51 protein-coding genes (2 of these 51 running past the window's edge) are annotated in these 56,108 nt (G+C 72.6%); 25 read left to right on the top strand and 26 right to left on the bottom strand.

The genetic code is table 11. From position 1 onward, the window contains the following. On the top strand, positions 1-576 hold the 3' portion of the coding sequence (locus ACZ4SW_RS09840) for an SGNH/GDSL hydrolase family protein (RefSeq protein WP_468240260.1). 231 nt of this gene lie to the left of the window's left edge; 576 of the gene's 807 nt are visible here — the last part of the coding sequence; its start codon lies beyond the left edge, outside the window; it ends in the stop codon at positions 574-576. A gap of 11 nt (positions 577-587) precedes the next feature. Here the strand turns inward: ACZ4SW_RS09840 and ACZ4SW_RS09835 are convergent, their stop codons facing one another. From ACZ4SW_RS09835 to ACZ4SW_RS09820, 4 genes are all read right to left on the bottom strand, one after another. Continuing rightward, a complete protein-coding gene (locus tag ACZ4SW_RS09835; RefSeq protein WP_468240258.1) occupies positions 588-2,189 on the bottom strand; it encodes a serine/threonine-protein kinase in 1,602 nt (533 codons plus the stop codon). 72 nt (positions 2,190-2,261) lie between these two features. Continuing rightward, positions 2,262-3,803, bottom strand: coding sequence for a HoxN/HupN/NixA family nickel/cobalt transporter (locus ACZ4SW_RS09830; protein ID WP_468240256.1), 1,542 nt, complete (start codon positions 3,801-3,803; stop codon positions 2,262-2,264). Beyond that, positions 3,800-5,701: a tetratricopeptide repeat protein gene (locus tag ACZ4SW_RS09825; RefSeq protein WP_468240253.1), complete on the bottom strand. Its 1,902-nt coding sequence runs from the start codon at positions 5,699-5,701 to the stop codon at positions 3,800-3,802. The genes ACZ4SW_RS09830 and ACZ4SW_RS09825 overlap by 4 nt, the downstream gene beginning before the upstream one ends. 102 nt (positions 5,702-5,803) lie before the next feature. Further along, positions 5,804-7,330: a DUF4331 domain-containing protein gene (locus tag ACZ4SW_RS09820; RefSeq protein ID WP_468240251.1), complete on the bottom strand. Its 1,527-nt coding sequence runs from the start codon at positions 7,328-7,330 to the stop codon at positions 5,804-5,806. A 203-nt stretch (positions 7,331-7,533) separates the two neighbouring features. Here ACZ4SW_RS09820 and ACZ4SW_RS09815 point away from each other — a divergent pair, with 203 nt between their 5' ends. The 3 genes from ACZ4SW_RS09815 (at position 7,534) to ACZ4SW_RS09805 (ending at position 9,293) form a co-directional block, all read left to right on the top strand. Continuing rightward, positions 7,534-8,076 carry a sigma-70 family RNA polymerase sigma factor gene (locus tag ACZ4SW_RS09815; RefSeq protein ID WP_468240350.1) on the top strand — a complete coding sequence of 181 codons (543 nt, stop codon included), beginning with the start codon at positions 7,534-7,536 and terminating at the stop codon, positions 8,074-8,076. Continuing rightward, the gene (locus tag ACZ4SW_RS09810; protein ID WP_468240249.1) at positions 8,073-8,897 is read left to right on the top strand and encodes an anti-sigma factor; all 825 of its coding nucleotides are present in this window, start codon (positions 8,073-8,075) and stop codon (positions 8,895-8,897) included. The genes ACZ4SW_RS09815 and ACZ4SW_RS09810 overlap by 4 nt, the downstream gene beginning before the upstream one ends. A 126-nt stretch (positions 8,898-9,023) precedes the next feature. Further along, positions 9,024-9,293, top strand: coding sequence for a hypothetical protein (locus tag ACZ4SW_RS09805; protein WP_468240246.1), 270 nt, complete (start codon positions 9,024-9,026; stop codon positions 9,291-9,293). 30 nt (positions 9,294-9,323) lie between these two features. Here ACZ4SW_RS09805 and ACZ4SW_RS09800 read toward each other — a convergent pair whose 3' ends face one another. Genes ACZ4SW_RS09800 through ACZ4SW_RS09790 form a run of 3 tightly spaced genes read right to left on the bottom strand, consistent with a single transcriptional unit; the run spans position 9,324 to position 12,285 of the window. After that, positions 9,324-10,520, bottom strand: a complete 1,197-nt coding sequence (locus tag ACZ4SW_RS09800) for a CaiB/BaiF CoA transferase family protein (protein ID WP_468240244.1) — start codon at positions 10,518-10,520, stop codon at positions 9,324-9,326. Positions 10,521-10,564: 44 nt separating this feature from the next. Next, complete coding sequence (locus ACZ4SW_RS09795; RefSeq protein ID WP_468240242.1) at positions 10,565-11,344, bottom strand: ABC transporter permease; 780 nt, start codon at positions 11,342-11,344, stop codon at positions 10,565-10,567. Continuing rightward, entirely contained in the window at positions 11,341-12,285 is a 945-nt protein-coding gene (locus ACZ4SW_RS09790) for an ATP-binding cassette domain-containing protein (RefSeq protein ID WP_468240239.1), read from the bottom strand. Before ACZ4SW_RS09790 ends, ACZ4SW_RS09795 begins: the two co-directional genes overlap by 4 nt. Positions 12,286-12,348: 63 nt before the next feature. Between ACZ4SW_RS09790 and ACZ4SW_RS09785 the strand changes: the two genes are divergently transcribed. Then, positions 12,349-13,065 (top strand): TetR/AcrR family transcriptional regulator C-terminal domain-containing protein, encoded by a 717-nt coding sequence (locus ACZ4SW_RS09785; protein WP_468240236.1) that lies wholly within the window; start codon positions 12,349-12,351, stop codon positions 13,063-13,065. A 230-nt stretch (positions 13,066-13,295) separates the two neighbouring features. Here ACZ4SW_RS09785 and ACZ4SW_RS09780 read toward each other — a convergent pair whose 3' ends face one another. The 3 genes from ACZ4SW_RS09780 to hmgA are packed head-to-tail and all read right to left on the bottom strand — an operon-like array spanning position 13,296 to position 16,564. Then, a complete protein-coding gene (locus tag ACZ4SW_RS09780; protein ID WP_468240233.1) occupies positions 13,296-14,456 on the bottom strand; it encodes a type ISP restriction/modification enzyme in 1,161 nt (386 codons plus the stop codon). 12 nt (positions 14,457-14,468) lie between these two features. Then, on the bottom strand, positions 14,469-15,218 hold the full coding sequence (locus ACZ4SW_RS09775) for a GntR family transcriptional regulator (RefSeq protein ID WP_468240230.1): 750 nt from the start codon (positions 15,216-15,218) through the stop codon (positions 14,469-14,471). A gap of 26 nt (positions 15,219-15,244) precedes the next feature. Next, on the bottom strand, positions 15,245-16,564 hold the full coding sequence (gene hmgA / locus ACZ4SW_RS09770; RefSeq protein ID WP_468240228.1) for a homogentisate 1,2-dioxygenase: 1,320 nt from the start codon (positions 16,562-16,564) through the stop codon (positions 15,245-15,247). A 180-nt stretch (positions 16,565-16,744) separates the two neighbouring features. Between hmgA and ACZ4SW_RS09765 the strand changes: the two genes are divergently transcribed. From ACZ4SW_RS09765 to ACZ4SW_RS09730, 8 genes are all read left to right on the top strand, one after another. Beyond that, complete coding sequence (locus ACZ4SW_RS09765; RefSeq protein WP_468240225.1) at positions 16,745-17,455, top strand: nuclear transport factor 2 family protein; 711 nt, start codon at positions 16,745-16,747, stop codon at positions 17,453-17,455. An 84-nt stretch (positions 17,456-17,539) separates the two neighbouring features. Beyond that, positions 17,540-18,160, top strand: coding sequence for a TetR/AcrR family transcriptional regulator (locus ACZ4SW_RS09760; protein ID WP_468240348.1), 621 nt, complete (start codon positions 17,540-17,542; stop codon positions 18,158-18,160). Positions 18,161-18,285: 125 nt separating this feature from the next. Next, positions 18,286-20,565: a molybdopterin oxidoreductase family protein gene (locus tag ACZ4SW_RS09755; protein WP_468240223.1), complete on the top strand. Its 2,280-nt coding sequence runs from the start codon at positions 18,286-18,288 to the stop codon at positions 20,563-20,565. Between the two features lie 123 nt (positions 20,566-20,688). Beyond that, entirely contained in the window at positions 20,689-22,101 is a 1,413-nt protein-coding gene (locus tag ACZ4SW_RS09750; protein WP_468240221.1) for a CitMHS family transporter, read from the top strand. A gap of 124 nt (positions 22,102-22,225) precedes the next feature. Beyond that, entirely contained in the window at positions 22,226-23,467 is a 1,242-nt protein-coding gene (locus tag ACZ4SW_RS09745; RefSeq protein ID WP_468240218.1) for an MFS transporter, read from the top strand. Between the two features lie 178 nt (positions 23,468-23,645). Beyond that, positions 23,646-24,992: an ABC transporter ATP-binding protein gene (locus tag ACZ4SW_RS09740; protein ID WP_468240216.1), complete on the top strand. Its 1,347-nt coding sequence runs from the start codon at positions 23,646-23,648 to the stop codon at positions 24,990-24,992. A 126-nt stretch (positions 24,993-25,118) separates the two neighbouring features. After that, entirely contained in the window at positions 25,119-26,516 is a 1,398-nt protein-coding gene (locus ACZ4SW_RS09735) for an aldehyde dehydrogenase family protein (protein WP_468240213.1), read from the top strand. A 5-nt stretch (positions 26,517-26,521) separates the two neighbouring features. Then, positions 26,522-27,604: a Zn-dependent alcohol dehydrogenase gene (locus ACZ4SW_RS09730; RefSeq protein WP_468240210.1), complete on the top strand. Its 1,083-nt coding sequence runs from the start codon at positions 26,522-26,524 to the stop codon at positions 27,602-27,604. A 233-nt stretch (positions 27,605-27,837) separates the two neighbouring features. Here the strand turns inward: ACZ4SW_RS09730 and ACZ4SW_RS09725 are convergent, their stop codons facing one another. From ACZ4SW_RS09725 to ACZ4SW_RS09715, 3 genes are all read right to left on the bottom strand, one after another. Continuing rightward, positions 27,838-28,770 carry a DMT family transporter gene (locus ACZ4SW_RS09725; RefSeq protein ID WP_468240345.1) on the bottom strand — a complete coding sequence of 311 codons (933 nt, stop codon included), beginning with the start codon at positions 28,768-28,770 and terminating at the stop codon, positions 27,838-27,840. A gap of 66 nt (positions 28,771-28,836) precedes the next feature. Continuing rightward, positions 28,837-29,553 carry an ArsR/SmtB family transcription factor gene (locus ACZ4SW_RS09720; protein ID WP_468240208.1) on the bottom strand — a complete coding sequence of 239 codons (717 nt, stop codon included), beginning with the start codon at positions 29,551-29,553 and terminating at the stop codon, positions 28,837-28,839. 55 nt (positions 29,554-29,608) lie between these two features. After that, positions 29,609-30,250 (bottom strand): TetR/AcrR family transcriptional regulator, encoded by a 642-nt coding sequence (locus ACZ4SW_RS09715; RefSeq protein WP_468240205.1) that lies wholly within the window; start codon positions 30,248-30,250, stop codon positions 29,609-29,611. Between the two features lie 87 nt (positions 30,251-30,337). On the opposite strand from ACZ4SW_RS09715, the gene ACZ4SW_RS09710 reads away from it, so the two are divergent. From ACZ4SW_RS09710 to ACZ4SW_RS09700, 3 genes are all read left to right on the top strand, one after another. After that, positions 30,338-31,489, top strand: coding sequence for an acyl-CoA dehydrogenase family protein (locus tag ACZ4SW_RS09710; protein WP_468240202.1), 1,152 nt, complete (start codon positions 30,338-30,340; stop codon positions 31,487-31,489). A gap of 60 nt (positions 31,490-31,549) precedes the next feature. Beyond that, on the top strand, positions 31,550-31,837 hold the full coding sequence (locus ACZ4SW_RS09705; protein ID WP_468240199.1) for a YiaA/YiaB family inner membrane protein: 288 nt from the start codon (positions 31,550-31,552) through the stop codon (positions 31,835-31,837). Positions 31,838-31,906: 69 nt separating this feature from the next. Next, positions 31,907-32,560, top strand: coding sequence for a TetR/AcrR family transcriptional regulator (locus tag ACZ4SW_RS09700; protein WP_468240197.1), 654 nt, complete (start codon positions 31,907-31,909; stop codon positions 32,558-32,560). Here ACZ4SW_RS09700 and ACZ4SW_RS09695 read toward each other — a convergent pair. Beyond that, on the bottom strand, positions 32,551-33,012 hold the full coding sequence (locus tag ACZ4SW_RS09695; RefSeq protein WP_468240195.1) for a MaoC family dehydratase: 462 nt from the start codon (positions 33,010-33,012) through the stop codon (positions 32,551-32,553). The genes ACZ4SW_RS09700 and ACZ4SW_RS09695 overlap by 10 nt on opposite strands. A 166-nt stretch (positions 33,013-33,178) precedes the next feature. Continuing rightward, on the bottom strand, positions 33,179-33,781 hold the full coding sequence (locus tag ACZ4SW_RS09690; RefSeq protein WP_468240192.1) for a hypothetical protein: 603 nt from the start codon (positions 33,779-33,781) through the stop codon (positions 33,179-33,181). Positions 33,782-34,046: 265 nt separating this feature from the next. Between ACZ4SW_RS09690 and ACZ4SW_RS09685 the strand changes: the two genes are divergently transcribed. Then, a complete protein-coding gene (locus ACZ4SW_RS09685; protein WP_468240189.1) occupies positions 34,047-36,848 on the top strand; it encodes a penicillin acylase family protein in 2,802 nt (933 codons plus the stop codon). A gap of 27 nt (positions 36,849-36,875) precedes the next feature. Here ACZ4SW_RS09685 and ACZ4SW_RS09680 read toward each other — a convergent pair whose 3' ends face one another. Continuing rightward, on the bottom strand, positions 36,876-38,219 hold the full coding sequence (locus ACZ4SW_RS09680; RefSeq protein WP_468240186.1) for a serine-threonine protein kinase: 1,344 nt from the start codon (positions 38,217-38,219) through the stop codon (positions 36,876-36,878). 333 nt (positions 38,220-38,552) lie between these two features. On the opposite strand from ACZ4SW_RS09680, the gene ACZ4SW_RS09675 reads away from it, so the two are divergent. The 3 genes from ACZ4SW_RS09675 to ACZ4SW_RS09665 all read left to right on the top strand — a co-directional run bounded on the left by ACZ4SW_RS09675 (position 38,553) and on the right by ACZ4SW_RS09665 (position 41,725). Further along, positions 38,553-39,317, top strand: coding sequence for an SDR family oxidoreductase (locus tag ACZ4SW_RS09675; protein WP_468240183.1), 765 nt, complete (start codon positions 38,553-38,555; stop codon positions 39,315-39,317). Further along, positions 39,314-40,963: a class I adenylate-forming enzyme family protein gene (locus tag ACZ4SW_RS09670; RefSeq protein WP_468240180.1), complete on the top strand. Its 1,650-nt coding sequence runs from the start codon at positions 39,314-39,316 to the stop codon at positions 40,961-40,963. Before ACZ4SW_RS09675 ends, ACZ4SW_RS09670 begins: the two co-directional genes overlap by 4 nt. Positions 40,964-41,131: 168 nt before the next feature. Continuing rightward, positions 41,132-41,725, top strand: a complete 594-nt coding sequence (locus tag ACZ4SW_RS09665) for a TetR/AcrR family transcriptional regulator (RefSeq protein ID WP_468240177.1) — start codon at positions 41,132-41,134, stop codon at positions 41,723-41,725. Between the two features lie 54 nt (positions 41,726-41,779). On the opposite strand, the gene ACZ4SW_RS09660 is transcribed toward ACZ4SW_RS09665, so the two are convergent. The 7 genes from ACZ4SW_RS09660 to ACZ4SW_RS09630 form a co-directional block, all read right to left on the bottom strand. Further along, complete coding sequence (locus ACZ4SW_RS09660; protein WP_468240174.1) at positions 41,780-42,994, bottom strand: acyl-CoA dehydrogenase; 1,215 nt, start codon at positions 42,992-42,994, stop codon at positions 41,780-41,782. Between the two features lie 6 nt (positions 42,995-43,000). Further along, complete coding sequence (locus ACZ4SW_RS09655) at positions 43,001-44,023, bottom strand: phosphotransferase family protein (RefSeq protein ID WP_468240171.1); 1,023 nt, start codon at positions 44,021-44,023, stop codon at positions 43,001-43,003. Between the two features lie 175 nt (positions 44,024-44,198). Beyond that, positions 44,199-45,110: an MBL fold metallo-hydrolase gene (locus ACZ4SW_RS09650; protein WP_468240169.1), complete on the bottom strand. Its 912-nt coding sequence runs from the start codon at positions 45,108-45,110 to the stop codon at positions 44,199-44,201. An 83-nt stretch (positions 45,111-45,193) separates the two neighbouring features. Continuing rightward, entirely contained in the window at positions 45,194-45,517 is a 324-nt protein-coding gene (locus ACZ4SW_RS09645) for a DUF202 domain-containing protein (protein WP_468240166.1), read from the bottom strand. Next, a complete protein-coding gene (locus ACZ4SW_RS09640; protein ID WP_468240164.1) occupies positions 45,514-45,906 on the bottom strand; it encodes a YidH family protein in 393 nt (130 codons plus the stop codon). The genes ACZ4SW_RS09645 and ACZ4SW_RS09640 overlap by 4 nt, the downstream gene beginning before the upstream one ends. A gap of 38 nt (positions 45,907-45,944) precedes the next feature. Beyond that, positions 45,945-46,463 carry an NUDIX hydrolase gene (locus ACZ4SW_RS09635; protein ID WP_468240161.1) on the bottom strand — a complete coding sequence of 173 codons (519 nt, stop codon included), beginning with the start codon at positions 46,461-46,463 and terminating at the stop codon, positions 45,945-45,947. Between the two features lie 81 nt (positions 46,464-46,544). Next, positions 46,545-47,438: a DMT family transporter gene (locus ACZ4SW_RS09630; RefSeq protein WP_468240158.1), complete on the bottom strand. Its 894-nt coding sequence runs from the start codon at positions 47,436-47,438 to the stop codon at positions 46,545-46,547. A 367-nt stretch (positions 47,439-47,805) separates the two neighbouring features. Here ACZ4SW_RS09630 and ACZ4SW_RS09625 point away from each other — a divergent pair, with 367 nt between their 5' ends. From ACZ4SW_RS09625 to ACZ4SW_RS09605, 5 genes are all read left to right on the top strand, one after another. Beyond that, positions 47,806-49,461, top strand: coding sequence for an FAD-binding dehydrogenase (locus ACZ4SW_RS09625; RefSeq protein ID WP_468240156.1), 1,656 nt, complete (start codon positions 47,806-47,808; stop codon positions 49,459-49,461). A 203-nt stretch (positions 49,462-49,664) separates the two neighbouring features. Next, positions 49,665-50,618, top strand: coding sequence for a hypothetical protein (locus ACZ4SW_RS09620; protein WP_468240153.1), 954 nt, complete (start codon positions 49,665-49,667; stop codon positions 50,616-50,618). A 127-nt stretch (positions 50,619-50,745) separates the two neighbouring features. Continuing rightward, positions 50,746-52,296 (top strand): APC family permease, encoded by a 1,551-nt coding sequence (locus ACZ4SW_RS09615; RefSeq protein ID WP_468240151.1) that lies wholly within the window; start codon positions 50,746-50,748, stop codon positions 52,294-52,296. 114 nt (positions 52,297-52,410) lie between these two features. Next, positions 52,411-53,169 carry a molybdopterin-dependent oxidoreductase gene (locus ACZ4SW_RS09610; protein ID WP_468240148.1) on the top strand — a complete coding sequence of 253 codons (759 nt, stop codon included), beginning with the start codon at positions 52,411-52,413 and terminating at the stop codon, positions 53,167-53,169. Further along, entirely contained in the window at positions 53,153-53,788 is a 636-nt protein-coding gene (locus ACZ4SW_RS09605; protein WP_468240145.1) for a cytochrome b/b6 domain-containing protein, read from the top strand. Before ACZ4SW_RS09610 ends, ACZ4SW_RS09605 begins: the two co-directional genes overlap by 17 nt. A 248-nt stretch (positions 53,789-54,036) precedes the next feature. On the opposite strand, the gene ACZ4SW_RS09600 is transcribed toward ACZ4SW_RS09605, so the two are convergent. The 3 genes in view from ACZ4SW_RS09600 to ACZ4SW_RS09590 are tightly spaced (at most 14 nt apart) and all read right to left on the bottom strand, a layout consistent with a single transcriptional unit that may run on beyond the window. Beyond that, positions 54,037-55,077: an L-idonate 5-dehydrogenase gene (locus ACZ4SW_RS09600; RefSeq protein ID WP_468240142.1), complete on the bottom strand. Its 1,041-nt coding sequence runs from the start codon at positions 55,075-55,077 to the stop codon at positions 54,037-54,039. Between the two features lie 14 nt (positions 55,078-55,091). Further along, on the bottom strand, positions 55,092-55,853 hold the full coding sequence (locus ACZ4SW_RS09595) for a glucose 1-dehydrogenase (protein ID WP_468240140.1): 762 nt from the start codon (positions 55,851-55,853) through the stop codon (positions 55,092-55,094). A gap of 13 nt (positions 55,854-55,866) precedes the next feature. Continuing rightward, positions 55,867-56,108: the 3' portion of a GntP family permease gene (locus ACZ4SW_RS09590; RefSeq protein WP_468240137.1), read on the bottom strand. Its footprint extends 1,156 nt past the window's final position; only the last 242 of its 1,398 coding nucleotides appear in the window; its start codon lies off the right edge, out of view — the gene reads right to left on this strand; the stop codon is at positions 55,867-55,869.

The raw sequence follows: 56,108 nt of genomic DNA, 5'->3' as shown, positions 1-56,108 counted from the left end.
CCCGCCTCGTTCAGCTTCCTGGCCTGCTCCGGCGCCAAGACCACCGATGTGCTCAACAGTCAGCTCGGCACGCTCAGCGCCTCCACCGGGCTCGTGTCGATCACCATCGGCGGCAACGACGCGGGCTTCTCCGACGTCATGACGACCTGTGTGCTCCAGTCCGACAGCGCCTGCCTCTCCCGGATCGCCACGGCCAAGGCGTACGTCGACTCGACCCTGCCCGGCCAACTCGACAGCGTCTACTCGGCGATCCGGTCCAAAGCACCCTCGGCCCATGTGGTCGTGCTGGGCTACCCCCGCTTCTACCAGCTCGGCACCACCTGTCTCGGGCTGTCCGAGACCAAGCGGTCCGCGATCAACGGCGCCGCCGACTACATCGACGCCGCGATCGCCAAGCGCGCCGCCGACCACGGCTTCACCTTCGGCGACGTCCGCACCACCTTCAGCGGCCACGAGATCTGCTCGGGCGACTCCTGGCTGCACAGCGTCAACTGGCTGGACATCGGCGAGTCCTACCACCCGACCGCGGCCGGCCAGTCCGGCGGCTATCTGCCGGTGCTGACCAGCGCGGCCTGACGGTCAGAACGTCATGAAGAAGAGGGGGAGGCCCCGCCCGACGGGGTCTCCGCCTCACAGGTCACCGAGAACGGCACCGTCTCGGACGTGACGTGGACCGGGCTGCGCACCTCCACCCCGATCGCGTTCCGCACGGAACCGCCCTCCTCGTACGTGGTGACGATGACCTGCCGCTGCTTGGTCTTTCCGTCGCCCGCCGCGAACGACAGCGTCTTCCAGCCCGGGTCCGAGACCTGTCCCGTCCTGGTGACCCAGCGGTAGGACACATCGACCGGAACGCTGCCCACGGTGAACGTCGCCGTGAACGTCGGCGCCTGCGCGTCCGGCGGCGGACAGGACCCCGAGTAGTCGGTGTGCGTGCCCGTGACCGTCACATGGACCGACTGGGCGGGCGGGCTCGTCGTACGGCCGCCCCCGGTGCCGCCGCCCGCCGACGTCGTCCCGGTGGGGGAAGCGGCCCGGGACGTGCTCTTCTCCGGGCTGCTCGAGGGCGCGCCGCTGACGGTGCTCCCGTGCGTGGCCCCGTTGTTCCCGCCGTCCGTGCCGTTCCGGTTCATCAGCGCGTACGTCAGCCCCGCCACCGCGAGGACGAGCGCGGCCAGGCCCGCGACCAGCACGACGGTGGCCCGCCGGTTGCGGGGTGGCGGCTCGGACGCGGCGGAGTACGCGGGTGCGGGCGCGGGCCGGGTGGCGGCCGGCGGCGGAAGCGGGGCGGTGCGCGGCTCCGCGGGAGGCGGGAAGGCCGCGACCGTCGGCGTGTACGCGGCGGTGCCCGCGCGTGGGGTGCCGCCCGCCGCGACGATCCGCAGCTCCTGCTCGGCCCGCTCGGCCGGAATCCGCTCGGCCGGATCCTTGCGCAGCAGCCCCTCGATCACCGGGGCCAGCGGGCCCGCCCGGCGCGGCGGCGGCAACTCCTCGTCGACGACCGCCCGGAGCGTGCTCAGCGGAGTGTCGTGCCGGAACGGCGAGTTGCCCTCGACCGCCGCGTACAGCAGCACGCCGAGCGACCACAGGTCGGACTCCGGCCCCGGCGTACGCCCGAGCGCCCGCTCCGGCGCGAGGAACTCGGGGGAGCCGATGACCTCGCCGGTCATGGTCAGCGCGGAGCTGCCCTCGACCATGGCGATCCCGAAGTCGGTGAGGACCACCCGGCCGTCGTTCGCCAGCAGCACGTTGGCCGGTTTCACATCGCGGTGCAGCACCCCGGCGGCGTGCGCGGCGCGCAGGGCGGCCAGCACCTCGGCGCCGATGTGCGCGGTCTGCTGCGGAGAGAGGGGGCCCTCCGCGTCCAGCCGGTCCGACAGGGCGATGCCGCGCACCAGTTCCATCACGATCCAGGGGCGGCCGTCCTGGTGGGCCACGTCGTAGACCGTCACCACGTTCCGGTTCGCCACCCGGGCCGCCGCCCAGGCCTCCCGCTCCAGCCGGGTGTACATCCGCTGGACCTCGGGCGTGGGAAGCCCGGCCGGGGCCCGCACCTCCTTCACGGCCACCTCGCGGTGCAGGACCTCGTCACGGGCACGCCAGACCGTCCCCATGCCGCCCTGACCGAGGGGGGACAGCAGACGGTAGCGCCCGGCGATCACACGTTCACTGCCCGGTTCTTCGGACACGGGCCGTCCCCCATTCGCATCCGTGCGACGAATCCACGAATCCACTCCCCGTCATATCTCCCCAAAAGTAGCTCAACCGAGTGCGGATGCCGCCCCCTTGAACACCAGTCCGGCGCCCAGAGCGAGGACCACGAAGGCGGATCCGAGGGGTGCGGTCCTGCGCACCAGGGCGGCCGCCGGGTTCTGGGTCCAGCGCGGGCGCCGGTCCAGGAGGCGGTTCATCCCGCTGCCCAGCTTGACCACGGCGACACCGGCCGCGGTCAGCGTCAGGGCGAGCCCGACGCCGTACGCGACGACGAGCAGCAGCCCGAACCAGGCCTGGCCGAGCGCGGCGGCACCGACGAGGACGACCACGGCGGAGGGACTGGGCACCAGCCCGCCGGCGAAGCCGAGGAGGATCGTGCCGCGGACGGTGGGGGCGGTGGGGTGGGTGTGGGGGACGCCGCCGTGGGTGTGGGTGTGTTCGTGACCGTGGGCGTGATGTTCGTGCTCGTGCTCGTGCTCGTGCGGGTGGTCGTGGCCGTGCGCATGCGGCTGCCCATGGCCGTGCGGGTGGCCGTGCCCGTGCCCGTGGGTATGGCCTCGGTTGCGCCAGGCGCGGCGTACGAGGGACGCGCCCGCGAACGTGACGAGTACGCCGCTCGCCATGCCCAGCCAGGCGATCACCGACGGTGTCGCGGCCGAGCCGGCCGTGACCAGCAGACCCAGGGCGACCACGCCCAGGGTGTGGGTGACCGTCACCGACGCGGCCAGGGGAAGCACGTCCCGGAGCCTGGCCCGGCCCCCGCGGGCGGCCGCCGTCGCCGCCATCAGGGTCTTGCCGTGGCCCGGAGCGAGGGCGTGCATCGCGCCGAGGCCGATGGCGACGACCAGGGCGAGCGCGGCGAAACCGAGCGTGAGGTGGTGACGGGCGACCAGGTTGTCCAGCGCCCGGGTCCAGCGGTCGGCGCCGCGCGGCAGGATGGAGGCGGCGGGCGCGTCCCCTCGGTCGTCGGCCAGGGCGGGGCCTCCGGGGCGCACCCGGAGCGAGGCCTTGACGGTGTCGGCCGGCGAGGAGAGCAACTCCTTGGGATAGCTGGTCAGTTCGTGGGACACGGACGTCTTCGGCACGTCGGACCCGGTCAGCGTCATACGGTCGCCGCGTGCGGTGATCTCCCGCCAGCCGGGCCCGGTCGTGTCGCCCGCGCTGTGGAAAACGACCGTGAGGCTGTCGCCCGCGGGCAGCGGTGCGGTCAGCCGGCACTCCACGCGCAGGGTGTCGAGCCCCGCCTGCCCGGGCCGCGGTTGCGCACGGCTGGTGCGGACGGTCAGCGGCACCGGGTGCCCGCCGACGGTGAGCCTGCTGCCCTCGGCGGCCTTCGCGCAGCGCTGACGGGCCCATGCGGTGAGGCCGAGCCGGGTGATGTCGGGCTTGGCCTGGGTGGCGGGGATCTCGGCGAGGTCCTCGACGTGGTCGACGCGTAGCCGGCCGGGCGCGGCGACCAGGCCGTCGTAGCGGTTGACGGTGAAGTTGCCGAGCGGGTGGGCGCTCGCGGCGGTGGCGGGGCCGAGGACGAGCGCGCAGAGGGCCGTGAGGACGGCGGCGCCCGAGGCGGCGATGCGACGGGTGTTCACCGCATCGCCTCCAGGGCCTTGCGGGCCTCGCGGGCGCCCAGCGGGGAGAAGCCGGGGTTGAGCTTCAGCGCGGCCGTGAGCAGGTCGCGGGCCTGGTCGGTGTGGCCGGTGGCACGCTCGATCATGCCGCGGTGGTAGAGGAAGGCCGCGTTGCGGTAGCCGGTGGCCGTCGCCTGGCGGGCGTAGGGGAGGGCTTCCTGGTCGCGGCCGTTGACGTGCAGTGCCCAGGCGAGGGCGTCGGCGGTGTGCACGGTGTGGCGGCGCGCCCACTCGGCGCGGGCCGCCTTCAGCGCGGCCGTGCGGTCGCCATGGTCGGCGGCGGCGAGAGCGGTGTCGAGGTCGGCGTTGACGCCGTTGGCGCGGGCCAGGGAGACCCAGGCGTCGACGAGGGCGTACTGGTCGCGGGCCTTGGCCGGGTCGCCGGACCCGCCGCGCGCCTCGTACAGCTCTCCCAGCTCCACGAGGGGCTGGGGCAGCGGATACCGCTCGACCACCTGCTCCATGCCGCGGACGGCGTCGGCGGTGTCGCCCTGGGCGGCCTGGGCGCGGGCGCGGCCCTCGAGGGCGGGGAGGTAGGTGTCGTCGGCGGCGAGGGCGCGGGCGTAGAAGTCGAGGGCGGTCGGGTACTGGCCCTGGTTCCAGGCGAGCTGACCGAGCGCGGTGGCGACGTACGCGATGTCGCCGCGGGAGGTGGCCGTGGCCAGGGCCTGCTCCAGGACGCGGCGGGCGGTGCCCACGTCGCCGCGCAGTTCGTGCACGTAGGCGTAGCGGGTGAAGACGGGAACGCCCGGGTGGCGGGAGTCGGCCAGGTCGGCGGCCTCGGAGGCGTCGGCGTAGCGACCGAGTTCGACGAGGGCGTCGATGCGGGAGCACAGGGCGCGTTCGCTGTACGGGTTCTGCTTCAGGGCCTGGTCCGCGTAGTCCAGGGCACCGGCGAAGTCGTGGCGGGCGGCGGCGAGTGCGGCGCGTCCGGCGAGTGCGGCGTCGTTGCCGGGACGGACCCGCAGCGAACGCTCCAGCACGCGTTGGGCCTGCGGATAGCGGGAGGGGTCGCCCTTGGTCCGGGCCTGTTCGACGTAGGCGAGGCCGAGGGTGGCCCAGCTTCCGTAGTCCCGGGGCTGGGCGCGGAGGTGAGCCTGCAGCGCCCGGATGCTGCTGTCGAGGTCGCCGCCGGCCAGGAGTTCGGGCGACACCCCGCCGGGCGTCGAGGCGACGGGCGCCGCACCGCTGTCCCGCAGGGCCCCGACGACCACGGCCCCGGCGGTGAGCGCGACGGCCAGGGAGGCGGCACAGACGGCGAGCTGCACGCCCCGCCACCGCCGCCCGGCCGCGGAGACCCGCCGCAGGGCGGCGACCCGCTCGTCGGCGGCCCCGGGGGACGGCAAAGCCCGCGTCTCGGACGTCTGCGGTCCGCCGGCCGGTCGGGGAGGCGTTGCCCGCCCCTCGTCGCGCGTCTCGGCGGACGCGGGCTCCTCCGGTGTCGGCTCCGTCGCGGGGTCCCCGCGGTCCGCTGTGCCGGTCGGGGTGTCGCCGGGGCCGGAGCCGTCCTCCGTCGCCGGCACCGTGCCCGGTGTGGCCGCCCGCTCGCCGGAGGCCTCGTCGTCTCCGGGGTCGGACACGCGCCCCTCGCGCGCCGTCGGAGCCCCGCAGGCCGCCTCGTCGGACTCCGGCGCGCCCGGCGCGGTGTCCGGAGCGTCGTCGTCCCGGGCGGAGCCGGCCGCCGGGACCGGAGCCCCGCCCGTGTCGTCGGCCTCCGCGCCGAAGGCGCGCTCCCAGGCCTCCCGGACGGCCTTCTCGGGCCCGGTCTCCGCGGCGCGGAGCGCCGGACTCCCGGGGGCGTCCCGCTCGGGGTCGCCGTGGCCGGTATCCGGCGCGTTGTCGTTCGTACGCGGGGACATGCCCTCTCCTCGATCTGCTGGGCGGAAAACGGGGTGGCGCGGCCCGTGCCGTGGGGGACGGGGAAGGACGGGCCGCGCCGGTTCGGGGACGGCCGGGGGCCGTCAGTACGCGCGGTAGCGGGTGCGGCGGCGCCACCACATCACGGCCGTGCCGATCAGCAGGACGCCCGCGACACCGCCGGCGGCGGACGCCGCGATGAGGGTGGTGTCCGAGCCGCTCGAGCCCGTCGGCATCAGCCCGTCGGCCAGTTGGCTGCGCACGTCGTTGCCGTTGCCCTTCGCCAGTGGACCGCGCGACCCGGAGTTCGGCTCGGCCAGGTACGGGAAGGAGGCCCCGAATTTCCCGTCGCTCGCGTCGACCCCGTCGCTCAGGCCCGTCTTCTGGCCGACCAGGAAGCCCTCCACGACCTGCAGTGCCTCGTCGATCACGTCGTCGGTGAGCCGACGCCCGTTCGGGAAGCCCGCGTTGTCGCCGTCCAGCACGCCCAGCCGCTTCGGGTGGGCGCTCGGCTTGATCGAGGTGTTCAGGCGCAGCTCCTCCGACGGCCGCACGTACGGCGGCTGGTTGAGGCCCTTCACGCCCTTCAGGAACACGTCCACCAGGTCGTTGCGCGGCTCCGACGGCGCCTTGATCTTGTAGATCTGCTCGATCAGCTTCGGCAGCTCAGGGTTCGTGACGTTCTTCAGGAACTGGGCGTCGTCGTAGGGCGAGGAGGCGTTGAACTTGTCCTTGTCCTTCTGCGGGTTGACGACCTCGTTCACCAGGGGGTTGCCCAGCCGGGAGACCTGCGTGTAGTAGCCCCGCGCGTCCCTGCGCTGGACCGTCGACCAGATGCCGACGATCGGCTGGTGCTTCGACTCGGTGATCAGGTCGTTGGGCACCTGCAGGGCGAGGGAGTTGACGTTGTATCCCTTGAGCGTGTTGTTGCCGACCTCCGAGAGGTTCCCGCCGTACAACAGGTCGAACACCCGCAGGTCGGCGAAGAACGGGTCGGCCGCCTGCCCGGCGAACGTGGTCGCGCCGCCCGCGAGCTTGTGCACCGCCTGGTCGCGCAGCTTGCCGTAGTCCGGCATCGACGCCTTGCCGACGTTCGACGGGGCCGCCGGAACGTCGTCCGCGATCCTCGTCCGGTAGACGACCTTCTGCTTGCGCAGCTTGAGCAGGTCGATGTCGTACGTCTGCGTGATGTTCAGGTTCGGGTCGTCGAGGCTCTTCACCGGACCCGTGTTGTACAGGAAGGTGTTGCCGTTCTTCCGATGGGTCTTGAAGGTGTAACGGAAGACCAGGTCGTCCTGCGCGTCACCGTTGGTGTCGATGTGGAGGTCGTACTGCGCGTCGTCCGCGAACGTGTAGAAGTTCGGGCCGCCCGCCGGCTCCTCGAACGGGACGAAGTTCGCGATGATCGTCGTCGTGTCCGGCTTGTCCGGGCTGACGAACGCGTACAGGTCGGTGTTGTCGTACTGCGGCTGCCCCGAGATCAGGGGGGCCTCCCGGTGGGAGGAGGCGGAGGCCGCCCCCGGTTCCAGCGCGGTCACGCCGGCGGCCGCGAGTCCGCCCGCGGCCAGCGCACCACAGATGAGACTCGCGATGCCCCTGCGACTCACGCCGCTCCTGGAGATAGGTGTCATGCCGTCCGTCCTCAGTGCCAACTTGCCTGACGCAGAGGGATACGGAGCGGTCGGCCGAGTGTCTTGGTCGAACCTGAAAAAACTTTTTCCGCCTGCTCGACCCGCGTTTCGGCCTCTCTGATCCGTATCCCATCTGAAGGCGTGAGCAGCGAATGCCCAGTGGAGCGAACATGCCGTGCACGGCGTCGGTGAGGGGGGTACCGGTGGAGGCGGACCAGCTTCTGGTGCTCGTGGCAGAAGGCGACCAGAAGGCCTTCGAGGACCTGTACGGGCTGGTGTCCGGGCCGGTGTTCGGCCTGGTCCGCAGGGTCGTACGGGATCCGGCGCAGTCGGAGGAGGTGGCGCAGGAGGTGCTGCTCGAACTCTGGCGCTCGGCCCCCAGGTTCGACCCTCGCCGCGGTAGCGCCCTGTCCTGGATCCTCACTCTCGCCCACCGCCGCGCCGTCGACCGGGTGCGCAGCGCCCGCGCGGCCGGCGAACGCGAGCAGCGCGAGGCCCGGCGCGCCCACCACCCCGCCTTCGACCAGGTCGCCGAGGAGGTGGAGGCCGGCCTGGAGCGCGAATGGGTGCGCCGCTGCCTGGGCCGCCTCACCGCCCTGCAACGCCAGTCGGTCACGCTCGCCTACTACGACGGTTACACGTACCGTGAGGTGGCCGAGCGGCTCTCGCTGCCGCTCGGCACGGTCAAGACGCGGATGCGCGACGGACTCACCCGGCTGCGCCAGTGCCTGGGAGGGGTCGCATGAGCATCCTCGGCCGACTGCTGCGCCGCGAGGACCTGCACTCCCTGGCCGCGCCCTATGCCCTGGACGCCCTCGAGCCCGCCGAACGCGTCCGCTTCGAGAGGCATCTGAAGGGCTGTGACCGCTGCGCCGCCGAGGTGCGGGACCTGTCCGAGGACGCGGTGCGGCTCGCCTGGTCGACCACGGCCCTGGCCCCGCCCGGTCTGCGCGACCGGGTGCTGACCGCCGTACGGAACACCCCGCAGGACCCCGCGCCCGCGCAGGGGGCGTCCCGCGCCCACGAACCCCATCTGCCGCCGCACGTCTGGGGCGTGGCGCCACCGCCGCCGCGCACCCGTGCGCCTCGGGTGCGCCCCCTGTTCGCCCCGCTGGCCACCGCCACGGCCGCGGCGGCCCTCGTCGTCGCCGCGCTCTTCGCCGTGCAGGCCACGCGGACCCAGGACCGGCTCGACGCCGAGCGCGCCCAGGCACGTGAGATCGCCCACGTTCTCGCCGCCCCGGACGCGCGTGCGACCAGCGACCGGGACTCCGGCGGGCGAGGAATCGGAGTGATTGCCTCCGCATCCGAGGGGCGCGCCGTCGTCACCCTCCGCGGACTGGGCGCACCGCCGAGCGGCCGCGTGCACCAGCTCTGGCTGATGCGCCCGGGCGTGCCACCGCGCTCGCTCGGGCTCTTCCGCGGCGACACGCCCCTGGTCGCAAGCGGTCTGACCCGCTCGACGACGTCACTCGCCGTGACCGTCGAACCCGACGGGGGATCGCCTCAGCCGACCACCCGGCCCGTCGCCCAACTCGCCCTGCACTCCATCGGTTTCGGAGAGTAGCCGTCAACGATTCGTCAACGCCCTTACGGGGAAGGTGAATCCTGTGGTCGCGATACACGAGTGCCACGAGAGAGCGATAGGGTTACTCTGCCCGGGCCGGGTGGACTCGTACGGGTGGGGAGTGACATGGAACAGATAACAGTGCGCAGCAGGGCCAGGGTCCCTGCGATCACCTGCGGGAGCAGCGCGACCAGTTCGCGCCTCGACCGCCATCTCTCGGTGCTGGCCGGCCCCGCCGTCCCGCAGCGCGAGACGGCCGAGGCGACCTCGCTGATGCGTGAGCTCACCGCGCGTGACGCCGCGCACGGCCGGAGCAGCAGGGGCGGACGCATGAGCGGTGTCTCGCTCTTCGCGCCACTGCGCCGGCTGCGTCGCTCGCTGTTCGGCGGGCGCTGAGCGTCACCCGCGTTCCTCCAGGGCCCGCGCTCAGGCCGCCACACCGTCCCGGCGCAGCGCTGCGATCTCGGCGTCCGTCATCCCCACGGCACGCAGCAGCGCCTCGGTGTGTTCCCCGAGCGCGGGCACGCCCCCCATCCGCGCCTCCGCACCGCCCGGCAGCGTGATCGGCGGCAGCAGTGCCCGCAGTGGCCCCACCGGCGTCCCCACCTCCCGCCACCGCTCCCGGGCCGCCAACTGCGGGTGCTCCGCGACCTCGTACACGTCCCTCAGACGAGCGCAGGCGATGCCCGCGTCCTCCAGCCGGGCCATCGCCTCGTCGGCGTCCAGCGTGCCCAGCGCCTTGCCGACGAGCGCGTCCGTGCGGTCCCGGTGGGCGACCCGCGCCGCGTTCGTGGCGTACGCCGGATCGTCCGCCAGTTCCGGCTGTCCGAGCACCTGTTCGGCGAGTCGTCGCCACTCCCGGTCGTTCTGCACGGACAGCAGCACGCGCCCGCCGTCGGCCGTCGGGTAGGCGTCGTAGGGTGCGATGACGGCGTGCGCGAGGCCGGTACGCGCCGGGGGAGTGCCGTCGTGCATCGCGTGGTGCAGCGGATGCCCCATCCACTCCGCCAGCGCCTCCAGCATCGAGACCTCCACCGGCCCGCCGCGCCCGGTGGCGCCCCGCCGCACGAGTGCCGCGAGCACCCCCGAGAACGCGTACATGGCCGCCGCGATGTCGGCCGCCGGGATCCCCGCCTTGACCGGCTGCTCCGGCGTCCCGGTCACCGACACCAGTCCCGCCTCGCACTGGACCAGCATGTCGTAGGCCCGCTTGTCCGCGTACGGCCCCGACGCCCCGTACCCCGAGATGTCCACGGCGACCAGCCGCGGATGCGCGGCGCACAGCGTGGCCGCGTCCAGGCCGAGCCGGGCCGCGGCCCCGTTCGCGAGGTTCTGCACGAACACGTCCGCGTCCGCGATCAGCCGCCGTACGACCTCCAGCCCGCGCGGGTCCTTCAGGTCGAGCGCGATCGACTCCTTGCCGCGGTTGCACCACACGAAGTGCGAGGCGAGGCCACGTGCCGCGGTGTCGTAGCCGCGCGCGAAGTCGCCGCCGTCGACCCGCTCGACCTTGACGACCCGAGCCCCCAGATCGGCGAGCTGGCGGGTCGCGAAAGGCGCCGAGACGGCCTGTTCGACGGCGACGACGGTGATGCCCTCCAGGGGCAGCGGGAGCTGATCCATGAGCCGGATCATGACCCCTGAGCGGCCGCCTTGTCAGCAGGCCGTCACCGGGGCCGCGCGTACCGGCGGACGGCGAGCGGGGCGAACACCGCGATGAGCACCGCGCACCAGGCCAGCGCTCCGGCGACGGGATGCGCCACCGGCCAGGCGGCGCCGTGCGGGACGGGGGCGTTCCCGAAGAGGTCCCGCAGGGCGGTGGTCACCGCGCTGATCGGGTTCCATTCGGCGAGGGTGCGCAGCCAGCCGGTCAGGTTGTCCGTGGGGATGTAGGCGTTGGACAGCAGCGGCAGGACGAAGGTCGCGCCGCCGAGCTGCCCGGCCGCCTCCTCGCTCCGGGTGAGCAGCCCCAGGAAGATCCCGACCCAGGTCGACGCGAAGCGGAAGAGCAGCAGCAGGCCCACTCCGCCCAGCGCCTGCGCCGCCGACCCCTCGATCCGCCAGCCCACGGCGAGCCCCACCAGCAGCAGCGGAACCGTCCCGGCGGCCGTGACGACGAGGTCGGCCACCGCCTGCGCGACCGGCACGGCGGCCCGGCTGACCGGCAGCGTGCGGAAGCGGTCCATCACGCCCCGGTGGGAGTCGTGGGCCGCCTGGAACATCCCGGTCATGACCCCGCCCGCGGCGGTCGCCACCAGCAGCCCGGGCACCAGGAAGCTCCGGTACCGCGCGCCGGGCATCGCCAGGGCGCTGCCGAAGACGTACCCGAAGAACAGCAGCATCGTGATCGGCATCGTCTGGGTGAGGATCGCGAGCCCCGGGTTGTTCCGCACACGGCGGAGCTGCCTGCCCACCATCGCGGTGCCGTCGTACACCATCGCGGTCATGCCACCAGCTCCTTGCCGGCCGTGAGACGGAGGAAGACGTCGTCCAGAGTCGGCGGGCGCAGACTCGCGTCGAGCAGCGGCACGCCCGCCGCGTCGAGTTCGCGCACGAGGCGCGGAAGGGTGAGGGTGGGGTCGGTGGTGACCGCGCCGACGGCGCCCCGGTCGTGGTCGAACGACGGCTCCCCGCCGGTGAGATGGTCGAGGACGCCGGCGGCCTTCGTCAGGTCGTCCCCGTGGGCGACGACCACCTCGGCGTAGGAGCCGATGAGCGCCTTGAGGTGGGCGGGCGAGCCGGTGTGCGCGATCCGGCCCCGGTCCACCAGGGCGATGTCGTCGGCCAGTCGGTCGGCCTCCTCCAGGTACTGGGTGGTCAGCAGCACGGTCGTGCCCTGCTCCTTCAGGGCGCGCACGGCCTCCCAGATCCGGTTGCGGCCTGCGGGGTCGAGCCCGGTGGTGGGCTCGTCGAGGAACAGCACGTCGGGGCGGTGGACCAGGCTCGCGGCCAGGTCGAGGCGGCGCCGCATGCCGCCCGAGTACGTGGACACGGGCCGGTCGGCGGCCTCGGTCAGGCCGAAGCGCTCCAGGAGCTCGCCGGCCCGCTCGGCCGGCCCCCGCACCCGGTGCAGCCGGGCGAAGAGCCGCAGGTTCTGACGCCCGGTGAGGTCGCTGTCCAGCGACGCGTACTGCCCGGTCACGGCGATCCGCCGGCGCACGGCGTCCGGCTCCCGCAGCAGATCGTGGCCCGCGACCCGGGCCGACCCGGCGTCCGGCCGCAGCAGGGTGGTCAGCAGCCGGACGGCCGTGGTCTTGCCCGCGCCGTTGGGGCCGAGCAGCCCGCAGACCGTGCCCTGGGCCACCGCGAGATCCAGTCCGCGCACGGCATGGATCTCACCGAAGCGCTTCTCCAGCCCCTCACTAAGTACAGCGTACGTAGTAGTCATGAGATGACCATAGCGCACTACGTACGCTGTACGTAACTAGGATGGTGGTCGAGGTGATGACCGATGGCGGGCCGAGCGGCCGAACCCGAAGTGATCTGGGCGCGCCCCGAGCGCACGGGCCGAGGGCCCAGGCCGGGGTACACGCGGGCCGACATCGCGGCCGCCGCGGTGCGGATCGCGGACGCCGGGGGGCTGGACGCGGTCTCCATGCGGCATGTCGCCGCGGAGCTGGGCTGCGGAACCATGTCGCTGTACAACTACGTCCCCCGCAAGGAGGACCTGTACGAGCTGATGGTGGACGCCGTGGGCGGTGAGCACGAGCTGTGGGAGCCGTCGGGGGACTGGCGGGCGGACATGCTGCGGGTCGGCCACCAGACCCGTGCGCTGATGCACCGCCACCCCTGGCTGCCGAGCCTGATGTCCCCGGTGTACGGGTTCAGCCCCAACGCCCTGCGCTACCTCGAGCACTGCCTGACCTGCCTGGACCCGGTCGCGGTGTCCCCCGGCACGAAGCTGGAACTGATCGCGATGATCAACGCCGTGGTGACCATGCACGCGGCGACCGAGCTGTCCACCGCCGAACGCACCCGGTCGCTGCCGTGGTCGGCGGAGCAGGAGTACGCGGTGCGGACCGCTTACCTCGGCGCGCAGTTGGCGAGCGGCGCGTACCCGCGGATGGCGGCGGTCTTCGCGGAGGGTTCCGGGCCCGTCGATCTGGAAGCCGCGTTCGAGCGGACGCTGGGGAGGGTCCTCGACGCCTTCGACCCGGCCCGGTCCTAGACCGGCGTCTTCGGCCGGGCAGGGTCCGGGTCGGCGTTTTCGGCCGGTCAGGGCCTGGGGCGGCGTCTTCGGCCGGTCAGGGCCTGGGGTGGCGTTGTCGGCCGGTGAGAGCCTGGATCGGCGCGCCTGCTGCCCGCCCCGGGCCTGGCTCGGAGCCTTTGACCGGGCGGGCCTGGGGCGGCGTCTTCGGCCGGCCGGACCTGGGTCGGCGCCTGCTGCCCGGCCCGGGCCTAGATCAGCGCGAACTGCCCCTCCGGGCCCTCCTCGTGGTGGTCCAGTACGGACGCCGGGCGGCGTGCCGTCTCCGGGACCGGGAGCAGTCCCGCCTCGCGCAGTTCGGTGGCCGTGATGGGGGCCGTCACGCCCGACTGCGCCTGCTGCGGCCCCGCTTCGGCGAGAAGGGCGAGGACCGTGATCAGTTCCAGCAGCTCCGACGTCCAGGTCTGCGGCCAGGTCGCCGGGCGGATCGCGGCCAGGCCGCCGGGCTCGGCCTCCGCCGTACGGACCGTGAACCACTGCTCCAGGATCCGGACCCCGGCCACCTCGAAGTCCCAGGCCTCCGGCGGCACCGGGGAGATGCGGCCCTCGTCGAGGTGGAGGGTCTCCTCGTCGCGGTCGTAGCGGACGGTCAGCGGGCGCGGTGGCAGCGGGGCGCGGACGTAGGGGCGGCGGCCGCCCGGCAGCTTGGGGCGCTCGCCGTCGCGGCGCATCAGCCACAGCATGCGGCGACCCAGTTCGACGCCCCGCGTCCAGAGGTCGGGGTCACTCGTGAGGGGGACGGTGAGGCCGGGCCGCACCGTCGCGAGGATCCAGGCCAGGACGTCCACGGGGGCGGGGGAGAGGCCGAGGCGGGCCGCCAGGTGCTCCAGCAGGCCGGGCGCCAGGTTGGGTTCCTCGGCGCCGGGGCGGCGGTACAGCGGGTGGATGCGGCCCGTGCGGAGCAGCGGCAGCAGCGAGGTCGCCAGCAGGAGGGGGCCGCCGGAGTCCGTGGCCGTCTCCACGACGAAGATCTGGTGGTCGTCCGCCACCCGCCACAGCTCGGGCCGCGCCGTGTCGATCAGGCGGTGGTCGGGGATCAGCCACTGCTCGTCGAACGGGGCGGACAGCACGCGGACCGGCTCCGGGCACGGCCCCGACACCCGCGACAGCTTCTCCGTGCCGCTCGTCTGGCCCGGCAACTGGCCGACCGCCGAGTACAGCGTGCGCGAGCGCGTCGGTTCGAACAACGCCTCCCGGTCGGGGCCCTCGGCCTTCACGAGGGCGTCCCAGCGTGCCCTGAGAGACGCCGCGTCGGGCGCCGAGGGCCAGGCGCGGCCCGGCCGCAGGGGTGCGACGGACCACGGCATGAGGTCCGCGAGCAGCGGAGCGTCGTCGTGCGTCACGCCGGGCATCGTACGACGTGGTCAGGTGGCCTCGAGAGTGACCGTGAAGGAGAAACGGTCCCCCCGGTAGTGGATGACGGCCACGTCCAGCGCGCGCCCGTCCCCGTCGTAGGTCACCCCCGTGTAGTGCAGGATCGGGCTGAGCAGCGGGACTTGCAGGAGCCTGGCCGTCTCCGGGTCCGCGAGCCGGGCCTCCACGGTGTCCGTGATGCGGCTGATGTCCGCGCCCACGACGTCCCGCAGCACCTTGGTCATCGGCCAGCGCACCAGGTCGTCCAGGTCGATACGCTCGGCCAGTTCGGGACGTACGTAGTTGCGGGCGTGGTTGGTCGGCTCACCCGTCTTCTCGTCGCTGCGCAGCCGGTGGTACGTCGCCACCTCGGCCAGATCCGGGAAGTGCTCGGCGAGTTCGCCCGGCACCGGGCGCCCGCCGTGGTCGAGCAGTTCCGTCGTCATACCGGACTGCTGGGCGACGATCGCGTCCACCGAGCCCAGCAGCCGCACCGGGGCGCCCCTTTGCGCGCTGGGCTCGATGAACGTGCCGCGCCGGCGGTGGCGCGTGATGAGGCCCTCGTCCTCCAGTTCCTTCAGCGCCTGCCGCATGGTCAGCACGCTGACCCCGTAGTGCCCCGCCAACTGCTCCTCGGTGGGCAGGCGCAGCGGATCCCCGGGCGCGCGGCCGAGTATCGAGGCACGCAGCGACTGCGACACCTGGTACCAGAGCGGCAGCTTGCGGTTCAGGACGATCGAGTCGGGGGCGAAGGAGGTCACGGGCCATCCGTACCGGTAGGGAGTCCTCAGTGCAAGGGAGGGCGGAAGTGGCGTTCGAGGCCCTGCCACACGTCGTCGTACCCGTGTTGCAGGTGCTCCGCCCGGGCGGCCTGCGGGGTGAGGGTCACCGGCCAGCGCGTCTCGAACATGAACGCCAGTCCGTCGTCGATCTTCTGCGGCCCGAGCTCGGCCGCGCTCGCCCTCTCGAACGTCTCGCGGTCCGGGCCGTGCGCCGACATCATGTTGTGCAGCGAGCCGCCGCCCGGCACGAAGCCCTCCGCTTTCGCGTCGTAGGCGCCCTCGATCAGGCCCATGTACTCGCTCATCACGTTCCGGTGGAAGTACGGCGGCCGGAACGTGTCCTCGCCCACCAGCCAGCGCGGCGCGAAGACCACGAAGTCGACGCCCGCCAGACCGGGAGTGTCGGACGGGGAGGTGAGCACCGTGAAGATGGAGGGGTCCGGGTGGTCGTACGAGATGGTCCCGAGCACATTGAAGCGGCGCAGGTCGTAGATGTACGGCACATGGTTGCCGTGCCAGGCGACGACGTCGAGCGGTGAGTGGTCGTAGGTGGCCGTCCAGAGGTTGCCGCAGAACTTGTTCACCACCTCCACCGGGCCCTCGACGTCCTCGTAGGCGGCGACCGGGGCCCTGAAGTCCCGGGCGTTGGCCAGGCCGTTGGCGCCGATCGGGCCGAGGTCGGGGAGGCGGAAGGGTGCGCCGTAGTTCTCGCACACATAGCCGCGGGCTGACTCATCCAGCAGTTCCACACGGAAACGCACCCCACGCGGAATCAGCGCCACATGTCCCGGCTCGGCGTGCACCATCCCGAACTCGGTGTGCAGCAGCAGCCCGCCGCGCTCCGGGACGATCAGCAGTTCGCCGTCCGCGTCGCTGAAGACCCGCTCCATGGAGGCGTTGGCGTGGTACAGGTGCACGGCCATGCCGGTGCGCTGGGTGGCGTCGCCGTTGCCGCCGAGGGTCCACAGGCCGGCCAGGAAGTCGGTCCCGGACGGCGGCTCGGGCAGCGGGTTCCACCGCAGCCGGTTCGGGTCGGGCACCGTCTCGGTGAAGGGGGCCGTGCGGATCGTGCCGTTGTCCGTGCGGGTGAACGCGGGGTGCGCCGCCGAGGGGCGGATCCGGTAGAGCCACGACCGGCGGTTGTGCGCCCTCGGCTCGGTGAACGCCGTACCGCTCAACTGCTCCGCGTACAGCCCGAGCGGGGCGCGCTGCGGCGAGTTGCGGCCCTCGGGCAGGGCGCCGGGGACCGCCTCCGAGCTGTGTTCGTTGCCGAAACCGGAGAGATAGGACAGCCCCTCCGCGATCTTCCTCGCGTCCCCGCTCATCACCGCTCCCTCGTCGCGATTCCTATGCATCACCGTAGGATTCGATGGACCGGTGCGCAAGGGGGAGGCGGGGTGGAGCGGAGGGGGGGCCGGGTGGAGGTCGCGTGCAACCGGCGGGGGACACGAGAACCCGACTTCAGGGGGATCCGGCCGTCCGGAGGGCGCAATACGCTCTCCGGCATGTCGTGGACGCGTGGACTGCTCGTCGCGCTCGCGGTGGGTGCCCTGCTCGGCGGCTCGGCGGGCTGCGCCTCCGGCGAGGCGCACGGGCGCGAGGGGGAGGTGTCGGCCTCCCCGGTGGGCAAGGTGCTGGACAACACGGACGAGGGAGGGCGGCACTACCGTGAGATCGGCAAGAAGAGCGCGCCCGAGGTGGCGATCGAGGTGCAGCCGGCCTCCGGTGGGACCTGGGATGTGCGGCTGACGTTCCGTCACTTCCGCTTCTCCCCTCCCGGTGCGCCTCTCGTGGCCGTGGCGGGCCGCGGTACCGCCCGGCTCTACCTGGACGGCCACGCCCTCACCTGGCTGCGCACCCCCGACTACCGCCTGCCCGGCCGGCTGGTCCCGCGCGGCACGCACCACGTCACGGCCCGGCTCTACGCCGACGACCGGACGGTGTGGGCGGTGGAGGGCAAGCCGGTGCAGAGCACGGCGGACATCACGGCGTCCGGGACGGAGGGCGCGCCGAGCCCGGCGTCGGGGGCGGAGGGCGCGCCGAGCCCGGCGTCCGCGACCGGCGAGACGGGAAGCCCGGCGTCCGCGACCGGCGAGACGGGAAGCCCGGCGTCCTGGACCGGCGAGACGATCCCGGAGTCCGGCGGGAAGCGGGCACCGGGCCCGGGCCCGTGGCCCACGGTGCGGAAGTCACCGAGCCCCGCGAGCACGGGATGAACGCCGCGCGCCCCCGATGAGTGCAGCGACCACCGATTCCCGTACACAAAGGCGAGGTTCACCCGCACCCGGCGGAAAGGCATGATGAAGCCCGTGCCCCAAGCGACATCGCTGCGCCGCGCGCCCGTTCAACGCCGTAGCGCCGAACGACTGACCAGAATCCTCGACGCGTGCGCCGACCTGCTCGACGAGGTCGGTTACGACGCCCTCAGCACCAGGGCCGTGGCCCTGCGCGCGAGTGTTCCCATAGGCTCCGTCTACCGCTTCTTCGGCAACAAGCGGGCCATGGTCGACGCCCTCGCCGAACGCAACCTGGAGCGCTACACCGAGCGCGTCACCCGCCGCCTGGCCGAGGCGGAGGGCGAGGGCGGCTGGCGCGCCGCCATGGACGCCATGCTCGACGAGTACCTGGACATGAAGCGCACGGCACCCGGGTTCTCCCTCGTCGACTTCGGCAACCAGATCCCGGTCGGCGCCCGCTACGCCGAACCCAACCACCGCGTCGCCGACCGCCTGACCGAGCTGCTGTCCGCCTACCTCGTCCGGGAACCGGACGACGACCTGCGCCGTACGCTGCTGATCGCGGTGGAAACCGCGGACACCCTGGTCCACCTGGCCTTCCGGGTGTCCCCGGGGGGAGACGAGAAGATCATCGCGGAGATGCGGGAGCTGCTGCGGGCCTACCTGGCCAGGGCCCTGGACTAGAGCGTTCGCCCTCGGGCCTGTGGTGGACGTCACCGTGCGGTCGGAGGACTCCCCAGCGTGCATACCGGTCGGTATGCTCACCTCGTCCGTGCGTCATCGCCGTCGCCGTCCCACCGGGAGGACCCGTGTCCCGCACCGCCCTGCGTATCTGCCCCCTCTGCGAGGCCACCTGCGGGCTGACGCTCACCATCGAGGGCACCCGTGTCACCGGCGCGCGCGGCGACCGGGAGGACGTGTTCAGCAAGGGGTTCGTCTGCCCCAAGGGCGCCTCGTTCGGGGCCGCCGACTCCGACCCGGACCGGCTGCGCGGGCCGCTCGTGCGCCGGGACGGGGAGTTGCGGGAAGCCACCTGGGAGGAGGCGTTCGACGCCGTCGCCGCGGGGCTGCGGCCGGTCGTCGAGCGGTACGGGCCGCACGCCGTCGGTGTCGTCCTCGGCAACCCCAATGTGCACACGATGGCCGGCGGCCTCTACCCGCCCGTGCTGCTCGCCGGCCTCGGCACCCACAGCGTCTTCACGGCCTCCACGCTGGACCAGATGCCCAAGCACGTCTCGAGCGGGCTGCTGTACGGCGACGCGAACGCCATCCCCGTCCCCGACCTCGACCGCACCGACCACCTGCTGCTCCTGGGCGCCAACCCCCTGGAGTCCAACGGCAGTCTGTGCACCGCCCCCGACTTCCCCGGCCGGCTCAAGGCGCTCAAGGCCCGCGGCGGCACCCTCACCGTGGTCGACCCGCGCCGCACCCGCACCGCCCGGCTCGCCGACCGGCACGTCGCGATCCGCCCCGGCACCGACGCGCTGCTGCTCGCCGCGATGGCACAGGTCCTGTTCGAGGAGGGTCTGGTCGACCTCAAAGACCTCGCCCCGCACGTCCAGGGGGTCGGCGAACTGGCAGCGGCCCTACGCGACTTCACCCCCGAGGCCGCGGCGGCGGCCTGCGACGTCGACGCCGGCACCATCCGTGCCCTGGCCCGCGAGCTCGCCGCCGCGCCCACCGCCGCCGTCTACGGCCGCATCGGCAGTTGCACCGTCCCGCACGGCACCCTCGCCAGTTGGCTCGTCGACGTCCTCAACGTGCTCACCGGCAACCTCGACCGGCCCGGCGGCGCCCTGTTCCCGCTGTCGGCCACCGACAGGACACCGCGTCCCGCCGGGCCCGGCCGCGGCTTCGCGCTCGGCCGCTGGCACTCACGGGTGCGCCGGCACCCCGAGGCCAAGGGCGAGCTGCCCATCTCCGCGCTCGCCGAGGAGATCGACACCGCCACCGACGAGGGCAGCCCGGTCCGCGCCGTCATCGCGATCGCCGCGAACCCGGTGCTCTCCGCCCCGGACGGCGACCGCCTGGACAAGGCGCTCGGCTCGCTCGACTTCATGGTCAGCGTCGACCCGTACCTCAACGAGACCTCGCGCCACGCGCACGTCGTGCTGCCGCCGCCCCCTCCCTCCCAGGCCCCGCACTTCGACTTCGCCTTCAACACCCTGGCCGTACGCAACCAGGTCCGCTACACCCGCGCCGCCGTCCCCCTGGAACCGGGCCGCATGGCCGAGACCGAGATCCTCGCCCGACTGGTGCTCGCCGCGACGGATTGGGGTCTCCCCTGCTCGAGCGAAGCCGAGAGCTTGGGGAAGCACGGCGCCGACCCGTCCGCCGTCGACGACCTGGTCATCGGCCAGACCCTCGGCAAGGCCGTCACCGAGTCCCACTCACCCGTCCACGCCCGCGACCCGAAGGAGCTCGCCGCGCAGCTCACCGGCGAGAGCGGCCCCGAGCGCCGCCTCGACATGATGCTGCGCCTCGGCCCGTACGGCGACGGGTTCGGCGCCCGGCCCGACGGGCTCGGCCTCCAGAAGCTGCTGGCCCACCCGCACGGCATCGACCTCGGGCCGCTCCGGCCCCGCCTGCCGCAGCCGCTGAAGACCGTCAGCGGCAAGGTGGAGCTGCTCCCGGGACCGATCGCGGGCGACCTTCCGCGCCTGAAGCAGGCCCTGAGCGAGCGCGTCGACGGGCTGGTGCTCGTCGGACGGCGTCATCTGCGGTCCAACAACAGCTGGCTGCACAACGTGCCCGCCCTCACCGGCGGCTCCAACCGCTGCACCCTGCACGGCCACCCGGAGGACGCCGAGCGGCTCGGGCTCGTCGACGGGGCGCCCGTACGGGTCAAGGGGGCCGGAGGAGCGGTCACCGCGCCCGTCGAGATCACCGACAGCATCCGGCCCGGCGTGGTCAGCCTCCCGCACGGCTGGGGCCACGACCGGCCCGGCACCCGGATGAGCCATGCCGCCCTCGACCCCGGCGTCAACGTCAACCAGCTCCTCGACGGCAGTCTGCTCGACCCGCTGTCCGGCAACGCGGTGCTCAACGGGGTGCCCGTCGAGCTGGCGCCGCTCTCCGCACCACGCTGACCTGGAATTTTGCGCTTATTGCTCGCACGTCAACGTCTTGTTAACCGTTCTTGACGCGACTTAACGTCAACGCCACCCCGGCCCCTGCGGGGCAGTTCAAGGGCGAACGTTAGGTATCCACTCATGCTGACCATCCTCGGCTTCGTCATGATCGCGACCTTCCTGGTCCTGATCATGATGAAGAAGATGTCGCCGATCGCGGCGCTCGTGCTGATCCCCGCGCTGTTCTGCGTGTTCGTCGGCAAGGGCGCCAAACTCGGCGACTACGTCATCGACGGCGTAACCAGCCTCGCCCCCACCGCGGCGATGCTGATGTTCGCGATCGTCTACTTCGGTGTGATGATCGACGTCGGTCTCTTCGACCCGATCGTGCGGGGCATCCTGCGCTTCTGCAAGGCCGACCCGCTCCGCATCGTCGTCGGCACGGCGGTCCTCGCCGCGATCGTCTCCCTCGACGGCGACGGCTCGACCACCTTCATGATCACGGTCTCGGCGATGTACCCGCTGTACAAGCGCCTGAAGATGAGCCTGGTCGTGATGACCGGTGTCGCCGCGATGGCCAACGGCGTGATGAACACCCTGCCCTGGGGCGGCCCCACCGCCCGCGCCGCGACCGCGCTGAAGGTGGACGCCGGCGACGTCTTCGTCCCGATGATCCCGGCCCTCGCCGTCGGACTGCTGGGCGTCCTGGCCCTCGCGTACGTCCTCGGCCGCCGCGAGCGCAAGCGGCTCGGCACGCTGACGCTCGACGAGGCGCTGGAGCCGCAGGAGGCCGAGACGGTCCTCGTCGGGGCGGGCGGATCCGGCGGCGCCACCGGCAGCGCACGCACGGCCACGGGCGGTTCCGGCTCCGGCACGGATGCCGACGCCCCCGAGCCCGCCGCCGGCGCGGGCTTCCAGGGCCTCGACCCCGACCGGCCCACCCTGCGCCCCGGGCTGTACTGGTTCAACGCGCTGCTCACGGTGGCCCTGCTCACCGCCATGATCATGGAGTGGCTGCCGATCCCGGTCCTGTTCCTGCTCGGCGCCGCACTCGCGCTCACCGTCAACTTCCCGCACATGCCCGACCAGAAGGCCCGCATCGCCGCGCATGCCGAGAACGTCCTCAACGTCTCCGGCATGGTCTTCGCCGCCGCCGTCTTCACCGGCGTCCTGCAAGGCACCGGCATGGTCGACCACATGGCCGAGTGGCTGGTCGGCAACGTCCCCGACGGCATGGGCCCGCACATGGCCCTCGTCACCGGCGTGCTGAGCATCCCGCTCACGTACTTCATGTCCAACGACGGCTTCTACTTCGGCATCCTGCCGGTGCTCGCCGAGGCGGGCCAGGCGCACGGTGTCTCCACCCTGGAGATCGCCCGCGCCTCGCTGGTCGGCCAGCCGCTGCACATGTCCAGCCCGCTGGTGCCCGCCGTCTACGTCCTCGTCGGCATGGCCAAGGTCGAGTTCGGCGACCACACGCGGTTCGTCGTGAAGTGGGCCGCGCTGACATCCCTCGTGATCCTCGGGGCAGGCATCCTCTTCGGCATCATCTGACACCCCGATCATTCGACATCCAGATCATCGAATCTCTGTATATCCGGATCAACCGACATACGGATTTTTCGACATACAGATTCTTTGACATTCGGATCATCCGACACCACGGGAGGACGCGATCATGAGGCCCGGTGGGAACCGCGGCTGGCTGCTCCGCCTCGTCATCGCCTTCGGCTTCGCGCAGGGGGCGGTGTCGATGGCCCGGCCCGCCGTCTCCTACCGGGCCCTCGCGCTCGGCGCGGACGACCGGGCGGTCGGTGTCATCGCCGCCGTATACGCGCTGCTGCCGCTGTTCGCCGCCGTACCGCTGGGCCGCCGAACGGACCACGGGCGGTGCATGCCCCTGCTGGTGACCGGCGTGGTCCTGATCTCCGGCGGCTGCGCGCTCAGCGGTGCCGCGAGCTCCCTGACGGCGATGGCCGCGTGGAGCGGCGTGATGGGCCTCGGCCACCTGTGCTTCGTCATCGGCGCCCAGTCGATCGTGGCCCGCCGGTCAGAGCCCCGTGAACGGGACCGCAACTTCGGCCACTTCACCATCGGCGCCTCCCTCGGCCAGCTCGTGGGTCCCATCGCCGCCGGCGCCCTGATCCACGGCCCCGACCGGGCGGCCACCAGCGCGCTCGCCCTGCTGGCGGCGGGCGCGGGTGCCGCGGTCGCGTTCACCTCCCTGTGGCGCATCGAACGCCGTACGACCACGCACCGCCGTAACGCGCCGGGCGCCCGCGTCCCCCTGCACCGCATCCTGCGCGCCCGCGGAGTCCCGGCCGGCATCCTCATCAGCCTCGCCGTGCTGTCCGCCACGGACGTCCTCACCGCATACCTGCCGGTCGTCGGCGACCACCACGGCATCGCCCCCTCGGTCGTCGGCCTGCTGCTGAGCCTGCGCGCGGCGGCCACCATCGCCTGCCGTCTCGTCCTCACCCCGCTGCTGCGCCTCCTCGGCAGGACCCTCCTGCTCGCTCTGACCTGCCTCGTCGCGGCGTTGCTGTGCGCCGGGATCGCGCTGCCGGTGCCGGTGTGGGCGCTCGGCGCGATGCTCACCGTCCTCGGGTTCTGCCTGGGCGTCGGGCAGCCGCTGTCCATGACGACCGTCGTCCAGGCGGCGCCCGACGACGCCCGCTCCACCGCCCTCGCCCTGCGGCTGACCGGCAACCGCCTCGGCCAGGTCGCCGCGCCCGCAGCGGCGGGTCTGGTGGCCGGACTGGCGGGCGTGGCCGCGCCGTTCGTGATGCTGGGCGCGCTGCTGCTCCTCTCCGCGGGGGTCGCGCTGCGCTCACCCGCCCGTCCGGAGGAGGACGTGGCGTCCTCCTCCGCGGCCTCCACCGGCCACGGCATCCCCGACCAGCGCCCGCAGCGGCACTGACGGCGGACGGGAACTGAGCAGTCGCTTTCTCACCCGGCGAGACCGGGCGCCGGATCACGTCACGCTTCTTCCCCGAAGTGCATGCGGTCCGTTAACTTCCGTGCCCCGCAGTCCCGTACGACCCGTACGGGACACCAGACCGCGGAGCACCAGCGGTCCCGTGAGCCCGGAAGCTGCCATGACACGTGCCATTGCCCTGCACCAGGTCAGCAAGTCGTACACGCGGGGCGTCCGCGTGGTGGACCGGCTGTCGCTGGACATCCGTCCCGGCGAGTTCCTCGTCCTCCTCGGCCCTTCCGGATGCGGCAAGTCGACCGTCCTGAGGATGATCGCCGGGCTCGAGGAGGCGACGGAAGGAGAGATACGGCTCGACGGCGAGTACGCCAACGACCTGACTCCCTCCGAGCGGAACATCGCGATGGTGTTCCAGAACTTCGCGCTCTACCCGAACATGACCAGCCGCGGCAACATCGGCTTCCCGCTGCGCATCGAGAACCCCGGCGAGGACCCCGGCGTCCGTATCGACGCGACCGCCCGCATGCTCGGCATCGAGGACCTGCTGGACCGCTTTCCCGCCGAACTCTCCGGCGGCGAACGACAGCGCGTCGCCATGGGCCGGGCCATCGCCCGCCACCCGTCCGCCTTCCTGATGGACGAGCCGCTGTCCAACCTCGACGCCAAGCTCCGCAACCACCTGCGCGCCGAGATCTCCCACCTCACCAGGGAGCTGGGTGTCACCACCGTGTACGTCACCCATGACCAGGCCGAGGCCATGTCGCTCGGCGACCGTGTCGCCGTGATGCGCGGCGGGGTCCTGCAGCAGCTCGCCACCCCGCGCGAGGTGTACGGGCTGCCGGAGAACGTCTTCGTCGCCGCCTTCATCGGCACGCCGCGCATCAACCTGCTGCGCGGACTCGTCCGTGCCCCGCTCGGCGGCGCGATGTCGATCAGCCTCGGCCGCCAGTGGCTGACGCTGCCGCACCCTCTCAGCGTCGACCACCAGATGCTGCGGCTGCAGCAGGGGCGCGAGGTGATCGTCGGGCTGCGTTCGGAGGCGGTGCGCATCGCGTCGCCCGCCGCCGCGCGCCCCGGGGAGGTGCCGATCACCGGGCAGGTCAGGCACCTCGAGTTCCAGGGACACGAGGTCCTGGTCCACTTCGACACGGGCTCGAGCCCCGCCGTCGTACCGGAGTTGGAGGCGGCGCGCCCGGACCGGGCCGTCCGGCGCCGCCGTCGCGAGGGAACCGTCCTGGACCGGCTGCGGGAGCGCACCACCGCCCTGCGCTCGGGGCAGCCGGTGGCCGTCCTCGACGACCCGGCGGGCGCGGACTCCGACCCGTTCGCGCCGACGGCCGAGACGGGGCGCCTCTTCGGTGACCTCGTGGTCCGTACGACCCCCGATCTCCGGCTGAGCCACGGCATGCACGTGCCGCTGCTGGTGGATCTCGCCCACCTCTTCGTCTTCGACCAGCACGGTCAGCGAGTGTGCCCGGCGCCGGCGCACCTGCCCGACCTGGAGGAGTGAGCGGGAGCGCGGTGAGCGGGAGCGCACGGCTCCCGGGTCCCCTGGCGCGGCAAAACTAACACCGCTAGTTTGGTGCCGATCGCCAGCGTGGGCGCGCAGGACGCCGCCCGGCCCGGGAGGAAGACCATGAAGCCACATGACGGCATGTACATCGACGGCGCCTGGCGCCCCGCCGTCGGCGCGGACACCATCGAGGTCGTGAATCCGGTCGACGAGCAGGTCATCGGCCGGGTCCCGGCGGGCACCGCCGAGGACGTCGACGCCGCCGTGGGCGCCGCCCGCGTCGCCCTCCCGGCCTGGGCCGCCACCCCGCCGGCCGAACGCGCCGCCCGGCTCGCCGCCCTGCGGGACGTGCTCGTCGCCCGCAAGGACGAGATCGCCGAGACCGTCACGGCCGAACTGGGCTCCCCGCCGTCGCTCGCGCAGAACGTGCACGTGGGCCTGCCGATCCTGGTCGCCGGCTCGTACGCGGAACTCGCCGCGACCCACTCCTTCGAGGAGAAGGTCGGCAATTCCACCGTGTATCAGGAGCCGGTCGGTGTCGTGGGCGCCATCACCCCCTGGAACTACCCCCTCCACCAGATCGTCGCGAAGGTCGCCCCGGCGCTGGCGGCGGGCTGCACGGTCGTCCTGAAGCCCGCCGAGGACACCCCGCTGACCGCCCAGCTCTTCGCGGAGGCCGTCCACGAGGCGGGCCTGCCGGCCGGGGTGTTCAACCTGGTCACCGGCCTCGGCCCGGTCGCGGGTCAGGCGCTCGCCGAGCACCCCGGCGTCGACCTGGTCTCCTTCACCGGCTCCACGGCGGTCGGCCGGCGGATCGGCGCGACGGCGGGAGCGGCCGTGAAGAAGGTCGCCCTCGAACTGGGCGGCAAGTCCGCGAACGTCATCCTGCCGAGCGCCGACCTCGCCAAGGCGGTCAACGTCGGTGTCGCGAACGTCATGTCCAACTCCGGCCAGACGTGCAGCGCGTGGACGCGGATGCTGGTGCACCGGGAGCGGTACGAGGAGGCGGTGGAGCTCGCCGCCGCGGCAGCCGCGAAGTACGGCGACCGCATCGGCCCGGTGGTGAACGCGAAGCAGCAGGCCCGGGTGCGCGGCTACATCGAGAAGGGCGTCGCGGAGGGCGCGCGGCTCGTCGCGGGCGGCCCGGAGGCCCCGCGCGAGCGCGGCTACTTCGTGCGGCCCACCGTCTTCGCCGACGTGACACCCGAGATGACGATCGCGCAGGAGGAGATCTTCGGCCCGGTGCTGGCGATCCTCCCCTACGAGGACGAGGAGGACGCCCTGCGGATCGCGAACGGCACGGTGTACGGGCTCGCCGGCGCCGTGTGGGCGGGCGACGACGCGGAGGCGGTCGCGTTCGCGCGGCGGCTCCAGACCGGACAGGTCGACATCAACGGCGGACGCTTCAACCACCTGGCGCCCTTCGGCGGTTACAAGCAGTCGGGGGTCGGCCGAGAACTCGGCGCGCACGGCCTCGCCGAGTACCTTCAGACCAAGTCCCTCCAGTTCCAGGAGCGTTGAGCCAGATGGTCCGTGCCGCTGTCCTGCCCGCCGTCGGTGCCCCGCTGGAGGTCACCGCGATCGAACTTCCGGAGCCGGGCCCCGGCCGGGTCCGCGTCCGGCTGGCCGCCGCCGGGGTCTGCCACTCCGACCTGTCCCTGTCCAACGGCACCATGCGGGTGCCGGTCCCCGCGGTGCTCGGTCACGAGGGCGCGGGCACGGTGGTGTCGGTGGGGGAGGGCGTCACCCATGTCGCGCCGGGTGACGGCGTCGTCCTCAACTGGGCACCGTCCTGCGGGACGTGCCACGCCTGCGCACGCGGCGAGGTGTGGCTGTGCGCGAACGCGCTCACCGGCGCCGCCGACGTCCACGCCCGCCGCGCCGACGACGGCACGGACCTGCACCCCGGGCTGAACGTGGCCGCGTTCGCGGAGGAGACGGTGGTCGCGGCGTCCTGCGTACTGCCCGCACCGGACGGCGTGCCGCTGACCGACGCCGCCCTGCTGGGCTGCGCCGTCCTCACCGGATACGGGGCCGTGCACCACGCGGCCCGGGTGCGGCCCGGGGAGACGGTCGCCGTGTTCGGTGTCGGCGGGGTGGGCCTCGCGGCGCTCCAGTCGGCGCGGATCGCGGGCGCCGAGCGGATCGTCGCGGTGGACGTGTCCCCCGCGAAGGAGGAACTGGCGCGACGGGCGGGCGCGACGGACTTCCTGCTCGCCTCCGAAACCACACCCCGCGAGATCCGCGGCCTCACGGACAAGCAGGGCGTCGACGTCGCCGTGGAGTGCGTGGGCCGCGCGGCCACCATCCGCGCGGCCTGGGAGTCCACCCGGCGAGGCGGCCGCACGACGGTCGTCGGCATCGGCGGGAAGGACCAGGAGGTCACGTTCAACGCCCTGGAGATCTTCCACTGGGGCCGCACACTCTCCGGCTGCGTCTACGGCAACTCGGACCCGGCGAGGGACCTGCCGGTCCTGGCGGACCACGTCCGGGCGGGCCGCCTGGACCTGGGCGCGCTGGTGACGGAACGGATCGCGCTGGAGGGGATCCCGGCCGCCTTCGAGAACATGCTGGCGGGCAAGGGCGGGCGGGCGCTGGTGGTTTTCTAGTGCCGGCCGGCTCCTAGTGCCGCGGCAGGCGACGTTCGCCCCGTCGCGACGCCCGGCACGCTCCCCCAAGCTCTTCGAGCAGGGGGTGCCCCCACTCGCCGCACCGGCCGAAAACCCAAGTACGTCCAGTACGAGGGCTTCCGGCCGGCACTCCCCCAGCCTCCGGCCGGGGGGACCCCCAGAGCACGCACCGGACGCCGCTCCTTGACGGGCAAACGCTGCCTGCCGCGGCACTAGGATTCGGCGGACGGTACCTGCTCGGGCGCGGTGTGCGGTTCCGGGACCGGGGGCGAGGTGCGGGGACGCGACCGCGACACCGCCACTCCCGCCAGGCACAGCACGCCACCCCCGAGCGTCACCGGTCCCGGCACCTCCTGGAGGAACAGCCAGGACATCACGACGACCAGCGCGGGCACGGCGTACGTGGTCGCGCCCATACGGCTCGCGGTCGTACGCGCCAGGGCGTACGCCCAGGTCGTGAAGGCCAGGGCGGTCGGAAACACGCCCAGGTACACCATGTTGAGGGTGGCGGACACCGGCGCGTGGGCCGCGTCGTGCACCAGCTGACCGGCGAACGGCAGACAGGCCACCGCGCCCACCAGACACCCGAACGTCGTCGCCTGAAGTGCGCTCGCCGCCCCCAGCGCGGGCTTCTGCGCGACGACCCCCGCCGCGTAGGCGGCAGCGGCGAGCAGGCACAGCACCACCCCGAGCACCGAGGAGCCGCCGTCCCCGGACATCGACAGGCCCACGGTGACCGCACCGGCGAACGACACCGCCATCCCCGCGAGAAGCCGCGGCGGCATGGCGTCCCCGAGCAGCCGCGCACTCAGCAGCGCGATCAGTATCGGCCCGACGTTCACCACCAGCGCGGCGGTCCCGGCATCGACCTGCTGCTCGCCCCAGTTGAGCACGACCATGTAGAAGCCGAACCACAGCAGCCCGGATATCGCGATCCCGCGCCACGCCGAACGCGGCGGCAACCCCTCCCTCCGCAGGAGGCAGATCACCCCCAGCGCCAGGGACCCGGCCAGCAGCCGTCCGAGCGCCAGCGCGCCCGGCGCGTATGCGGCACCCGCGCTGCGGATCGAGACGAAGGCGGAGGCCCACAGCAGCACGGTGACGGCGGCCGCGCCGGTGGCCAGACGGGACGGGGAGACGTTCATCATGCTCCAGAGGCTAGGCGGGCAGGGGGACGTGGTGCTGGCGGATTTCGGACGGCGCGGCGCTGGTCAGCGCAGTGCCGCCGCCTCGATCCCCAGCAGTTGCGCCAGGGCGCGTTCGCCCTCGGCCGTGACCTTCACGGCCCGCTCGGAGCCGATGCGCACGCACCAGCCGGCGTCCAGGGCGTGCCGGCACAGCGCCGCGCCCGCGACACCCGCGAGATGGGGGCGACGCTCGGTCCAGTCGAGACAGGCGCGGGCCAGGGGCCGGCGGCCCCTGCGGTCCAGGTGGATGCCGGTGGTGCCGAACCAGGCGAGGCCCGCGTCGGTCAGCGCGAACCCGGTGTCCTGACGAAGCAGCCCCCGCGCGGTCAGCGCGTCGGTGACGGCGATGCCCAGCCGCCCCGCCAGGTGGTCGTAGCAGGTGCGGCCGCGGGCCATCGCGGACCCGGCGCTCGCCTCCCGCAGCGTGCGCGGACGCTCGGCAGTCGTGTCCGGCGCCACCTGCGCCGTGAGCTCCTCGACGATCTGGGCGACCCGCGCGTCGGCGAGCCGCACATACCGGTGCCGTCCCTGCCGTTCCTCGGCGAGCAGCCCGCCCGCGACGAGTTTGCCCAGGTGCTCGCTCAGCGTCGAGGCGGCGACCCCGGCGTGCCGCGCCAGCTCACCGGCGGTCCACGCCCGGCCGTCGAGCAGCGCCAGCAGACATGCGGCTCGCGTCTCGTCGGCGATCAGCCCCGCGAGCCCGGCGAGTGCGGCCGCCGCGCCGTCCTTCCTCGTCGTCATGCGTCCAGCATCGGCCACGGACACTTCGGCGCCCACCGAAGCGTGCGCCGCTGCGCTACGCGGGCCGCTTCACCTGCTCGTACTGCCGCTCCAGTCCGTCCAGCAGAGCCACGAGCCCCGTCTCGAACGCCCGCTCGTCGATCTTCTCCTGCTGCTCGGCGAGGAGGTGGGCCTGACCGAGGTGGGGGTAGTCGGCCGGGTCGTACGCCGTCGCGTCGCCGACGAAACCGGCCGCGAAGGAGCCGAGCGCGGAGCCCATCACGAAGTAGCGCATCAGCGCGCCGATGGAGGTGGCCTGGGCGGGCGGCCACCCCGCGCCGACCATCGCCCCGTACACGGCGTCCGCGAGGCGCAGCGCGGCCGGGCGACGGCCGGGCCCGCGGGCCAGGACCGGAACGATGTTGGGGTGGTCGCGCAGCGCGGCCCGGTAGGAGACCGCCCAGTCGTGCAGCGCGGTCCGCCAGGGCCGGCCGTCCTCGAACATCGACAGATCGACCTGGGCGCTCACCGAGTCGGCGACCGCCTCCAGGATCTCGTCCTTCGTGCGGAAGTGGTTGTACAGGGACGGGCCGCTGACCCCGAGTTCGGCGGCGAGCCGGCGCGTGGAGACGGCGGCGAGGCCCTCCGCGTCCACCAGCGCCCGCGCCGTGGCGACGATGCGGTCGGTGCTGAGGAGGGGCTTGCGCGGTCGGGCCATGGCGCACATAGTAGGGCTGCCAACAGAAACTAGCAGTGCTAATTTAAATGTGTCGCGTTCAAGGATCTGCCCGAGGGGTGATGCGTCGTGAACCTGGAGCTCAGCGAGGAGCAGGTGGCCGTGCGACGGCTGGCCGAGGACTTCGTGACCCGCGAGATCGCCCCGCACGTCGTCGCCTGGGACCGGGCCGAGGAGGTGGACCGCTCGATCGTCGAGAAGCTCGGGGAGGTCGGCTTCCTCGGGCTCACGATCGACGAGGAGTACGGCGGCTCGGGCGGCGACCACCTCGCGTACTGCCTGGTGACCGAGGAACTGGGGCGCGGTGACTCGTCGGTGCGCGGGATCGTGTCCGTCTCGCTCGGCCTGGTCGCCAAGACGATCGCCGCCTGGGGGAGCGAGGAGCAGAAGCGGCGCTGGCTGCCGGGCCTGACGTCCGGGGAGTACGTCGGCTGCTTCGGGCTCACCGAACCGGGCACCGGCTCCGACGCGGGCAACCTCGCCACCAGGGCGGTGCGCGACGGCGACCACTACGTGATCAACGGCGCCAAGATGTTCATCACCAACGGCACCTGGGCCGACGTCGTCCTCCTCTTCGCCCGCTCCACCGAGGCGCCCGGTCACAAGGGCGTCTCCGCCTTCCTCGTCCCCACCGACACCCCCGGCCTGACCCGCCGCCCCGTCCACGGCAAGCTCGGCCTGCGCGGCCAGGCCACCGCCGAACTGGTCCTTGAGGACGTGCGCGTCCCCGCCTCCGCGCTCCTGGCGCCCGAGGGCAAGGGCTTCTCCGTCGCCATGTCCGCCCTCGCCAAGGGCCGGATGTCGGTGGCGGCGGGCTGCGTCGGCATAGCCCGGGCCGCGCTGGACGCGGCGGTGGCGTACGCGGGCGAGCGCGAGCAGTTCGGCCGGACCATCGCCCACCACCAGCTCGTCCAGGAACTCCTCAGCGACATCGCCGTCGACGTGGACGCCGCACGGCTGCTGACCTGGCGGGTCGCCGACCTGATCGACCGCGGCCTGCCCTTCGCCGTCGAGTCCTCCAAGGCCAAGCTGTTCGCCTCCGAGGCCGCCGTCCGCGCCGCGAACAACGCCCTTCAGGTCTTCGGCGGCTACGGCTACATCGACGAGTACCCGGTGGGCAAACTGCTGCGCGACGCCCGTGTGATGACCCTCTACGAGGGCACCAGCCAGATCCAGAAACTGGTCATCGGACGGGCCCTGACGGGGGTTTCGGCGTTCTGAGTACCGCCCTGAGTACGTGTGCGGATGTGCCGGCACAGCCGTGCGCCGACCCTGGTGCGCATGAGTGATACTCCGGTCAGGCAGCAGAGCACGGCCGCCTTCTACGGGCAGGCCGTGGCGTCCTTCGTCATCGCCCTGGTGGCCACCGCCCTGGGGATCTTCAGGCTGCACGCAGACGCCTGGGTGCGGGCCTTCCTCGGGATCGCCGTCCTGTACCTGGTGACCTCCGCCTTCACCCTCGCCAAGGTGATCCGGGACCGGCAGGAGGCCGGTCAGATCGTCAGCCGGGTCGACCAGGCCAGGCTGGAGAAACTGCTCGCGGATCACGATCCCTTCGAAAAGCTCTGAGCGGGCACTCTAAGCGCTCGCTCACCTTGGGAGGTATGGTGTTCGTCCTGCCAGTGGAAGGGGCGAGCGATGAGTACGGCGCAGGAGACTCCCGGGGGCGAGGCGGAGCCGTGGGCCGAGGTGACCCCGGACGCGGCCCGGCGGCTGCTGCTCGCCGCGGTCGAGGCCTTCGCCGAGCGCGGCTACCACGCCACGACGACCCGTGACATCGCGGGACGCGCCGGTATGAGCCCGGCCGCGCTCTACATCCACTACAAGACCAAGGAAGAGCTGCTCCACCGCATCAGCAGGATCGGCCACGACAAGGCCCTGGAGATCCTGCGTACGGCGGCCCGGGGCGAGGGCGGCGCGACCGAGCGGCTCGCCGACGCCGTGAGCTCCTTCGTCCGCTGGCACGCCGGGCGGCGCACCACCGCGCGGGTCGTGCAGTACGAACTGGACGCGCTCGGCCCGGACGCCCGAGCGGAGATCCTGGCACTGCGCCGCCAGGTGGACGCGGAGGTGCGCGGGATCATCGAGGACGGCGTGGCCTCGGGCGAGTTCGACGTGCTGGACGTGAAGGGCACGACGCTGGCCGTCCTCTCCCTGTGCATCGACGTCGCCCGCTGGTTCAACGTCGACGGACCCCGGACGCCCGAGGAGGTCGGCGCGCTCTACGCCGACCTCGTGCTGCGGATGGTGGGGGCGCGGAAGCAGCCGCCCGGTCCGGCGGGTCAGAGGTAGTAGCGCGCCACCGACTCGGCGACGCAGACCGGCTTGTCGCCGCCCTCGCGCTCCACCGTGAAGGCGACGGTCACCTGCACCCCGCCCTGCACCTCCTCGACGCCGGAGATCGTCGCGGTGGCGCGCACCCGGGAGCCGACCGGGACCGGGGCGGGGAAGCGGACCTTGTTGGTGCCGTAGTTGACGCCCATCCGCACGCCCTCGACCTTGATGAGCTGCGGCCCGAACAGCGGGAGCAGCGACAGCGTGAGGTAGCCGTGCGCGATGGTGGTCCCGAACGGGCCCTGGGCCGCCTTCTCCGGATCCACATGGATCCACTGGTGGTCGCCGGTCGCCTCCGCGAACAGGTCGATCCGCTTCTGGTCGATCTCCAGCCAGTCGGTGTACCCGAGCTGCTCACCCACCGCCGCCTTCAGCTCGTCGGCGGATGTGAAGGTCCTCGGCTCTGCCATGTTCCCGGCCTCTCGCGTCACGAAGTCACCATGTCTAAGCAACTGCTTAGCATGGTCGTGCGCGGCGCCGGTGTCAACGGACGTCGCCCGTACCACGGCGGGTGGATTCGGCTCCCCGGCCGACTAGGGGGTGCGGCATTCCCGGCGCACCCCCGCGATCCGGGCCCTAGGCCGACACCAGCAGCCGTGTCCGCCTGGTCCGCGCCAGGGCCTCGGGCGTCAGCACGGGACTCGGCACCAGGATGCCGCAGTCCGTGCAGACCGGGCCCGACGACGGCTCGTGAGCCAGGTCGTATCTCCAGATCAGGCGCTCACCGGCGCACACCGGGCAGGCGGAGCCGGGCTCGCGCTCCAGCGCGGCGATGAGCCGGCGCAGCACCTCCGCCAGCGGCTCATGGGGGTGGACCCGGGGGTCGTCGCACCACGCGACCCCGAAACCGCCCCACGTCAGCCGGTGCCAGTCGTCCACACTGCCGGGCCGTCGCAGCCCGTCGTGCTTCTCCTTCCTGCGGCGCTCCGTGAACCCGGCCTCGTAGGTGAGCCAGACGGACCGGGCCTCCTCCAGCTCCTCCAGTGCGGCCACGAGCCGCACCGGATCGGGGGAGCGGTCCTCCGGGCCGAACCCGGCCCGGGAGCACAGATGGTCCCAGGTCGCCCGATGCCCGTAAGGGGCGAACTTCTCCAGGCACTTGCGCAGTGAGTAGCGCCGTAGTGCCAGATCGCACCTCGGATCACGGACCTGTCTCGCCAGACTCCGGAAACCGGCCATCGCCCTGCACCTCCGTCACAACTGCACCTGTACTTCGGTCACTTCGGCGTCGCCCTGTGGACGTCGCCGAGTAGACGTATCGACACGCGATTCGGCTCCATCGAATTTCCGATGACCTCCATAAGCCGCTTGCCGGACGGTTGAAAAACTGACGCATGTTCATCTTCAATCGCGGGGATACCGGCGGTAACGTCCGCCCGCCCCCTCCCCCAAGCTCTCGGCTTCGCTCGAGCAAGGGGGACCCCCTTCGTCGGGAGGAGCTGCCATGCCACGGCGCACCCCACGCACCGCCCTCGACAGACTGAGAACTCCTCGCAGATCCCCCAAGTTCCTCAAGGCCGCGTCGATATGCGTACTCGTCGCGGGCCTTTTGTCCCCGACCGCCGCGGCCACCGCCCAGGCGGCCACGGCCACCCCCGGGGCAGCCGCGTCCAACGACTACTGCGGCGGCCGGTGTTCGGACATCCTCCCGCCCGGCGAGAACGGCAACGCCACCCTCGCCCAGATCCTGCTCAACCAGGCCTTCGGCACCCAGCCCGACCACGCCGAGGACCAGCTCGGCCCCTACGCCGGCCTGGCCACCGGCTACTCCACGCTCACCGACGCGAAGATCAACAACTTCTTCAACGACGCGTCGTTCGGCGTCCCCTCCGATCAAGTCGCCTCCACCGAGAAACCCGCGGGCCGCGGCGACGTGACGATCGTCCGCGACAAGAAGACGGGCGTCCCGCACATCACCGGTACCACCAGGTACGGCACCGAGTTCGGCGCCGGATATGCCGCGGCTGAGGACCGGCTGTGGCTGATGGACGTCTTCCGGCACGTCGGCCGCGGACAGCTCACCTCCTTCGCGGGCGGCGCCGCCGCCAACCAGGGCCTGGAACAGGAGTTCTGGCGCAACGCCCCGTACACCGAGGCGGACCTCCAGGCGCAGATCGACAACGCGGTGGCCGCCGCCGGCGACCGCGGCAAGCAGGCCCTCGCCGACGTGAACGCCTACCTCGCGGGCATCAACGCCTACATCGACGCCTCCGACAGCGGCCGCTACTTCCCCGGCGAGTACGTCCTGACCGGCCACAAGGACGCCATCACCAACGCCGGCACCATCGACCACTTCAAGGTCACCGACCTGGTCGCGCTCGCCTCCGTCATCGGCGCGCTGTTCGGCTCCGGCGGGGGCGGCGAGGTCAACAACGCGATCTCCCTGCTCGCCGCCCAGTCGAAGTACGGCGTTCAGGAGGGCACCAAGGTCTGGGAGTCCTTCCGCGAACGCAACGACCCCGAGGCCGTCCTCACCGTCCACAACGGCGAGAGCTTCCCCTACGCGACCGCGCCCTCGAACCCCCAGGGCGAGGCACTGCCCGACACCGGCACGGTGAGCCAGGAGCCGCTCGTCTACGACCGCACCGGCAGCGCGGGCACATCGAGCGCCACCAGCGCGTCGAAGACCGCGGCCGCCACCGCCCTGACCTCCGCCAGACGCGGCATGTCCAACGCCCTCGTGGTCAGCGGCAAGTACACCGCGAGCGGTCACCCCATCGCCGTCTTCGGCCCCCAGACCGGCTACTTCGCGCCCCAGCTCCTCATGCTCCAGGAGATCCAGGGGCCCGGCATCAGCGCCCGCGGCGCCTCCTTCGCGGGCCTGAGCATGTACGTCGAACTCGGCCGCGGCCAGGACTACTCGTGGAGCGCCACGACGTCCGGGCAGGACATCATCGACACCTACGCGGTCGAGCTGTGCCAGGACGACTACCACTACCTGTACCACGGCACCTGCACGGCCATGGACAAGGTCGAGCAGAAGAACTCCTGGTCACCGACCACCGCCGACTCGACCCCGGCCGGCTCCTACACCATGCGCGTGTGGCGCACCAAGTACGGGCCGGTGGAGTACCGCGCCACGGTCGGCGGCAAGAAGGTCGCCTACACCACCCTGCGCTCGTCCTACCTGCACGAGGCCGACTCGATCATCGGCTTCCAGATGCTGAACGACCCCGACTACGTCAAGGGCCCGAAGGACTTCCAGAGCGCGGTCCAGCACATCAACTACACCTTCAACTGGTTCTACGCCGACTCCCAGCACACCGCGTACTACAACAGCGGCGACAACCCGGTGCGCGCGAGCGGTGTGGACGCCGAGTTCCCGGTGTGGGCGCAGGCGGCGTACGAGTGGAGGAACTGGGACCCGGCCACCAACACGGCCGAGTACACGCCGCCGTCCCAGCACCCCAACTCCATCGACCAGGACTACTACATCTCCTGGAACAACAAGCAGGCCGAGGACTACACGGCCGCGCCCTGGGGCGAGGGCTCGGTCCACCGCGGCAACCTGCTCGAGGACCGGGTGAAGAAGCTGGTCGCGGCGGGCGGGGTGAGCCGGTCGTCGCTGGTGAAGGCCATGGCCGACGCCGCCCTCGCCGACCTGCGCGCCGAGGACGTGCTGCCGAAGCTGCTGAAGGTCGTGAACAGCTCGCCGGTGACCGACTCCACCGCCGCGGCGGCCGTCAGCAAGCTGCAGACGTGGGTGTCCGCGGGCGCCCGGCGCACCGAGACCTCGGCCGGCTCCAAGACGTACGCCGACGCCGACGCGATCCGCATCCTGGACGCCTGGTGGCCGCTGCTGGTGAAGGCCGAGTTCCAGCCGGGCCTCGGCAGCGACCTGTACACGGCCTTCGGCAACAACCTGCCGGTCGACGAGTCCCCGTCGGCCGCGCACGGCCCGACCGGATCGCACGCCGGAAGCTCCTTCCAGTACGGCTGGTGGAGCTATGTCGACAAGGACGTCCGAGCGGTCCTCGGCGAGTCGGTGCAGGGCCCGCTGGCGCAGAAGTACTGCGGCGGCGGCAGCCTCAGCGCCTGCCGGGACACCCTGATCAGCACGCTGAAGCAGGCGGCCGGGATGACCGCGGCCCAGGTCTACCCGGGCGACGACCAGTGCTCGGCCGGTGACCAGTGGTGCGCCGACTCGATCGTCCAGCGCACCCTGGGCGGCATCAAGCACGGCAAAATCAGTTGGCAGAACCGGCCGACGTTCCAGCAGGTGGTGGAGTACACCTCGCACCGGTAGGCCGGGCGGGTGACGAGCGGCGGCGGGTCAGCTCACCCGGCCCGCCGCCAGCACCACCCGGGCCAGCTCCGGGTGCACGATGTCGCTGTGCGCGCCGGCCGGCGGGCCGCCGTGGCAGACCACCGCGCAGGCGTCGACGTTGACGCAGCCGGACGCCGGCAGCCCGCCGTTCAGCGCGTCGGCGAGGGCCAGGCCCTGGGTGCCGTCCACCGCCTGCACCCCGTCGTGCCCCATCGCCCCCCACCGCGGGCCGAGGAGCCGGCCGATGTCGAAGTCCACCGTGAACTCCCCGGTCAGCGAGCGGTCGTCGTCCGCCATGCGGGACGCCAGCGGGTAGAACGTGCCGAGCGCCGAGTCGAAGTGGGAGTAGCAGCACACCAGGGGGCCGTCGATGCGGTTCTGCTGCCCGTCCAGCACACCGCTCGTGTGCGGGTCCTCCGGCAGCCGGGCCGCGAACGCGTAGTGCGAGAAGGCGCCCTGGAGCAGCGTCACCGACTTCACCGTGCGCACGCCCTGCGGCAGCCCGCGCAGCGCGAACGACACCAGCCGCCCGCCGAAACTGTGCCCGACCAAGTGCACCCGCACCTGCGGGGCCGCCTGCGCCAGTTGCCCGATCACCTGCCCGAGCCCCCGCTCGCCGACCGTTCCCGCGCGCCGCTTCATCGCGTAGTACGTGGCTTGTCTGAGCAACTCGCGCGCCCCGTCCCACACCCCCTTCGGCGTGAACGAGAACCCCTCCGGGACCTCCCCGCCGGCCGACTCGACCTGCTCCAGCGCCCGCGCGAAGCTCCGGCACACCTGCGCCGTGTCACCGGCCAGCATCCCGGGCCCGCTCTCGGGCGCCCCCCGTACCAGGGTGTCCGCGGCGAAGCCGGCCTGCGGCCCCTGCGGCCGCACCTCCACCAGCAGCCGTACCAGCCGCCCGAACTCATCAAGGCGGGCGCCGTCGTCCGGGTGCTGCTCCAGCAGCCGCGTGAGCTGCTCCACCACCGTCGCGCGGCCCGGGAACACCTCGAGCAGCGCGCGCCGGCTGTTCCTGTCCAGCAGGGGAGCCGCCGGCGGCTCCGCCGCGACCGACGCCGGGAAGTGGGGGATCGGTTCGTCCGCGAACATCATCGACGGCCAGATCACGCCCACGTAGCCGAGGCGGGCCCCGGGCGACAGCGAGGGCACCGGCGCGAAGAAGCCGTTGCAGAGCCGGGTGGCGGTGCTGCGCTCGTTGTTCCAGCCGTGCGCGAGGACCAGCAGGTCGCGCACTCCCCGCCGGGTCACCTCCGCGAGCAGCCGGTCCCGCTCCGGCCCGTCCACGTCGCCGTCCGCGTCGAAGGTCAGCTCCCAGTAGGGACTCACGCTCACTGCCGGTTCCGCCATGACGGGCCCCCTTGCCCCAGGTCGAGTGCGCTGTGCGCGCATCGTCCTGCCAACGGGCACGGTTGGCCATACGTCACGACCCATCCCTGCACCGGGTCGCCCCTGCGCGCCCGCCGGAAGCCGGCCCGCTGGTCCTGCCGTCGGCCACCGCCTCGTCGGCCGGGGCCGAAAGCCGATCCCCGCGCTCCCGCGCGGAGCCGGTGTACGGGACTGTGACGGACGTCGCTGTCCGCCCGGCCACCCCTTCCCTCGTTACATACCGACTGGTTAGTCTGACGCTCGCAACAGAGCCGACGGCAGCAGAGCCGGTGCGTGTCGTGTCGAAGGAGACCGATGGTGGAAGCCGTGCAGGATGCGGGAGTGGTCGTCACCGGGGCGGGAGGCGGCATCGGTGCAGCGCTGGCCCGCCGCTTCGCCGCCGAGGGGGCCCGGGTCGTCGTCAACGACCTGGATGCCGGGAAGGCGAAGGCGGTGGCCGACGAGATCGGCGGCATCGCGGTCCCGGGCGACGCGTCCGCGATCGTGCCCGAGGCGCGGGACGCCCTCGGCGGCACGGTCGACGTCTACTGCGCCAACGCGGGCCTCGGCTCGGGCGGCACCGAGGCCGCCGACGAGGACGTCTGGGCCCAGGCCTGGGACGTGAACGTGATGGCCCACGTCCGCGCGGCCCGGGAACTCCTGCCCGCCTGGCTGGAGCGCGGCGCGGGCCGGTTCGTCTCCACGGTCTCCGCCGCCGGACTGCTCACCATGATCGGCGCCGCCCCCTACAGCGTCACCAAGCACGGCGCGTACGCCTTCGCCGAGTGGCTGTCGCTGACGTACCGCCACCGTGGCCTGAAGGTCCACGCGATCTGTCCGCAGGGCGTCCGCACCGACATGCTGACCGCCTCCGGAACCGCCGGCGACCTGGTGCTCGCGCCGACCGCGATCGAGCCCGACGACGTCGCCGACGCGCTGTTCCAGGGCATGGAGGAGGACCGGTTCCTGATCCTGCCGCACCCCGAGGCCGCCGCGTACTACCAGGCGCGGGCCACCGACCCGGACCGCTGGCTGACGAGCATGAACCACATCCAGCAGAAGTGGGAGGCCGGCCGGTGACCGCCTCCCACTACGCCGCCAAGCCCTGGCTGGCCCTGCTCAGCGACGCCCAGCGCGCCCCGGTCAGCCCCGCCGACTCGCTGGTGCACGCCCTGCGCGAGGCCCCCGCGGACCGCACCGCCCTCGCCTACTTCGACGGCCGGATCAGCTACGCGGAACTGGACGCGCTGACCGACTCCGTCGCCGGGCACCTCGCCTCGCGCGGGCTGCAGCGCGGCGACCGGGTCGCGATCCTGCTGCAGAACTCGCCGCACTTCGTGCTCGCCCTGCTCGGCGCGTGGAAGGCCGGCGCCACCGTCGTGCCCGTCAACCCCATGTACAAGTCGGGGGAGGTCGCGCACGTCCTGAAGGACGCCGAGGTGACCGCCCTGGTGTGCTCCGACCGCGCCTGGGAGTCGTACCTGCGGGACACGGCCGCCGTGTCCCCCGTACAGATCGTGCTCACCGCCTGCGAACGGGACCTGCAGACCCGTGACGACGCGCGCGTGCTGACCTTCGAGCGGCTCGAGCAGGCCGCCGACGCCGACGACCTCGTGACCGTCGCCCGGCAGGGCCACAAGGCGCCCGAGGGCCGCGACCCCGGCCCGTCCGACATCGCGCTGATCAGCTACACCTCGGGCACCAGCGGCACCCCGAAGGGCGCCACCAACACGCACGGCAACATCATGTACAACGCCGAGCGGCAGCGCACGGGCCTCGGCCTGCCCGAGGCACCCGTCTACTTCGCGCTGGCGCCGCTGTTCCACATCACCGGGATGGTGTGCGAGCTGGTGGCCTGTCTGACCAGCTCGGGCACGCTGGTGCTGGCGTACCGCTTCGAGCCGGGCGTCGTCCTCGACGCCTTCGCCGAGTACCGCCCGCACTACACCGTCGGCCCCTCCACCGCCTTCATGGCGCTCGCCGCGCACCCGTCCGTCACCCCGGACCACTTCTCCTCCTTCCGGGTCATCTCCTCCGGCGGCGCGCCGCTGCCGCCCGCCCTGGTGGAGAAGTTCCGGACCGGCTTCGGGCCGTACATCCGCAACGGCTACGGCCTGACCGAGTGCACCGCCCCCTGCGCCTCCGTGCCGCCCGGCCAGGAGGCCCCCGTGGACCCGGTCTCCGGGACCCTGGCGGTGGGCGTGCCCGGGCCGGACACGGTCGTCCGCATCGTCGACGAGCGGGGCGAGGAGGTGCCGTTCGGCGAGCCGGGCGAGATCGTCGTCCGCGGCCCCCAGGTCGTGCCCGGCTACTGGCGGCGCCCCGAGGCCACCGCCGAGACCTTCCCGGACGGCGAGCTGCGCACCGGCGACATCGGGTTCATGGACCAGCAGGGCTGGCTCTACGTCGTCGACCGCAAGAAGGACATGATCAACGCGTCCGGCTTCAAGGTGTGGCCGCGGGAGGTCGAGGACGTCCTCTACACCCACCCGGCGGTGCGCGAGGCGGCCGTCGTCGGGGTGCCGGACGGGTACCGGGGTGAGACCGTCAAGGCGTACATCAGCCTGCGCCCGGGCGCCGAAACGGACCCCGCTGCGCTCGCCGCGTACTGCAAGGAGAGACTGGCCGCCTACAAGTACCCGCGCCAGGTGGAGATCCTGCCCGAGCTGCCGAAGACGGCGAGTGGCAAGATCCTGCGTCGGGAACTGCGTTCCCGCCGGGAGTGAGCCGAAGGGGCGCGCCGGTGGGGAGAGCGCGACCGCGTGGAGGCCCGAAGGGCTGAGCACGGTCGGGGTCTCGACACCGGCTTGAGCGCTCCGGAGGTGAACGCCCCGGAAAAGGGCGCAGACGAGCCAGTAGAGATCGTGGTACATCACGGAAGGCAGGTGGCGGCAGTGCCCAGAACGACGGACGGGGACGGAATGCCGGTCCCGCAGCGGCTGCTGGCCGCCGCCACGCGGCTCTTCGCCGAGCAGGGGTACGACCGCACGTCCGTGCAGGAGATCGTGGAGGCGGCCGGCGTCACCAAGGGCGCGCTGTACCACTACTTCGGCTCCAAGGACGATCTGCTGCACGAGGTGTACGCGCGCGTGCTGCGCGTCCAGCAGGAGCGGCTCGACGCCTTCGCGGAAGCCGACGAGCCGGTGGAGAAGCGCCTGCGGGACGCGGCGGCCGACGTCGTCGTCACCACCATCGAGAACCTCGACGACGCGATGATCTTCTTCCGGTCCATGCACCACCTCAGCCCGGAGAAGAACAAGCAGGTACGCGCGGAGCGGCGCCGCTACCACGAGCGGTTCCGCGCGCTGATCGAGGAGGGCCAGAAGGAGGGCGTGTTCTCCACCGCCACGCCCGCCGACCTGGTCGTCGACTACCACTTCGGCTCGGTGCACCACCTGTCGACCTGGTACCGCCCCGACGGCCCGCTCACCCCGCGCGAGGTCGCCGACCACCTGGCGGACCTGCTGCTGAGGGCACTGCGGCCCTGAGCGCATACGCGTGAGGGGCGATCGCCACGGCGATCGCCCCTCACGCGTGCCCTCTTACAGGTACTTCTTCAGCTCCCGCCGCGCCAGCGACCGCTGGTGCACCTCGTCGGGTCCGTCGGCGATCATCAGGGTGCGGGCGCCGGCGTAGAGCTCGGCCAGCGGGAAGTCCTGGCTCACCCCGCCCGCGCCGTGCAACTGGATCGCCCGGTCGATGATGTCGACCACCGCTCGGGGCGTGGCGATCTTGATCGCCTGGATCTCCGTGTGGGCGCCCTTGTTGCCGACGGTGTCCATCAGCCACGCGGTCTTCAGCACGAGCAGCCGCAACTGCTCGACCGTGACCCGGGCGTCCGCGATCCAGTTGTGGACCACGCCCTGCTGGGCCAGCGCCTTGCCGAAGGCCGTGCGGGCCACGGCCCGCCTGCACATCAGCTCGATGGCACGCTCCGCCATGCCGATCAGCCGCATGCAGTGGTGGATACGGCCCGGGCCGAGGCGGGCCTGGGCGATGGCGAATCCGCCGCCCTCCTCGCCGATGAGGTTCGACACCGGCACGCGCACCTGGTCGAAGACCACCTCGGCGTGGCCGCCGTGGTAGTGGTCCTCGTAGCCGAAGACCTGCATGGCGCGCGTGACGGTGAGCCCCGGCGTGTCCCGGGGGACCAGCACCATGGACTGCTGGCGGCGGATGTCGGACCCGTCCGGATCCGTCTTCCCCATCACGATGAAGATCTTGCAGTCCGGGTTCATCGCGCCGGAGATGTACCACTTGCGCCCGCTGATGACGTACTCGTCGCCGTCCCGCTCGATGCGCGTGGTGATGTTGGTGGCGTCCGAGGAGGCCACCTCCGGCTCGGTCATCGCGAACGCCGAGCGGATCTCCCCGGCCAGCAGCGGCTCCAGCCACTGCTTCTTCTGCTGCTCGTCGCCGAACTGCGCGAGCACCTCCATGTTGCCCGTGTCGGGCGCCGCACAGTTCAGCGCGGTGGGCGCGAGCTGCGGGGAACGGCCGGTGATCTCGGCGAGCGGAGCGTACTGGAGGTTGGTGAGCCCCGCGCCGTACTCGGCGTCCGGCAGGAAGAGGTTCCACAGCCCCTGCCGGCGCGCCTCGGCCTTCAGCTCCTCCACGACCGCGGGCGTGTCCCACGGCGAGGCCAGCCGCGCGCGCTGCTCATGGGCGACGGCCTCCGCCGGATAGACGTACTCGTCCATGAAGGCGAGCAGCTTGGCGCGCAGCTCCTCGGTGCGCGCGTCGAACGCGAAGTCCATGACGGATCAGCCTTCCTGCAAAGTGGTCAGGCCGTGCTCGATGAAGACGGGCACCAGCTCGCCGATGCGGTCGAAGCCCCGCCCGACCGTCTGGCCGAGCGTGTAGCGGTAGTGGATGCCCTCGAGGATCACGGCGAGCTTGAACCAGGCGAACGCCGTGTACCAGGAGATGGCGGAGACATCGCGCCCCGACCGGGCCGCGTACCGCTCGATCAGTTCCGCCGGGTCGGGGTGGCCCGGCGCCTCGGCCGTCGTGGAGACGGGGGAGTCGGGCGTGCCGAGCGGAACGCTGTACATCACCAGCAGGCCCAGGTCCGTGAGCGGGTCGCCGAGCGTGGACATCTCCCAGTCCAGGATGGCGGTGATCCTGTCGTCGTCACCGAGGAGAACGTTGTCCAGGCGGTAGTCGCCGTGGATCACGGTGGGCGCCGGGGAGGCGGGCAGGGCCCGGCCGAGCGCCGCGTGCAGCTCCTCGATGCCGGGCAGCTCGCGGTTGCGGGAGGCGTCCAACTGCTTGCCCCAGCGGCGCAGTTGGCGGTCGAGGAAGCCCTCCGGGCGGCCGAAGTCCGCGAGACCCACCGCCTCCGGGTCCACCGCGTGCAGCTCGACCAGGGTGTCCACCAGGCCGAGGACCGCGTTCCGGGTGCGCTCCGGGCCGAGCGGGCCCAACTGCCCGGCGGTGCGGTAGGGGGTGCCCTCGACGAACTCCATCACGTAGAAGGGGGCGCCGAGGACCGACTCGTCCTCGCACAGCACCACCGGACGCGGAACCGGCACCGGCGTCGGGTGCAGCGCGCTGATCACCCGGTGCTCGCGCCTCATGTCGTGCGCGGTGGCCAGGACATGGCCGAGCGGGGGACGGCGTACGACCCACCGCGCCGCTCCGTCGGAGACGGCGTACGTGAGGTTGGACCGCCCGCCCTCGATCAGCCGCCCGGTCAGGGGGCCGTTCACCAGGCCGGGCCGCTCGGCGTCGAGCAGGCCGCGCAGCCGGTCGAGATCGAGACCCGGCGGGTGGTCTGGGCTCATCGTTGCTCCTCACATGCGACGTGGGCGGAAAACACGACCTGCTTCATGATGCCGACCGGTCGGTATGTCGTCCAGTGCGCGGAGCGAACGTGATCGGCGCCACGGTGTCATCCTGGCGCCTGCGGACACCGCTGTCACCGTGGCGCGGCGCCGCCGCCGCGGCCGAGCGCTGCTCTCAGGCGTGGCTGGCCATCATCTCCCCGCCGTTCACGACCGCCATGTCCCGGAAGGCGGGCAGCGGGTCGAGGGGCGCCCCTTCGGGCAGCCCGTCCAGTTCGGCGTAGGCGCGGTGCAGGTTGGCCACCAGCCGCTCGCTCTCCCGCCACTCGGCGAACTCCCCGAGATCCGTGGCCTGCGCCGCCTGGAGCGGCGTACGGCCCGCCGCGTGGTGCTGCTGCGCGACCTCGGCCACGAACCGCAGATAGCGCTCCGTACGGTCGAACGCCGACGGATCGGTGACCGGCCCGTGCCCGGGCACCACCGTCTCGGCGCCGAACGCGCGCAGCCGTTCCAGCGCGCGCAGCGAACCGCTGAGCGAGCCCATCAGGAAGAACGGCGTCCCACCCTCGAACACCAGGTCGCCGGTGAACAGCACGCGCCGGTGCGGCAGCCACACCACCGAATCGCCGACGGTGTGCGCGACGCCGGGGTGGATCACCTCGGCGGCCACCGCGCCCGCGTGCACCGTCGTGTGATCCCGGTACGTCAGGTCAGCACCCTGTACGCGGACGTCCCCGTAGTCGACCGTGGGCCAGATCAGCGGCAGGTTGTGCCCGGCGGCGAGCGCTTCCCGGCGGCAGTCGGCATGCGAGACGATCATCGCGGCCGGCGCGAAGAAGGCGTTGCCGTAGGTGTGGTCGCCGTGGTGGTGGGTGTTGACCACGATCCGCGGCGCGGGTGCGCCGGTCGCCGTGACGGCCGCGCCCAGGGCGCGGGTGCGGCGTTCGGTCGCCGTGGTGTCCACCAGCAGGGTGGCCGTCCCGTCGCTCACGAAGCCGGCGTTGTTCAGGCACCAGCCGCCGTCCGGCTGGACATAGGCGTTGACGTCGTCGGCGAGTGCGACCGTGTACGGCTCCGCCGCGGCCATGGAACCCCCTGGTGCTCGGTCAACTGGTGCGGAACAGCCTGCCAGCCGGCGACGAGTCGGTCGCTACCGGGGGTTCCCGTCACTCACACCACCAGGACAGCCGCGCACACCGCGAGGGCGGCCGTGCACAGGGTCGCGGCGGCGGCGCGGCGGGGCGTCAGGAGCGGGGGGTGGCCGGCCTCGGCGGTCGCCAGGGCCTGGATGCGGCGCGCGGCGAGGAGCAGGAAGCCCAGCCAGAGCAGGCAGCACAGGGCGACGGCCACGAAGCCGCCCGTCGTCCTGCCGTGCAGTGCCGTCCTCGCGGCCAGGACTGCGGCCACGGTGCAGGAGAGGGTCGTGCGGCGCCAGGCGAGCCGGGTGCGCTCCGGCTGGAGCCCCGGGTCGCGTTCGCCCGCCGGGGCGCTCATCCGGCCCAGCCGACGAGGACGACGACGACCATGGCGACCGCGACGACCGCGACGGCGAGGCTGAGCACCGCCGGGAAGCGTGAGGTGGGAAGGTCCTCGCCGCGCCGCATCGCCCGCTCGCAGCGCACCCAGTGGTTGATGGCGCGCAGCGAGCACAGCACTCCGGAGCCGAGCAGCGCGAGGGCGAGCCCGACGCGCCAGGCCCAGCGCAGGTGGGGCAGGAACTGGTCCACGGCGAAGCCGCCGCCGATCAGTGCCAGCGCGGTGCGCAGCCAGGCCAGGAAGGTGCGCTCGTTGGCCAGGGAGAAGCGGTAGTCGGGTGTACGGCCTTCCTCACGGACCTCCTGGGGCGCGAACCACAGCCGGACGTTCCGTACGAATTCGCTCACGGGCAGGACCCTACCGGGGGCGCCGCGCCGCGCCGCGTTCAGCCCGTGGACCTGAGGTGCTCCTGGAGCCGCCGGTACGCGGCGAGCCCGTCCGGTACCCACTCCCACTCCGGCAGCCGCCGTTCCAGCTCGTCCTGCGGCAGGAAGGTGTGCCAGGCGACCTCCTCCGCCTGGGGGTTCACCGGCAGGTCACAGCGGACCTGGTACACCGCGGACCACCAGGTCCGGCCGGCGCCGTCGTCGTACAGGAACTTGAACAGCGGCTCGGGCCGGGGGAGCCCGCTGACACCGAGCTCCTCCTCGGCCTCGCGCAGCGCGGCGTCGTCATAGGTCTCACCCGCGCCGACGACCCCGCCGACGAACATGTCGTAGAGGGAGGGGAACACGAGCTTGGTGGGGGTGCGGCGGTGCACGAACACCCGTCCGTCGCCGTCGCGCGCCAGCACGAACACACACCGGTGGCGCAGCCCCCGCGCATAGGCCTCACCGCGCGGCGACCGCCCGACGACCCGGTCGTCCTCGTCCACGATGTCCAGAAGCTCGTCAGCGGCACTCATGGGGCCATCCAACCAGGCGCTCCCGCCCGCCGGTCGCGAGGTCCCGCCGCGCTGCGCGCCGCGACGGGCAACAGCCCGGCCTCACCTCGGCTGCAGGTCCCTTTCCCGTTCCACTTCCCCCAGCCCCGGCGGCATCGCCGGGTGCATGCCCAGCAGCACGATGCCCAGCACGATCGCCGCGAGACCGGCCGCCTCCCAGGCGAGCGCTCCCGTGTCGGTGCGCAGCCGGTCGCCGAGGAAGCCCACTCCGCACGCGATCCCGGCCAGCGGCTGCGCCGCGGTCAGCGCCGGGAGGGACATCCGCAGCGGCGCCGTCTCGAACGCGCTCTGCACCAGTACCAGTCCGGTCACCCCGAGCACCAGCACCGCGTACGGCTGCCAGCCCGTGACGAACTCCGCCCACCCGCCCGTCGTGAGCCGCTGCCCGCTGACCCGGGTGAGGGCGTCCTGCACTCCGTACAACAGCCCCGCCGCCAGCGCCAGCAGCACCGGTCCGATGATCAGCCGTGACTTCTTCGCATACGTCGTCAGGAGCAGCGCGGCGCCCACCATCACCCCGATGATCACCCAGTGCCGTACCGGATCGGTGACCGCGTCGCCCGCTCTGGGCCGGCCCGCCACGATGAACGCCGTGACACCGCCGGCCAGCAGCAACAGCCCAATCCAGCCCTGGCGCCCGAGCGGCTGCCGGGTCTGCCGGCGGGACAGGGCGAGCGCGAACAGCAGGTTCGTGGCGACCAGCGGCTCGACCAGCGAGACCTCGCCCTGGGACAGCGCGACCGCACTGAGGATCATGCCCGCGACCATCAGGCCGATCCCGCCGAGCCAGCGCGGCACCCTCATCAGGTCCAGCAGCAGCCGGGGCGAGAGGAAGTCGCTGAGCGGCGCCTGCTGAGCGGCGTTCTGTTGCAGGACGAACCCGGTGCCCAGACAGAAGGCCGCGCTCACGGCGAGAGCCAGAACCAGTACCGACACGCTGTGTACCTCAATGATTCAGCGGGGTCACGGGATGCGTATCACGCTGACTGTAGCGCTCCCGGCTGTGACCCGCCCGTGCTTGACAACTTCTCGGCACGCTCCCGCTCGTACGCCACGCCGGGCGGCCCGCGCCCCCGTCCGGCTCCGGGAAGGCCCCAACGACCCTCCCCCGGGACTCCTTCCGCCCCGGGTGCCCGCCCGCTGCCGCACGGCGGCGCACGTGTCCGCGCGGCGGACGACGTGAGTTTGCCGACGGGGGCGAGTACCCGGAAACATCCGGTTGACGCCATCACTCTTCTGCCGAAGGATCTGACCCGTCGGTAACAAGGAAACGGACTGGTCGTCACCTGGAGAGGACGGGCGCATGCCCTACGACGCTGATGTCATCGTGATCGGGGCAGGCCTCGCCGGGCTCACCGCGACCGCCGAACTCGTGGATGCCGGCCGGAAGGTCATCCTCCTCGACCAGGAGCCCGAACAGTCGATGGGCGGCCAGGCGTTCTGGTCCTTCGGCGGCCTCTTCTTCGTGGACTCCCCGGAGCAGCGCCGCCTCAGGATCCGCGACAGCCACGCTCTCGCCCTCCAGGACTGGCTGGGCACGGCCGGATTCGACCGCCCCGAGGACCACTGGCCGCGCAAGTGGGCCGAGGCGTACGTCGACTTCGCGGCCGGCGAGAAGCGGGCGTGGCTGCACGGGCAGGGCGTGCGCTTCTTCCCCGTGGTGGGCTGGGCCGAACGCGGCGGTTACGACGCCAACGGCCACGGCAACTCCGTCCCCCGCTTCCACATCACCTGGGGCACCGGCCCCGGCGTGATCGCCCCGTTCGTGCGGAGGGTACGGGCCGGGGTCGCGCGCGGCCTCGTCGAGCTGAGGTTCCGTCACCGCGTCACCGGCCTCGCGCGCAGCGCGGGCGCCGTCGACACCGTCACCGGCGAGATCCTGGAACCGTCGGACGTGCCGCGGGGCAAGGCCAGCAGCCGCACGGTCACCGGCTCCTTCGAGCTGCGGGCCCAGGCGGTGATCGTCACCTCGGGAGGCATCGGCGGCAACCACGACCTGGTCCGCGCCAACTGGCCGGCGCGCCTCGGCAACCCGCCGGAACGCATGGTCTCCGGCGTGCCCGCGCACGTCGACGGCAGGATGCTCGGCATCGTCGAGGAGGCGGGCGCCCGCCTGATCAACCGCGACCGGATGTGGCACTACACCGAGGGCCTGCACAACTGGGACCCCATCTGGGACAACCACGGCATCCGCGTCCTGCCCGGCCCGTCCTCCCTCTGGCTGGACGCCCGCGGCCGGCGGCTGCCCGTCCCGCTCTTCCCCGGCTTCGACACCCTCGGCACGCTCGAGCACATCATGAAGACCGGGTACGACTACACCTGGTTCGTGCTCGACCAGAAGATCATCGGCAAGGAGTTCGCGCTCTCCGGTTCCGAGCAGAATCCCGACCTCACCGGCAAGTCGGTCCGGGACGTGCTGGTGCGGGCCCGCGCGGACGTGCCGGGTCCGGTCAAGGCGTTCATGGACCACGGGGTGGACTTCGTCGTCGAGAAGGACCTCGGCGCGCTGGTGCGCGGCATGAACGCGCTCACCAAGGAACCGCTCATCGACGAGGCCGAGCTGCGCCGCGAGATCGTGGCGCGCGACCGGGAGATCCTCAATCCCTTCACCAAGGACCTCCAGGTCACCGCGATACGCGGCGCCCGCCGCTTCCTCGGCGACCGGCTGATCCGTACGGCGGCCCCGCACCGCATCCTCGACCCGAAGGCGGGCCCGCTGATCGCGGTGCGCCTGAACATCCTCACCCGCAAGACGCTCGGCGGTCTGGAGACCGACCTGTCCTCGCGCGTGCTGAGCGAGGGCGGCGACCCGCTGCCGGGCGTGTACGCGGCCGGCGAGGCGGCGGGCTTCGGCGGCGGCGGAGTGCACGGCTACCGCTCCTTGGAGGGCACGTTCCTCGGCGGCTGCCTGTTCTCGGGCCGTACGGCGGGACGGGCCGCGGCGAAGGCGGTCGGCTGAGCGCACGCGGGGCGGGAGCGCCGGCACCACGACGACCGCCCCGTCCCGCGTCCTCGCAGCGATTGTGTGGTCAACACCCCCTGCGGCACAGCGCAGTTGACACGTGTATGTGTTTCGATACGCCCTTGACGCACACCGTCGGTGTTGGGTTTGCTGTGCGTGACCGCACTCCGACGAGCCGCGTTCGGTAAGGAATCACCGCGGTGCCACCCCCACCCCCACCGGCGTTCGGCCGTGCCCGCAAGCGCGCGGACCGGCTCTTCGACGCCGCGCTCGACGACACCGAACTCATCGCCGCCCGGGCCTCCCTCGCCCGCGGACGATGGGCGACCGTGCGCGCCCTGCTGGCCGCGACCCGGGACGACTGGGACCGCCGCGGTCACCGCGTCACCGTCCTCGCCCAGGAGCCCACGGCGCTCGCCTGGGCGCGCGACTGGCAGCTCGCCGAACCGGAGTCGCCCTGCGCCGCCGTCCTCGTCGCCCACGCCGTCGTCCACCGCGCGCTGAACGGCAAGGAGAGCCCGGACGCGGCCCGCGAGGCCTGCCGGGCCGCCGCGGCGCTCGCCCCCGAGGATCCGACACCCTGGCTGGGCCTGCTGATCCTGGAGCGGTCGCTCGGCACCGAGGAGGACGTGATCCGCCTCTTCGACGAGGTGCGCGCCCGCTACCCGGACCACCACCACGCGCACCACCTGGTGGTCGCCCGGCTCGCCGAGCGCCGCGCCGACGCCGGCCAGGACCCGCTGCACGAGGTCTACGACTTCGCCAACTGGGCCGCCGAACAGGCCCCCGCCGACTCGCCGCTCGCCATCCTCCCGGTCGTCGCGCACGCCGAGCGCTACCGCGTGCTGGCCGCCACGGGCAGCGAGCCGCCGGACCCCGTCGCCTCCGGACACTGGGTGGGACGGCGGGCCCGCCAGGTGATGAAGGCGGCGTTCGACTGGTGGCTGGAGTGGGAGCGCGACGACCACCCGCGCCGCCATGTCGACCTGAACTTCCTGGCCCACGCCAAGTACTGCGAGGGCCGGGGCGCCGAGGCCGCCGCCCTGTTCCACCGCATCGGCTCGTACGCGACCCCCGCGCCGTGGTCCTACCCCGACCGCGACCCCTACAAGGCGTTCCGTGCGGCGCGGGAGAGGTCGCTGGGTACGGCGTGACGACAGCGACGGTCCGGCAAGGGTCAGGAGCGCCACGAGCACCGAAAGCGCCACGAGACCCGGACAGCCCGAAAAGCCCGAAAGCCCCGACAGTCCCGTTCAAGGTCTCCGAAAGGACAACCGCGCGATGACGACCGGCAGTTCGAGCACGAGCAGACCGGCCGCCGCCGACGGCGGCACCATCCACACCTTCAAGGGGGAGCAACGCGCCCTGCGCGCCGACCGGCTCGGCACCCCGGGCCTGCTGCTGTCCGTGCTGGCGGCGACCGCCCCCCTCATGGTGGTCGCGGGTGTCATGCCCACCACATTCGGGGTGATGGGCATCGTCGGCCAGCCGCTGCTCTTCGTCGTCCTCGGCGTGGTGCTCGCCCTGTTCTCCTTCGGATACGCCGAAATGAGCCGCCACGTCCACAACGCGGGCGCCTTCTACGCGTACATCTCCCGGGGCCTCGGCGGCACCGCGGGCGCGGCCGCGGCGGCGGTGGCCCTCGTCGCCTACAGCGCGCTGCAGTTCGGGATCTACGGCATCTTCGGCTTCGAGGTCTCGGGACTGTTCGCCACCTATCTGGACGTCCAGGTGGCCTGGTGGATCCCGGCACTGGCGGCCGTCCTCGTCGTCGGCACGTTCGGCTGGCTGAAGATCGACGTCAACGCGCGCGTGCTCGGCGTCCTGCTGCTGATCGAGGTCGCGCTCGTCGTCGTCTTCGACGTGGCGGCCGTCGCCGACCCTTCCAAGGAGGGGCTGTCCCTGCACGCCTTCAACCCGGACACCCTCACCGGGGCGGGCGTCGGCACCGCGCTGTGCTTCTGCATCGCCGCCTTCACCGGCTTCGAACAGGCGCCGGTGTACGCGGAGGAGACCAGCCGTCCGCACGTCCTGGTGCCCCGTGTCATGTTCCTCGCGATCGGCTTCGTCGCGACCCTCTTCGCGATCAGCTCCTGGGCCCTGACGGTCGCCGCCGGGCCCTCCCAGATCGTCCCGGCCGCACAGAAGCAGAGCGCAGGGCTGCTGTTCTGGCTGACCGAGTCCCTCCTCGGGCACACCTTCACGGATGTACTGCACGTACTGTTCGTGACCGGCATGTTCGCGGCGCTGCTCAGCTTCCACAACGTGGTCGCCCGGTACGCGTTCGCCATGGGCCGGGAGGGTCTGCTGCCGGCCGCATTCGGACGCACCACCGGCACGAGCGGCGCCCCCGGCACCGGCTCGCTGCTGCAGAGTGCCGTGTCCGCGGTGATCGTCATCGCGTTCGCGGTGACCGACGACAAGCCCGACGGGGACCCGACCGCGCCCGTACTGCACCTGTTCACCTGGTTCGGCAGCGTCGGGGCGCTCGGCGTCACCGTGCTGATGGTGGCCGCCTCCGCCTCCGTGATCGTCTTCTTCGCCCGCCGGGGTTCGGCCCGCGCCCAGGCATGGCGGCTGGCCACCTCGGCGGTGGCGGGAGTCGCCCTGCTGGTGATCGCCGGCTACACGGTCAAGGACTTCGACGACCTGGTCGGCACGGGCCCGGACTCCGCGCTCGGCTGGCTGCTCCCCGCGATCATCGGCGTCGCCCTGGTGCTCGGCCTGGCCCAGGGCCTGCTGCTGCGCTCCCGCAACCCGCAGGCGCACGCCCGCATCGGCCTGGGCAACGAGGCGTTCCGACTGGAGAAGGCGGCGGAGTCGAGCGCGTGACCGGGCCCCAACGGTGATCCACTCGCTGAGAACCCGGTGAGAAGTGGTTACGGAATCCTGACGGGTACCCGGCGCCCCTGGCGTCGAGGGGGTGCCGGGTGCTCGAATCGTTGTGTGAACCCTGAACGACCGGAAGAACCGGAAGAGGGGCAGGCTCCGGAGCCCCCGGCGACCGGTACCCCGATCGGCCGCCGGGTGGTGCTGGGCACCCTGGGTCTCGGCGCGCTCGGCGTGGCCGCCGCGCCCGCCCTCCAGCGGGGCATGGAGTCCTTCCTCGCCGGCGTCTCCGGCAAGGACCCGACGGGCCTGACCGGGCTGCTGCCCAACGGCGGCGGCTTCCGCTACTACTCGGTGACCGCGTCCGTCCCGCACCTCGGCGAGAGCAGCTACCGGCTCAGCGTGAACGGCCTGGTCGACCACCCGAAGACCTACACCCTGGCCGACCTGCGCGCCCTGCCCCAGACCCGGCTCGTGCACGACGTCCAGTGCGTCACGGGCTGGCGGGTGCCGAAGACGCCGTTCGAGGGCGTACGGCTGTCCGCCCTGCTGGACGCCGCGGGCGTGCACTCCTCCGCCGGCGCCGTCCGCTTCACCTGCTTCGACGGGGCGTACACCGAGAGCCTGACCCTGGACCAGGCGCGCCGCGACGACGTCCTGGTCGCCCTGAAGATGCAGGACAAGCCCGTGAGCCACGACCACGGCGGACCGGTCCGGCTGTATGTCGCCCCCATGTACTTCTACAAGTCCGCCAAGTGGCTCTCCGGTATCACCGTCACCCGCGCCGTGCGCCCGGGGTACTGGGAGGAGCGGGGCTATGACGTCGACGCCTGGGTCGGCCGGTCGAACGGACGCGACGATGCCCCCACGAGTTGACGCCCCGCAGCCACCCGTCGCCGCCCCGGCCCGGGTACGCCGCTTCACCCGCGCGGAGCACTGGGTCCACCGCGCGACGGCCGCCCTGATGGGGGTGTGCGTGGTGACGGCGGCCTGCCTCTACATCCCCGCGTTCGCGGAACTGGTGGGACGCCGCGAACTGGTGGTACGCGTCCACGAGGTGGCCGGCGTGCTGCTCCCGGTCCCCGTCCTGCTCGGCCTCGCCTCCCGGGCCTTCCGCGCGGACCTCGGCCACCTCAACCGCTGGGGGCCGCACGACCGGGTCTGGCTCCGTGCGGCCCTGCGGCGCGACCACCGCCGCGCCTCCCGTCCCGCGGGCAAGTTCAACGCGGGGCAGAAGACGTACGCGGCGTGGCTCGCGGGCGCCACCCTGGTGATGCTCGGAACGGGGCTGCTGATGTGGTTCACCCATCTCACCCCGCTGATGTGGCGCACCTCGGCGACGTTCGTCCACGACTGGCTCGCCCTGACGATCGGGGTGGTCCTGGCCGGTCACATCGGCATGGCCCTCGGCGACCCGGAGTCCCGTCGGGGCCTGCGCACCGGCCTGGTCAGCCGCGACTGGGCGGAGCGGGAACACCCGCTGTGGCGCCCGTAGCCGTGACGGCCTCGACCGGCCGCGCGCGCCCGTCCCTGCCGTCACCTGCGGCCACGGCCCGGTCGGCGGTCCGCTCGGCCACGGCCGGCGCCCGGTGCCCAGGCCGTGGGCCGAGGGGCCTCGACGATCCGGGCCGGCGTCGCCGCCGCCGAGGCCAGGGGGAGGAACGCTCCCGCGGGAAGCGGCCCGCCCGGAGCCGTCCGGCCCGCCGCCGGATCAGGGAGTGCAAGGACCCCCTCAGGGGTCCTTCAGACGGACGGCCCGAAGTCCAGCAGCACCTTGCAGGACCGGCTCCGGTCCGCCGCCAGCGCGAACGCCGACTCCGCGTCCCGCACCGGAACCACCTCGCTGATCAGCGCGTCGAACGCCGGGTCGGAGGCGAGCAGGCGGAGCGCGTCGTCGAACTCCGAGTCGAAGCGGAACGCCCCGCGCAGGTCGATCTCCCGGCTCACCAGCAGGTTGCCCGCGAACGGGCTCTGTCCCGGGGGCAGCATGCCGAGCTGCACCACGACACCGCCCCGGCGGACCAGCCGCAGACAGGTGTCGAGCCCGGCGGCGACCCCCGACGCCTCCACCGCCACGTCCACCTCGGCGGGCCACCCCGCATCGTCCGGGTCGTCCGCCCGTACGAGGGTGTCGGCGCCCGCCGCCGCGGCGAACTCCAGCGCCTGAGGCAGCAGGTCCGTGACCGTGATCCGGGCCGCGCCCGCCGCCCGCGCCGCCGCGACCACCAGGCAGCCGATGGGACCCGCGCCGGTCACCAGCACATGCCGGCCGGCCACCTCACCGGCCCGGCGCACCGCGTGCAGCGCCACCGACAGCGGCTCGGCGAGCGCCGCCCGGCGCAGCTCCAGACCGGCCGGGAGCGGCCTGAGCTGCTCGGCCGGGACGGCCAGACGCGCCGCGAAGCCGCCCTGTACATGCGGGAACCGGGCCGCGCTGCCCAGGTAGCGCGTGTCCCGGCACACGTTGCGCCGCCCGCCCGCGCACTCCGGGCACACCCCGCAGGGAGTGGCCGGGTGCACGGCGACGGCCGTACCGGCAGCGGGACCTGAGACGCCGTCACCGTGGCCGACCACCGTCCCCACCACCTCGTGCCCCAGCACCATCGGCTCCCTGAGCCGGAAGTCCCCGACCCCGCCGTGCCGCCAGTAGTGCAGGTCCGAGCCGCACACCCCGCCGAAGCGGACGGCGACCAGCGCCTGCCCGGGGCCCGGTTCCGGGACCGGCAGTTCGTCGACCCGCAGGTCGCCCTGGCCGTGGATGACGCAACCCGGCACCGCCGACATCCTGGTGGCCCCCTTCACAGCACGCTCGTCATGCCGCCGTCGACGTACAGCACCTGCCCGCTGACGAAGTCCGCCGCCGGGGAGGCGAGGAACAGCACCCCGCCCACCAGGTCCTCCGTACGCCCCCAGCGCCCGGCCGGGGTGCGCCTGCGCACCCAGGCGCTGAACTCCTCGTCCTCCACGAGCGGCCGGGTCAGCTCGGTCTCGATGTAGCCGGGGCCGAGCCCGTTGACCTGCACGCCGTGCGGACCCCAGTCCGCGCACATGCCCTTGGTGAGCATCTTCAGCGCGCCCTTGGTCGCCGCGTACGGGGCGATCCCCGGGCGGACCACCTCGCTCTGCAGCGAGCAGATGTTGATGATCTTCCCGTGGCCGCGCTCGGTCATGTGCCGGGCCGCCTCACGGCCGACGAGGAACGCGCTGGTCAGGTTGGTGTCCAGGATCCGGTGCCAGTCGGCGTCGGTGAACTCCAGCAGGGGAGCGCGCAGTTGCATGCCCGCGTTGTTGACCAGGATGTCGAGCGGGCCCACCCGCTCCTCGACCTCGGCGATTCCGGCGGCGACCGAGGCGCCGTCGGTCACGTCGAACGCGGCCGTGTGCACGTCTCCCGGCAGTTCCGCCGCGGCCTTGGTGAGCCGGTCGGTGTCGCGTCCGTTGAGGACCACCGTGCAGCCGGCCTGCGCCAGCCCGCGGGCGAGCGCGAGCCCGATGCCCCGGCTGGAGCCGGTCACCAGCGCCGTACGGCCGCCGATGTCGAAGAGGGGGTGAGCCGTCATCGCCGTACCACTCCTAGATCACGAGCGAGAGCAGGAGGACCAGTCCGCCGGCGACCACGGAGATGATGCACTCCATGATCGACCAGGTCTTCAGGTTCTGGCCGACGCTGAGCCCGAAGTACTCCTTCACCAGCCAGAACCCGGCGTCGTTGACATGGCTCAGGAAGAGGGAGCCGGCGCCGATGGCGAGCACGAGCAGGGCCGCGTGGGTGGTCGACATGTCGGCCGCGAGCGGCGCGACCAGACCGGCGGCCG

Source organism: Streptomyces sp. NPDC028331, from assembly GCF_055565775.1.
Note: the sequence above shows the minus strand (reverse complement) of the source record. Positions and strands in the feature narration are given on the sequence as shown.

Coding starts and splice junctions, on each gene's coding strand:
- ACZ4SW_RS09800 (WP_468240244.1), bottom strand. CDS start 10,520: ATGGATCAGCTCCCGCTGCCCCTGGAGGGCATCACCGTCGTCGCCGTC.
- ACZ4SW_RS09645 (WP_468240166.1), bottom strand. CDS start 45,517: ATGAGCGCCCCGGCGGGCGAACGCGACCCGGGGCTCCAGCCGGAGCGC.
- ACZ4SW_RS09735 (WP_468240213.1), top strand. CDS start 25,119: ATGAAGCCACATGACGGCATGTACATCGACGGCGCCTGGCGCCCCGCC.
- ACZ4SW_RS09675 (WP_468240183.1), top strand. CDS start 38,553: ATGGTGGAAGCCGTGCAGGATGCGGGAGTGGTCGTCACCGGGGCGGGA.
- ACZ4SW_RS09785 (WP_468240236.1), top strand. CDS start 12,349: ATGGCGGGCCGAGCGGCCGAACCCGAAGTGATCTGGGCGCGCCCCGAG.
- ACZ4SW_RS09680 (WP_468240186.1), bottom strand. CDS start 38,219: ATGGCGGAACCGGCAGTGAGCGTGAGTCCCTACTGGGAGCTGACCTTC.
- ACZ4SW_RS09655 (WP_468240171.1), bottom strand. CDS start 44,023: ATGAGCCCAGACCACCCGCCGGGTCTCGATCTCGACCGGCTGCGCGGC.
- ACZ4SW_RS09685 (WP_468240189.1), top strand. CDS start 34,047: ATGCCACGGCGCACCCCACGCACCGCCCTCGACAGACTGAGAACTCCT.
- hmgA (WP_468240228.1), bottom strand. CDS start 16,564: ATGAGCGGGGACGCGAGGAAGATCGCGGAGGGGCTGTCCTATCTCTCC.
- ACZ4SW_RS09660 (WP_468240174.1), bottom strand. CDS start 42,994: ATGGACTTCGCGTTCGACGCGCGCACCGAGGAGCTGCGCGCCAAGCTG.
- ACZ4SW_RS09605 (WP_468240145.1), top strand. CDS start 53,153: ATGCCCCCACGAGTTGACGCCCCGCAGCCACCCGTCGCCGCCCCGGCC.
- ACZ4SW_RS09750 (WP_468240221.1), top strand. CDS start 20,689: ATGCTGACCATCCTCGGCTTCGTCATGATCGCGACCTTCCTGGTCCTG.
- ACZ4SW_RS09700 (WP_468240197.1), top strand. CDS start 31,907: ATGAGTACGGCGCAGGAGACTCCCGGGGGCGAGGCGGAGCCGTGGGCC.
- ACZ4SW_RS09730 (WP_468240210.1), top strand. CDS start 26,522: ATGGTCCGTGCCGCTGTCCTGCCCGCCGTCGGTGCCCCGCTGGAGGTC.
- ACZ4SW_RS09745 (WP_468240218.1), top strand. CDS start 22,226: ATGAGGCCCGGTGGGAACCGCGGCTGGCTGCTCCGCCTCGTCATCGCC.
- ACZ4SW_RS09705 (WP_468240199.1), top strand. CDS start 31,550: ATGAGTGATACTCCGGTCAGGCAGCAGAGCACGGCCGCCTTCTACGGG.
- ACZ4SW_RS09820 (WP_468240251.1), bottom strand. CDS start 7,330: ATGACACCTATCTCCAGGAGCGGCGTGAGTCGCAGGGGCATCGCGAGT.
- ACZ4SW_RS09600 (WP_468240142.1), bottom strand. CDS start 55,077: ATGTCGGCGGTGCCGGGTTGCGTCATCCACGGCCAGGGCGACCTGCGG.
- ACZ4SW_RS09760 (WP_468240348.1), top strand. CDS start 17,540: ATGAAGCCCGTGCCCCAAGCGACATCGCTGCGCCGCGCGCCCGTTCAA.
- ACZ4SW_RS09790 (WP_468240239.1), bottom strand. CDS start 12,285: ATGACTACTACGTACGCTGTACTTAGTGAGGGGCTGGAGAAGCGCTTC.
- ACZ4SW_RS09715 (WP_468240205.1), bottom strand. CDS start 30,250: ATGGCCCGACCGCGCAAGCCCCTCCTCAGCACCGACCGCATCGTCGCC.
- ACZ4SW_RS09765 (WP_468240225.1), top strand. CDS start 16,745: ATGTCGTGGACGCGTGGACTGCTCGTCGCGCTCGCGGTGGGTGCCCTG.
- ACZ4SW_RS09650 (WP_468240169.1), bottom strand. CDS start 45,110: ATGGCCGCGGCGGAGCCGTACACGGTCGCACTCGCCGACGACGTCAAC.
- ACZ4SW_RS09635 (WP_468240161.1), bottom strand. CDS start 46,463: ATGAGTGCCGCTGACGAGCTTCTGGACATCGTGGACGAGGACGACCGG.
- ACZ4SW_RS09695 (WP_468240195.1), bottom strand. CDS start 33,012: ATGGCAGAGCCGAGGACCTTCACATCCGCCGACGAGCTGAAGGCGGCG.
- ACZ4SW_RS09720 (WP_468240208.1), bottom strand. CDS start 29,553: ATGACGACGAGGAAGGACGGCGCGGCGGCCGCACTCGCCGGGCTCGCG.
- ACZ4SW_RS09740 (WP_468240216.1), top strand. CDS start 23,646: ATGACACGTGCCATTGCCCTGCACCAGGTCAGCAAGTCGTACACGCGG.
- ACZ4SW_RS09780 (WP_468240233.1), bottom strand. CDS start 14,456: ATGCCCGGCGTGACGCACGACGACGCTCCGCTGCTCGCGGACCTCATG.
- ACZ4SW_RS09810 (WP_468240249.1), top strand. CDS start 8,073: ATGAGCATCCTCGGCCGACTGCTGCGCCGCGAGGACCTGCACTCCCTG.
- ACZ4SW_RS09625 (WP_468240156.1), top strand. CDS start 47,806: ATGCCCTACGACGCTGATGTCATCGTGATCGGGGCAGGCCTCGCCGGG.
- ACZ4SW_RS09595 (WP_468240140.1), bottom strand. CDS start 55,853: ATGACGGCTCACCCCCTCTTCGACATCGGCGGCCGTACGGCGCTGGTG.
- ACZ4SW_RS09825 (WP_468240253.1), bottom strand. CDS start 5,701: ATGTCCCCGCGTACGAACGACAACGCGCCGGATACCGGCCACGGCGAC.
- ACZ4SW_RS09615 (WP_468240151.1), top strand. CDS start 50,746: ATGACGACCGGCAGTTCGAGCACGAGCAGACCGGCCGCCGCCGACGGC.
- ACZ4SW_RS09725 (WP_468240345.1), bottom strand. CDS start 28,770: ATGAACGTCTCCCCGTCCCGTCTGGCCACCGGCGCGGCCGCCGTCACC.
- ACZ4SW_RS09690 (WP_468240192.1), bottom strand. CDS start 33,781: ATGGCCGGTTTCCGGAGTCTGGCGAGACAGGTCCGTGATCCGAGGTGC.
- ACZ4SW_RS09795 (WP_468240242.1), bottom strand. CDS start 11,344: ATGACCGCGATGGTGTACGACGGCACCGCGATGGTGGGCAGGCAGCTC.
- ACZ4SW_RS09805 (WP_468240246.1), top strand. CDS start 9,024: ATGGAACAGATAACAGTGCGCAGCAGGGCCAGGGTCCCTGCGATCACC.